At 69.0% G+C, this 56,651-nt stretch carries 53 protein-coding genes and 2 tRNA genes (1 of these 55 only partly in view); 34 read left to right on the top strand and 21 right to left on the bottom strand.

Annotation, left to right across the window (positions count from 1 at the left end; all coding sequences use genetic code 11):
* The 8 genes in view from A5730_RS18480 to A5730_RS18445 are tightly spaced (at most 28 nt apart) and all read right to left on the bottom strand, a layout consistent with a single transcriptional unit that may run on beyond the window.
* Positions 1-963: the 5' portion of a DUF5914 domain-containing protein gene (locus A5730_RS18480; RefSeq protein WP_067903427.1), read on the bottom strand. 48 nt of this gene lie to the left of the window's left edge; the window shows 963 of its 1,011 coding nt (coding positions 1-963); the start codon lies at positions 961-963; its stop codon lies off the left edge, out of view.
* Complete coding sequence (locus A5730_RS18475) at positions 960-2,489, bottom strand: NAD(P)/FAD-dependent oxidoreductase (protein ID WP_067903424.1); 1,530 nt, start codon at positions 2,487-2,489, stop codon at positions 960-962. The genes A5730_RS18480 and A5730_RS18475 overlap by 4 nt, the downstream gene beginning before the upstream one ends.
* Positions 2,486-3,211, bottom strand: a complete 726-nt coding sequence (locus A5730_RS18470) for a class I SAM-dependent methyltransferase (protein ID WP_067903421.1) — start codon at positions 3,209-3,211, stop codon at positions 2,486-2,488. Before A5730_RS18470 ends, A5730_RS18475 begins: the two co-directional genes overlap by 4 nt.
* A complete protein-coding gene (locus A5730_RS18465) occupies positions 3,198-3,509 on the bottom strand; it encodes a lycopene cyclase domain-containing protein (protein WP_067903418.1) in 312 nt (103 codons plus the stop codon). The genes A5730_RS18470 and A5730_RS18465 overlap by 14 nt, the downstream gene beginning before the upstream one ends.
* Positions 3,506-3,829, bottom strand: a complete 324-nt coding sequence (locus tag A5730_RS18460) for a lycopene cyclase domain-containing protein (protein ID WP_067903415.1) — start codon at positions 3,827-3,829, stop codon at positions 3,506-3,508. The genes A5730_RS18465 and A5730_RS18460 overlap by 4 nt, the downstream gene beginning before the upstream one ends.
* A complete protein-coding gene (locus A5730_RS18455; protein WP_067903412.1) occupies positions 3,826-4,782 on the bottom strand; it encodes a phytoene/squalene synthase family protein in 957 nt (318 codons plus the stop codon). Before A5730_RS18455 ends, A5730_RS18460 begins: the two co-directional genes overlap by 4 nt.
* Entirely contained in the window at positions 4,779-6,305 is a 1,527-nt protein-coding gene (gene crtI / locus A5730_RS18450) for a phytoene desaturase family protein (RefSeq protein WP_067903475.1), read from the bottom strand. The genes A5730_RS18455 and crtI overlap by 4 nt, the downstream gene beginning before the upstream one ends.
* A 28-nt stretch (positions 6,306-6,333) precedes the next feature.
* On the bottom strand, positions 6,334-7,455 hold the full coding sequence (locus A5730_RS18445; RefSeq protein WP_067903472.1) for a polyprenyl synthetase family protein: 1,122 nt from the start codon (positions 7,453-7,455) through the stop codon (positions 6,334-6,336).
* A 250-nt stretch (positions 7,456-7,705) separates the two neighbouring features.
* Between A5730_RS18445 and A5730_RS18440 the strand changes: the two genes are divergently transcribed.
* The 7 genes from A5730_RS18440 (at position 7,706) to A5730_RS18410 (ending at position 14,204) form a co-directional block, all read left to right on the top strand.
* Positions 7,706-8,215 carry a MarR family winged helix-turn-helix transcriptional regulator gene (locus A5730_RS18440; protein ID WP_055404327.1) on the top strand — a complete coding sequence of 170 codons (510 nt, stop codon included), beginning with the start codon at positions 7,706-7,708 and terminating at the stop codon, positions 8,213-8,215.
* Positions 8,216-8,322: 107 nt separating this feature from the next.
* Complete coding sequence (locus A5730_RS18435) at positions 8,323-9,042, top strand: hypothetical protein (protein WP_067903408.1); 720 nt, start codon at positions 8,323-8,325, stop codon at positions 9,040-9,042.
* Positions 9,043-9,637: 595 nt separating this feature from the next.
* Entirely contained in the window at positions 9,638-10,675 is a 1,038-nt protein-coding gene (locus A5730_RS18430; RefSeq protein WP_067903405.1) for a sulfate ABC transporter substrate-binding protein, read from the top strand.
* Positions 10,672-11,562 (top strand): sulfate ABC transporter permease subunit CysT, encoded by an 891-nt coding sequence (gene cysT / locus A5730_RS18425; RefSeq protein ID WP_067903401.1) that lies wholly within the window; start codon positions 10,672-10,674, stop codon positions 11,560-11,562. Before A5730_RS18430 ends, cysT begins: the two co-directional genes overlap by 4 nt.
* Entirely contained in the window at positions 11,559-12,377 is an 819-nt protein-coding gene (gene cysW / locus A5730_RS18420; RefSeq protein ID WP_067903398.1) for a sulfate ABC transporter permease subunit CysW, read from the top strand. Before cysT ends, cysW begins: the two co-directional genes overlap by 4 nt.
* Positions 12,378-12,392: 15 nt before the next feature.
* Positions 12,393-13,472, top strand: a complete 1,080-nt coding sequence (locus A5730_RS18415; protein WP_067903395.1) for a sulfate/molybdate ABC transporter ATP-binding protein — start codon at positions 12,393-12,395, stop codon at positions 13,470-13,472.
* 54 nt (positions 13,473-13,526) lie between these two features.
* On the top strand, positions 13,527-14,204 hold the full coding sequence (locus tag A5730_RS18410) for a phosphodiesterase (RefSeq protein ID WP_067903393.1): 678 nt from the start codon (positions 13,527-13,529) through the stop codon (positions 14,202-14,204).
* Between the two features lie 95 nt (positions 14,205-14,299).
* Here the strand turns inward: A5730_RS18410 and A5730_RS18405 are convergent, their stop codons facing one another.
* From A5730_RS18405 to A5730_RS18385, 5 genes are all read right to left on the bottom strand, one after another.
* Complete coding sequence (locus tag A5730_RS18405; RefSeq protein ID WP_067903390.1) at positions 14,300-15,280, bottom strand: hypothetical protein; 981 nt, start codon at positions 15,278-15,280, stop codon at positions 14,300-14,302.
* Positions 15,281-15,347: 67 nt separating this feature from the next.
* A complete protein-coding gene (locus A5730_RS18400; protein ID WP_067903387.1) occupies positions 15,348-16,703 on the bottom strand; it encodes a TIGR01777 family oxidoreductase in 1,356 nt (451 codons plus the stop codon).
* A 9-nt stretch (positions 16,704-16,712) separates the two neighbouring features.
* Entirely contained in the window at positions 16,713-17,957 is a 1,245-nt protein-coding gene (locus A5730_RS18395; protein ID WP_067903469.1) for a glycosyltransferase family 4 protein, read from the bottom strand.
* Positions 17,958-17,970: 13 nt separating this feature from the next.
* Positions 17,971-19,521, bottom strand: a complete 1,551-nt coding sequence (locus A5730_RS18390) for a glycoside hydrolase family 57 protein (RefSeq protein WP_156745862.1) — start codon at positions 19,519-19,521, stop codon at positions 17,971-17,973.
* A gap of 26 nt (positions 19,522-19,547) precedes the next feature.
* Complete coding sequence (locus A5730_RS18385) at positions 19,548-20,357, bottom strand: bifunctional 2-polyprenyl-6-hydroxyphenol methylase/3-demethylubiquinol 3-O-methyltransferase UbiG (RefSeq protein ID WP_067903381.1); 810 nt, start codon at positions 20,355-20,357, stop codon at positions 19,548-19,550.
* 229 nt (positions 20,358-20,586) lie between these two features.
* On the opposite strand from A5730_RS18385, the gene A5730_RS18380 reads away from it, so the two are divergent.
* A complete protein-coding gene (locus tag A5730_RS18380; RefSeq protein WP_067903377.1) occupies positions 20,587-21,378 on the top strand; it encodes an electron transfer flavoprotein subunit beta/FixA family protein in 792 nt (263 codons plus the stop codon).
* Between the two features lie 39 nt (positions 21,379-21,417).
* Positions 21,418-22,374: an electron transfer flavoprotein subunit alpha/FixB family protein gene (locus A5730_RS18375; RefSeq protein WP_067903374.1), complete on the top strand. Its 957-nt coding sequence runs from the start codon at positions 21,418-21,420 to the stop codon at positions 22,372-22,374.
* A gap of 61 nt (positions 22,375-22,435) precedes the next feature.
* On the opposite strand, the gene A5730_RS18370 is transcribed toward A5730_RS18375, so the two are convergent.
* On the bottom strand, positions 22,436-22,831 hold the full coding sequence (locus A5730_RS18370; RefSeq protein ID WP_067903371.1) for an SRPBCC family protein: 396 nt from the start codon (positions 22,829-22,831) through the stop codon (positions 22,436-22,438).
* Between the two features lie 145 nt (positions 22,832-22,976).
* On the opposite strand from A5730_RS18370, the gene A5730_RS18365 reads away from it, so the two are divergent.
* From A5730_RS18365 to mnmA, 4 genes are read left to right on the top strand one after another with little or no spacing between them, the layout of a single operon-like run.
* A complete protein-coding gene (locus A5730_RS18365) occupies positions 22,977-23,837 on the top strand; it encodes a GNAT family N-acetyltransferase (RefSeq protein ID WP_067903367.1) in 861 nt (286 codons plus the stop codon).
* On the top strand, positions 23,834-24,727 hold the full coding sequence (locus A5730_RS18360; RefSeq protein ID WP_067903364.1) for a 1-acyl-sn-glycerol-3-phosphate acyltransferase: 894 nt from the start codon (positions 23,834-23,836) through the stop codon (positions 24,725-24,727). Before A5730_RS18365 ends, A5730_RS18360 begins: the two co-directional genes overlap by 4 nt.
* 39 nt (positions 24,728-24,766) lie before the next feature.
* Positions 24,767-25,945, top strand: a complete 1,179-nt coding sequence (locus A5730_RS18355; protein ID WP_067903361.1) for a cysteine desulfurase family protein — start codon at positions 24,767-24,769, stop codon at positions 25,943-25,945.
* Positions 25,946-27,022, top strand: a complete 1,077-nt coding sequence (mnmA, locus tag A5730_RS18350) for a tRNA 2-thiouridine(34) synthase MnmA (protein ID WP_067903358.1) — start codon at positions 25,946-25,948, stop codon at positions 27,020-27,022.
* Here mnmA and A5730_RS18345 read toward each other — a convergent pair.
* Positions 27,019-27,654 carry a sensor domain-containing protein gene (locus A5730_RS18345; protein ID WP_067903355.1) on the bottom strand — a complete coding sequence of 212 codons (636 nt, stop codon included), beginning with the start codon at positions 27,652-27,654 and terminating at the stop codon, positions 27,019-27,021. The two genes, mnmA and A5730_RS18345, sit on opposite strands and share 4 nt — an antisense overlap.
* A gap of 107 nt (positions 27,655-27,761) precedes the next feature.
* Between A5730_RS18345 and A5730_RS18340 the strand changes: the two genes are divergently transcribed.
* From A5730_RS18340 to A5730_RS18315, 6 genes are all read left to right on the top strand, one after another.
* Positions 27,762-28,775, top strand: coding sequence for a methionine synthase (locus tag A5730_RS18340; protein ID WP_067903352.1), 1,014 nt, complete (start codon positions 27,762-27,764; stop codon positions 28,773-28,775).
* A 53-nt stretch (positions 28,776-28,828) separates the two neighbouring features.
* A complete protein-coding gene (locus A5730_RS18335) occupies positions 28,829-29,722 on the top strand; it encodes a hypothetical protein (RefSeq protein WP_067903349.1) in 894 nt (297 codons plus the stop codon).
* A gap of 53 nt (positions 29,723-29,775) precedes the next feature.
* Positions 29,776-31,857 carry an NAD-dependent DNA ligase LigA gene (gene ligA, locus A5730_RS18330; RefSeq protein ID WP_067903346.1) on the top strand — a complete coding sequence of 694 codons (2,082 nt, stop codon included), beginning with the start codon at positions 29,776-29,778 and terminating at the stop codon, positions 31,855-31,857.
* 67 nt (positions 31,858-31,924) lie between these two features.
* Positions 31,925-32,521, top strand: a complete 597-nt coding sequence (locus tag A5730_RS18325; RefSeq protein ID WP_067903343.1) for a TetR/AcrR family transcriptional regulator — start codon at positions 31,925-31,927, stop codon at positions 32,519-32,521.
* A 172-nt stretch (positions 32,522-32,693) separates the two neighbouring features.
* Positions 32,694-33,125, top strand: coding sequence for an MmpS family transport accessory protein (locus tag A5730_RS18320; protein ID WP_197281306.1), 432 nt, complete (start codon positions 32,694-32,696; stop codon positions 33,123-33,125).
* Positions 33,122-36,046 carry an RND family transporter gene (locus A5730_RS18315; protein ID WP_067903339.1) on the top strand — a complete coding sequence of 975 codons (2,925 nt, stop codon included), beginning with the start codon at positions 33,122-33,124 and terminating at the stop codon, positions 36,044-36,046. The genes A5730_RS18320 and A5730_RS18315 overlap by 4 nt, the downstream gene beginning before the upstream one ends.
* Here the strand turns inward: A5730_RS18315 and A5730_RS18310 are convergent.
* Positions 36,043-36,699 carry an amino acid-binding protein gene (locus tag A5730_RS18310; RefSeq protein ID WP_156349673.1) on the bottom strand — a complete coding sequence of 219 codons (657 nt, stop codon included), beginning with the start codon at positions 36,697-36,699 and terminating at the stop codon, positions 36,043-36,045. The two genes, A5730_RS18315 and A5730_RS18310, sit on opposite strands and share 4 nt — an antisense overlap.
* A gap of 96 nt (positions 36,700-36,795) precedes the next feature.
* Here A5730_RS18310 and gatC point away from each other — a divergent pair, with 96 nt between their 5' ends.
* The 5 genes from gatC to gatB all read left to right on the top strand — a co-directional run bounded on the left by gatC (position 36,796) and on the right by gatB (position 42,478).
* Positions 36,796-37,095: an Asp-tRNA(Asn)/Glu-tRNA(Gln) amidotransferase subunit GatC gene (gatC, locus tag A5730_RS18305; protein ID WP_067903336.1), complete on the top strand. Its 300-nt coding sequence runs from the start codon at positions 36,796-36,798 to the stop codon at positions 37,093-37,095.
* A complete protein-coding gene (gene gatA, locus A5730_RS18300; protein ID WP_067903333.1) occupies positions 37,092-38,573 on the top strand; it encodes an Asp-tRNA(Asn)/Glu-tRNA(Gln) amidotransferase subunit GatA in 1,482 nt (493 codons plus the stop codon). The genes gatC and gatA overlap by 4 nt, the downstream gene beginning before the upstream one ends.
* A 42-nt stretch (positions 38,574-38,615) precedes the next feature.
* Entirely contained in the window at positions 38,616-39,647 is a 1,032-nt protein-coding gene (locus A5730_RS18295; protein ID WP_067822785.1) for an ATP-dependent 6-phosphofructokinase, read from the top strand.
* Between the two features lie 96 nt (positions 39,648-39,743).
* Positions 39,744-40,904 (top strand): MinD/ParA family protein, encoded by a 1,161-nt coding sequence (locus tag A5730_RS18290; RefSeq protein ID WP_197506292.1) that lies wholly within the window; start codon positions 39,744-39,746, stop codon positions 40,902-40,904.
* 62 nt (positions 40,905-40,966) lie between these two features.
* On the top strand, positions 40,967-42,478 hold the full coding sequence (gene gatB, locus A5730_RS18285; protein WP_067903330.1) for an Asp-tRNA(Asn)/Glu-tRNA(Gln) amidotransferase subunit GatB: 1,512 nt from the start codon (positions 40,967-40,969) through the stop codon (positions 42,476-42,478).
* Between the two features lie 16 nt (positions 42,479-42,494).
* Here the strand turns inward: gatB and A5730_RS18280 are convergent, their stop codons facing one another.
* A complete protein-coding gene (locus A5730_RS18280; RefSeq protein ID WP_082946892.1) occupies positions 42,495-43,616 on the bottom strand; it encodes a sorbosone dehydrogenase family protein in 1,122 nt (373 codons plus the stop codon).
* Positions 43,617-43,856: 240 nt separating this feature from the next.
* Here A5730_RS18280 and A5730_RS18275 point away from each other — a divergent pair, with 240 nt between their 5' ends.
* Complete coding sequence (locus tag A5730_RS18275) at positions 43,857-44,717, top strand: DoxX family protein (protein WP_067903324.1); 861 nt, start codon at positions 43,857-43,859, stop codon at positions 44,715-44,717.
* Positions 44,718-44,720: 3 nt separating this feature from the next.
* Here A5730_RS18275 and A5730_RS18270 read toward each other — a convergent pair whose 3' ends face one another.
* Positions 44,721-45,077 carry a PH domain-containing protein gene (locus tag A5730_RS18270; RefSeq protein WP_067903321.1) on the bottom strand — a complete coding sequence of 119 codons (357 nt, stop codon included), beginning with the start codon at positions 45,075-45,077 and terminating at the stop codon, positions 44,721-44,723.
* Positions 45,078-45,389: 312 nt separating this feature from the next.
* Between A5730_RS18270 and A5730_RS18265 the strand changes: the two genes are divergently transcribed.
* The 3 genes from A5730_RS18265 to ilvC are packed head-to-tail and all read left to right on the top strand — an operon-like array spanning position 45,390 to position 48,793.
* Entirely contained in the window at positions 45,390-47,258 is a 1,869-nt protein-coding gene (locus tag A5730_RS18265; protein WP_067903318.1) for an acetolactate synthase large subunit, read from the top strand.
* Positions 47,258-47,758 carry an acetolactate synthase small subunit gene (ilvN, locus tag A5730_RS18260; RefSeq protein ID WP_067903315.1) on the top strand — a complete coding sequence of 167 codons (501 nt, stop codon included), beginning with the start codon at positions 47,258-47,260 and terminating at the stop codon, positions 47,756-47,758. The genes A5730_RS18265 and ilvN overlap by 1 nt, the downstream gene beginning before the upstream one ends.
* Before the next feature lie 33 nt (positions 47,759-47,791).
* Complete coding sequence (gene ilvC, locus A5730_RS18255) at positions 47,792-48,793, top strand: ketol-acid reductoisomerase (RefSeq protein ID WP_156745861.1); 1,002 nt, start codon at positions 47,792-47,794, stop codon at positions 48,791-48,793.
* A 69-nt stretch (positions 48,794-48,862) separates the two neighbouring features.
* On the opposite strand, the gene wrbA is transcribed toward ilvC, so the two are convergent.
* Positions 48,863-49,465: an NAD(P)H:quinone oxidoreductase gene (wrbA, locus tag A5730_RS18250; RefSeq protein ID WP_067903463.1), complete on the bottom strand. Its 603-nt coding sequence runs from the start codon at positions 49,463-49,465 to the stop codon at positions 48,863-48,865.
* 90 nt (positions 49,466-49,555) lie between these two features.
* Here wrbA and serA point away from each other — a divergent pair, with 90 nt between their 5' ends.
* The gene (serA, locus tag A5730_RS18245) at positions 49,556-51,142 is read left to right on the top strand and encodes a phosphoglycerate dehydrogenase (protein ID WP_067903309.1); all 1,587 of its coding nucleotides are present in this window, start codon (positions 49,556-49,558) and stop codon (positions 51,140-51,142) included.
* A complete protein-coding gene (locus A5730_RS18240) occupies positions 51,139-52,149 on the top strand; it encodes a 3-isopropylmalate dehydrogenase (protein WP_067903306.1) in 1,011 nt (336 codons plus the stop codon). Before serA ends, A5730_RS18240 begins: the two co-directional genes overlap by 4 nt.
* Here the strand turns inward: A5730_RS18240 and A5730_RS18235 are convergent.
* The gene (locus A5730_RS18235; RefSeq protein ID WP_067903303.1) at positions 52,049-53,353 is read right to left on the bottom strand and encodes an MFS transporter; all 1,305 of its coding nucleotides are present in this window, start codon (positions 53,351-53,353) and stop codon (positions 52,049-52,051) included. The two genes, A5730_RS18240 and A5730_RS18235, sit on opposite strands and share 101 nt — an antisense overlap.
* A gap of 109 nt (positions 53,354-53,462) precedes the next feature.
* Here A5730_RS18235 and A5730_RS18230 point away from each other — a divergent pair, with 109 nt between their 5' ends.
* The 4 genes from A5730_RS18230 (at position 53,463) to A5730_RS18215 (ending at position 56,093) form a co-directional block, all read left to right on the top strand.
* The gene (locus A5730_RS18230) at positions 53,463-54,260 is read left to right on the top strand and encodes a fumarylacetoacetate hydrolase family protein (protein WP_067903300.1); all 798 of its coding nucleotides are present in this window, start codon (positions 53,463-53,465) and stop codon (positions 54,258-54,260) included.
* Positions 54,257-55,726 (top strand): glutamate--tRNA ligase, encoded by a 1,470-nt coding sequence (gene gltX, locus A5730_RS18225; RefSeq protein WP_082946891.1) that lies wholly within the window; start codon positions 54,257-54,259, stop codon positions 55,724-55,726. Before A5730_RS18230 ends, gltX begins: the two co-directional genes overlap by 4 nt.
* Before the next feature lie 138 nt (positions 55,727-55,864).
* A tRNA-Gln gene (locus tag A5730_RS18220) sits at positions 55,865-55,936 on the top strand.
* Positions 55,937-56,020: 84 nt separating this feature from the next.
* A tRNA-Glu gene (locus A5730_RS18215) sits at positions 56,021-56,093 on the top strand.
* Between the two features lie 5 nt (positions 56,094-56,098).
* Here A5730_RS18215 and A5730_RS18210 read toward each other — a convergent pair.
* Positions 56,099-56,611 (bottom strand): pyridoxamine 5'-phosphate oxidase family protein, encoded by a 513-nt coding sequence (locus A5730_RS18210; RefSeq protein WP_067903297.1) that lies wholly within the window; start codon positions 56,609-56,611, stop codon positions 56,099-56,101.
* Positions 56,612-56,651: the final 40 nt, after the last annotated feature.

Here is a 56,651-nt window from a genome sequence, read left to right as displayed (position 1 = left end):
ATCATCGCGCCACAGTCTGCTTGCGGCGAGGCGCATCAGCGGCGTGATCAGCGGGGCGACGCGTGACGCGCGCCGGAAACCGGGTCGGTCCGAATGGGCGATGGTCGCCTCCAGGACGGCGGTCCGGGGATGTCCGTCGGGACCCGAACCCATTGGCGTGGCATGCGTTTCGACGGTGCTTCCGGTTCCCTCGCCATCCACGATGCGCATCACGATGGTGCGTGCCTCCGGGCAGCTGAACTCCGCGATGACGGGAACGCCAAGGCGGCCCATCCGGAACGTCACCGCCACCAGGAAGCGATCGGCATGTTCGGTTGGCGTGGTGAGCACTTCGAGGCGCGTGAACGAGTACGGGTGAAACCAGGCGCCATGCCAGGGGTCGAGGCGATTGGCGATGATGTCGTCGGGCTCGCACACCCCCGCCATGCGGGCAACGGCGGACAGCGTCTCGCCGGCCGGCCGGGCCGGGATCACGGGCTCGGGCAACGGGGCCTCCCCGCCGGCTTTGTCCAGCCGCACCCAGACCAGGGTCCCGTCGTCGTGGCCTGGCAATGGGCTCCAACCGAATTCGCGGCCGCGGCCATCCAAAGCCAGCCCATGCCATCGGCAGATCAGGGTGCCGTCGTGCACCGTCCCGGTGGCCAGATCGGCCCCCAGGTGCGGGCAACTGCGGGGGCCCACACAGAGCCGGTGGTCCCCGTCGCGCCAGGCGACTATCTCGACCCCGGCCACCCGCGCCCCGAACGGCCGCCCCGGCCGCACATCGGCACTGCCGGCGAACGCGAACCAGTTTCCGGTGGGCCGTTGCCGGGCCCGTTCCAGCGCGCCCTCGATGATCGCGGGTTGCGCCTGACGGTAGGTTGGGCGTTGCTCGGCCCACGGCGCGCGCGGGATCACCTGCAGGGGCCAGTCTTTGGGCCACGCGGCGGGCCGCAGCTGCTGTAGCTGTTCGCGAATATTCATCGGCGGGCGGCTCCTTCCCGGGTGGCGAGCCATCGCAGCAGGGGTGATCGGCCACGGGTGGGTACGGTGACCAACGGGTGCCCGGCCAGCCCCCATCGTCCCAGCAAATGGTTCGCGGCGCACCAACCCGTGGTGGCGGCGCGCTCCATGAGCGCCACCGGCAGGTCGATGCGGACGGCGTCGCCGGCCAACAACAGCCCGGGCTGCGGAGTAACCACGGCGGGGCGGTCCGCATAGGACCCGGGGGCGAACAGCGGGCAGTCGCTGCGGTGCAGCAGCCGTTCGCAAACGATCTGCGCCGCAGCGGTTTCCGGGTACACCTTGTGCAGCTGGCGTAGCGCCGCCGCGCGCGACGGCGCGGCATCGAGGGCGTAGGAGTGCAACTCAACCACCGATCCACGGTGCGCGCGCGCCCACTCGGCGGCTTCGCGCTCGTAACGCTCGAGCACGCTGATGTTGTCCAGTGGCTCGTGACCGGCCGTGCCCAGGAACGCCGGTCGCCGGTCCGCGACCGGGCGATCGAGCCACAACCGATGCACGGCGAACGGCGGCGCCGTGCGCAGCCGCGCGACCTGCGCGCGCCAGTCATCGGTGCCCAGCCCGGTCGATGCGCCGACGACGCGCTGCAGGCCGGCCACGTCGGTGGCCAGCACCACGGCGTCGGCCTCCACGTCGTCACCCGAATCGGTCCGCACCCGGAAGGATCCCGACGTCTCGATGTCGATGCGCGAGGCGCCGGTCCCGAGCCGGAAGCGCACGTCCCGAGCCTCGAGGTAGCGCCGCAGCGGCTGCCACAGGGCGCTGTCGTAGTTCGACGTGGGCACGTCGAAGATCAGGCCCTCGGAGGAGCCTAGGAAGTAAATGTGGAACATCGTCGCCAACTCGGCCGCCGAAAGCTTCGACGGGTCGGCGAAGAAGCTGCGTGAGAACACCTCGAACGCCAGATGCCTTGCGGCCTCGGGGAATCGGATGCTCTTCAAGAACGTTGCCGCGTCGAAGTGGTCGAGGCGCCCGTAGATGTCCGGAACCGACACCGCGGCCAGCGGCGCGGCAGCCCGGGCGTCGATCGCAAGGAAGTCGCGAAGCCGGAAGGTGGGGCTGCGCGCGGCGAAGGCCACCGCGTTCCACGGCGGGGTGCGCGGCAGCCCCCGGAAGGTGTCGCGCCGGCCGGCGCCGTCGATCAGTGGGTAGTCGTCGACGGCGGTGAGCATCCGCAGCTGCGGATCGATGCGCCCGAGCAGGGCACGCAGGTTGTAGTACTGGCGGAAGAACGCGTGGAAGCCGCGGTTCATCGCCAGCGCGGCGCCGTCCTGGTGCTCGGTCCAGCCGCCCACCCGGCCGCCGAGGTAGGCCTCCCGCTCGATCACCTCGACGGCGACACCGCGTTCGGCCAGGCCGGTGGCGGCGGTCAGCCCCGCGATGCCGCCGCCCACGACGACGACCCGGGGTCGTGATGCCAGCGCGCCGGCGTCGGGCAATCCGGTTGGCGCCGGCCGTGTCTCGCGCCGGCGGTCGGTGACGTTCATAGCGGGGCGTCCGCCAGGAACGTGTGCACGATGTTGGCCTCCCAGCCGGGCATCGTTTCGCTGTGCACCGCGGTGAAGCCCGCATCGGCGAGGCGCTCCCGGAATCGCGCCGCGCCGTCGAACTGCAGCACGCTGCGCCACAGGTAGCGGTACAGCGTCGCGTCCCCGGTGCGCCACCACCCGGCGGGAATGATGATTCCCCAGCACACGGCGTGCCAGATGCGGGTGGCGACCGCGGAATCGCGCACCGAGTACTCGTGCACCGCCAGGGTGGCGCCGGGCCGCAGCAGCGCCCGAAGCTTCCGCAATTGGCCGTCCCGGTCGGCGAGGTTGCGGATCAGGTACGCGGCCAGGATGCCATCGAACGGCCCGCGGATGCCGTGCTCCGCCAGCTGCTCGACCGGGGTGTGCACGAACCGCACCGTCGGCGGCCAGTCCTTCGCGGCCGCGGCGTCGAGCATGCCCCGCGACGCGTCGACGGCCACGATCTCGGCCTCCGGGGCGACGGCCAGCAGCGCCGCCGTCGACGCGCCGGTTCCGCACCCGGCGTCGAGCAGCCGTAAGCCCCTGCCGCGGTCCGGGATTCGCAGGCGGCGCGCGGACAGCAGCAGGTGTTCGTGGTAGCCGGGGCTGGAGCCCACCAGCCGGTCGTATGCCGTCGCCCCCGCGTCGAACGCGGCCGACAATTCGCCGGGGGTGGGCCGGGCTTCACCGACGCGCACGTTGGCGTTCCCAGAGCAGTAGCACCGCGGTGGCAAGCGCGAAGCCGAACAAGAAGTCCTCGACCGGGATATCGAACGGGAAGCGCAGGCCGATGATGTGGCGAGGGTTGTAGCGGACGATCGGGGAGCTGAGTTTGGTCAGCCAGCCATCGACCGGAACCTGGAATCCGAGAATGATCAACATCGACAGCCAGTAGGCCGGTCGACGGAAGAGGCCGGTGCGCAGGACCGCCAATTCCCATGCGCAGACTGCCAATACGGCCGCGACGGCCGGCAGCGTGTAGCCCAGGCCGGTCATCGGCGGTGGACCCTGTCCAGGATGGTGCTCACGGCGTTGTAGGTCAGCAGCGCGCAAATCGGGATGACGACGAAGAACAGCACCTCTTCGATCGGCACCCGGAACGGGATGTTCACGCCGGTGATGTAGGCGGCGTCGTACGTCCAGACGTGCGCGGCGATGGCGATCTCGTCCCAGAGCAGAAACACCGCGGTCACCGGCGCGACCGCCTTCGCGAGCCGCCGCCATTGCCGGTAGACGCCGGGACGGAACATCTCCAGGGGCGCGGTGATCGCCAGGCATGCCGCCAGAACCAGCAGATATTGCCAGCGATCGGTCATGCGGCCCCCGGGGCATCCGAAACACCGGGCGAACTGTTGCGCGCCCGCCACGACCGTATCAGCCCCACACCGGCAGCCTGGAGTCGTCGGGCCCGGCCGACCGTGGCCCGGTGGGTGAACACCGCGAAGTCGCTTTCTTCGATGCGGTCCAGGATTTCCGAGTACAACGCCGCCGCGGTGGCCACGCACGGTCGTGAGCGCGGGCTGAGCATGGCGATCCCGTCGGCGGCGAAACGGTATGTGTCCCGGGTGATCTCGTGCTGAGCCGCCAGCGCCTCGCGGACCCGCGGGTCGGTTCGGCGGTGCTGATGGCACCAGGTGAGCAGCTCGCGATCGACCCCGTGGGCGGCGAGTTCGTCGGCCGGCAGGTAGACCCGCTGGCGCAGCAGGTCTTCGTCGACATCGCGCAGGAAGTTGGTGAGCTGGAATGCCCTGCCCAGCGCCGCGGCATAAGGCGCGGCCTCCTCGACCGACGTGACGGTGCCGAGGACCGGAAGTACTTGCAGCCCAATGGCTTCGGCGGACCCGCGCATGTAGAGGTTGAGCGCACCGCGGTCGGGATAGTCGGTGATGGTGAGGTCCATCCGCATCGACGCCAGGAAGTCGTCGAACAACTCGGTCGCGATCCGGTACCGGCGCGCGGTGTGGGTGACCGCGGCGAGCACGGGATCGTCGAGATGGTCTCCGCCGGCGAAGAACTGGTCGGCCAGCTGCTGCAGGCGCATGCCGCGAACGTCGGTACTCAGCTGCGGGTTCAGGTCGTCGAGGATGTCGTCGGCGTAGCGCGCGAACCCGTAGAGGGCGTGCACCGCCGGTCGTTGGTCGGGCGCCAGCAGGCGGGTGGCCAGAAAGAAGGTGCGGCCGTGTGCGGCATTGAGTTCCCGGCAGCGCCGATACCCCTTGCGCAGCCGCGGATCGTCGATTCCGGCCGCGTCCAACTCGCTGCGGATCATGTCAGCCCGGCTTTCAGGTCGTGGTGCGTCGTCGTGGCCCGGCCGGCATTGGGGCCGGTGATGCGGTCGGCGGCCAGCCGGCCCGAGATCAGCGTGGTGGGCACGCCGACGCCGGGCACCGTCGACGACCCGGCGAGCACGGCGTTCTCGACGCCGCGGACCATGTTGGCCGGCCGGAATGGACCCGTCTGCCCGAAGGTGTGCGCCAGCGCGAACGGGCTGCCCGCGGCCATGCCCTGACGCGCCCAGTCGGCCGGCGTGACGACGTCCAAAATCGTTGCGTCGTCGGCCAACCCGGGCAGCAGGCGGGCGGAGACATGCTCGATGAGGGTGTCGACGTACCGGGTGCCGACCGCGTCCCAGTCGACGGCGCCGCGATCCAGATTCGGCGCCGGGGCCAGCACGTAGAGCAGGTCGCGCCCGTCCGGGGCGAGCGTCGGGTCGCTCGCGGTGGGACGGGTGACCAACAGCGACGGATCCCGCATCGGTCGTCCATCGCGAATGATGTCGGTGAAGGTCTGATCCCAGGATTCACCGAACAGGATCGTATGGTGCGCCGCCTCGGACGCGACGCGGCGGCAGCCCAGGTGGGCAACCACCGCCGACGGTGCCGCCCGCAGCCGCAGGGGTCGGCGCGGCGTGCGTCCCAATAGTTCATAGGTCTTCGGCAACTCGGTGGTCAGCACCACCGCGTCGCAGGCGATGGGATCCGTGCGATCCGTCCGCACGGCCGTGACCCGCCCGGCGGTGCGGTCCAGCCCGGTAACCGTGGCGCCGTAGCGGAATTCGACCCCGGCGTCGGCGGCCGCCGCGGCCAACGCGTCGGGCAGCGCACGGACGCCGCCGCGCGGAAAGAACACCCCCGCGACGGTGTCCATGTAGGCGATGACCGCGTAGACGGCCAGGGCGTTTCGCGGTGCCACGCCCGCGTACAGCGACTGGAAGGTGAACACCCGCTGCAGCCGGGCGTCGCTGAGGTGGCGCTTGACCACGCGATCCCACTTGCGGAAACCGCCGATCGCGATCAGCCGTGCCAATTGCGGTGTGAGCAACGACAACGGGGAGTCGAAATTGGCGGCGATGAACCCGTCGAACTCGATCCGGTACAGCCGTTTGAGCCATTCGCGCAGCCGCCGGTAGCCCGCTGCCTGACCGGAGCCGGCGAACTCTTCGATGGCGGTCGTCATCCGCTCCGGATCGGTGTGCACGTCGAGCGCGCTGCCGTCGGCGAACACCGCCCGGTAGGCCGGATCGAGCGGCAGCAGCTCCAGCCGGCCGGACAAGCTTTGACCCACCGCCGCCAAAGCCTCGTCGATGATGTCCGGCATCGTCAGGACCGTGGGCCCGGTGTCGATGCGATAGCCGTCGACGTCGAGCCGCCCGGCCCGCCCGCCGGGCCAGGGCTCGCGCTCGACCACGGTGACCGTGCGGCCCCGGCCGGCCAGGTGCAATGCGGCGGACAGTCCCGCCAGGCCGGCGCCGACCACCACCACGTGCTCGCTGCGTCCTTCGATGGTCCGCATCTTTACCATGCTCCCAAACTCATCGCGCTCATTCGGCACGATCCGTGCAGGCGGTCGCCATGTGGTCCAGCGCGGCCCGGACCGGCTCGTCGATCGAGGTGTCGCCGAGGTGTTCGCGGGCGGCCGCGACCCGGTCGCTGATCATCTCCTCGATCAGCTTCAGGGCCCCGGTCGCGACGATCAACGCTTTCCATCGCTCGAGCGCGTCGTCGCCAAGGAAGTGGCCGTTCATCAGTTCGGACAATTCGGCCCGGGTCGGCGGATCGGCCAGCTGGTGAGCGGTCACCACGACACTGGTTGCCTTGCGCTCCAACAGATCTCCGGCACAGGGCTTCCCGGTGGTCGAGGGCGAGCCGAAGACGCCGAGCACGTCGTCGCGCAGCTGGAACGCCTCCCCGACGGCGGCGCCGTACCGGCCGAGCTGGGTCAGCGTCCGGTCGTCGCAATCGGACATCGTCGCGCCGATTTCCAGCGGCCGCCGCACGGTGTAGTTGCCCGACTTTCGGCGCGCCACATCCAGCACGGCCTCCAGCGTGGGCATGTGCCGAACGTCGCTCGTCAGGTCGGCGAACTGGCCCACCGCCAACTCGGTGCGCATCGTGTCGTACCGGGGCCACGCCCGGCGCAAACCCCGGGCGTCGACGCCGCTCTCGCGCAGCATCTGCTCGGACCAGATGAGGCAGAGGTCGCCCAGCAGGATGGCGGCCGATTCGCCGAACCGCCGTGACGAGCCGGATAGCCCGCGCTCGCGATGCCATTGGGCGAATTGCCGGTGCGCCGCGGGACGGCCCCGGCGTTCGGCCGAACCGTCCATGACGTCGTCTTGCAGCAGCGCGAAGACGTGCAGCAACTCGAAACTGGCGGCGGCGCGCAACGCCGCGGCACCGGGCGCGGCGCCGCAGAGCCACCCCAGGTACACGAAGGTCGACCGCAGGCACTTGCCGCCCGAGGTGAAGTCGAGCAAGATTTCGCCGGCGGCGTCGACGCGGGTGTCGCCCAACTCGAATCGCCGCGGCTCGAGGAAGTCTGCGAGGTGGGCGAGAACTCCCCGCCGCACGTCCGAACGCCACTCTTCGAAGGGGGCGGTGCCGGCCCATTGCGCCGGGCGGGCCGGCGACTCGGTGGCGGTTGTCAACGACAAAGCACCCATCTTGGCCACGCGCTCCCTCCCGGACGGCTGGCATTCCCAGGCTAGGACGGCCCAAACACCGGCGGTCATACCCGCTGCTCGGACCGACAAAACGGCCTAGCGGTCCGCGCCCGGGTCGCCCATCACCTTCAGTTACTTAAACATTAACTTACTGAAGTTCATCGCGCAGCGCCAGTCCTAGGGCGTCTGCCGGGGAGGCGTTTCAGGTAATTAACCATTAACCAACTGAAATTTCCCCGCGTTCGGGGATATGCTGCACACCGTTATGGACGCTGATGAGCAGCGCCGCCGACGCGACGCGCTGGAGTCGCTGATCACCGCCGATCTGCGGGAGATATCAACCGAATCAGACCAGATCGGACGGCAGTTCGCGGCATCACACCGGTTGCGGCCCAATGACTTTCGCGCGCTGATGTACGTCACGGTGGCGGAGCTCGCGGGACGTCCGATGACCTCCGGTGATCTCAGCCAGCGGATGGGCCTGTCCGGTTCGGCCATCACCTACCTGGTGGATCGGCTGATCGACTCCGGCCATATTCGTCGGGATTCCCACCCCGATGACCGCCGAAAGGTGGTCTTGCGACACGGCGAATCCGGTCTGGCCACCGCCCGGTCGTTCTTCAGTCCCCTCGGCGAACACACCCATGTTGCCCTCGAGGAGCTGCCCGACACCGACCTGGCGGCGGCGCATCGCGTGCTCGGCGCGCTGATCGACGCGATGCGCCGGTTTCAAGGCGATCTGGGCAGCGCCGAGCCATGACCGTTTCGCCTGGCCCCGGGCGGTTTGGCGGTGCCTCCCGCGGGTAATCACGGGCCCATAGCGTGTCCGCGAATCCCTCGGACGGATGTGAGGGGTGGTGGGGCCCAATGGGAACGGTCGACTGCCGGTACGGTCGCCTGGCGACCACATTCGCGGTCGCGTTGCTGGCCGTCGGCGCATCGGCGCAGGCCGTGGCGGACCCGGCCATCACGGCCTTCCCGGGCATGGAGATTCGGCAAGGCGCCACGGTTTGCATGATCGGCCTCGTCGAGCCGCGCCTGAGGGTGGCCGTGACGAGCGGCCAATGCGGCAACGGTGAGGCGGCCGTCACCGATCACGACGGACACCCGCTGGGGACGGTGGTGCTAGCCCGGCGCCAGACCGCCGACGACGCAGCGGCGGACGGGGCGATGTCGCCGGTCGAATACGAGGTGATCGCGCTTGCCTCCGGTGTGAGCGCCACCGACGTGCTTCCGACTGGCCGCCAACTGAAATCCACGCCGGGCCTGCGCGCACAACCCGGCCTCCCGGTGTGCCAGTTCCGGCGGTCGGTTGGCCAACGCTGCGGGTCGATCAGCTCGGTCAGCAACGGCCGCTTCATCGTCGCCGACGTCGCCGTGGACAGTCGCGACTTCGGTGGCCCGGTGTATGCCCTCACCGACGACGGCGCGGCCGTGATCGTGGGGTTGTTCGAGGGCATCTGGGGAGCGGTGCCCGAAATGGAGTCGTGGCAGGCGGTCATGCAGCAGGTCGCCATCGACGGGCGCGCGCAGAACCAGCCGCCACAGCCGTCGGACGGAGCGCGCATGATCGGCCGGCACGTCTGAAGTTCATTTCCATCACCGTGACTTTTACGTCCACGCGCCAAGGGACGACGCCGCAACCATCGGGGCCCGGCCGTCGCCACGTCCGCGCCGAGCGGCGTCGTCCGCGTCCGCCAGCCGGTCGAGTCTCCGCGCGCCCGGTCGGCCCGCCCGGCGAGTCCGGCGGTCACCGGGACGTCTTCACGCTGTGGCTTTATCGTGTTGCCTGCGAATTAGGGTTCGCGCCGAGCGGCGCGTGGACGCTGCGGTCGGCTGGCGTTGCTGGAAGGCACGCCCGGCGGGGCCCACGTTTTGAACCGTCCGGCCGCCGGGTGGGTGTTACGCGTCGGTAAACGCGCCGTCGGCCACCCGAAACGTCCCTTGGCTTAATGGCGGTCGCGTCCGCCACGTGGCGCCCCTGTCGACCCGCGAAGCCACCCGCGCATTGTTACGCTTCGGGCCATGCGCGTCGCACGGGATGTTTGCTCGGTGGTCGTGCGCTGTTGTCGTTGCTGACCATCCCGCGCGCGGACCGGATCACTTCACCCCGGGTGACGGTCGAGACGCCCATCCGCAGCTACGGGACGCATGGATCACGCTCCGCCCCGGAAGGCCATCAATGTTCAGCAGCACCAGCAGCGCCCGGCGCGGGCGGCGACTCGCCGCCCTCGCCGGTTTGATCGGGCTCGTCACCGCATGTGGCGGGGGCGCCAGCGATGCCGTAGGCGGCGGCGGACCGACGAGCGCGAACACCAAGATCACCCTGGTCGCCTACTCGGTCCCCGAACCCGGTTGGAGCAAGATCATTTCCGCGTTCAACGGCTCGGTCGAGGGCAGGGGCGTGCAGGTGGTCGCGTCGTACGCCGCCTCGGCCGACCAGTCTCGCGGCGTGGTGGAAGGCAAACCGGCCGACGTCGTGAACTTCTCGGTCGAGCCCGACATCACCCGATTGGTCAAGGCGGGCAAGGTTTCCGCGGATTGGGACAAAGATGCCAGGAAAGGCATTCCATTCGGGTCTGTGGTGACTTTGGTTGTGCGCAAGGGGAATCCGAAGAACATTTGGGATTGGGACGACTTGCTGCGGCCCGGCATCGAGGTGGTCACGCCCAGCCCGCTGAGCTCGGGTTCGGCCAAATGGAACCTGGTTGCCCCGTACGCGGCCAAGAGCGGCGGTGGGACGGATACCGGAGCCGGCATCGAATTCATCAGCAAGCTGGTTCACGAACACGTCAAGCTGCGGCCCAGTTCGGGGCGGCTGGCCACCGATGTCTTCGTGGAAGGCAGTGGCGACGTGCTGATCAGCTACGAGAATGAGGCGATCGCCGTTGAGCGGCAAGGCAAGCCGGTCGAACACATCACCCCGTCGCAGACGTTCAAGATCGAGAACCCGCTGGCCGTCATCGCGACGAGTCAACACCTCGACGCCGCGATCGCCTTCGCGAACTTCCAGTACACGGCGGCGGCGCAACGGATATGGGCCGAGGCGGGTTTTCGGCCGGTCGAGCCCGCCGTGGCGGACAAGTTCCGCGGCTTGTATCCCGTGCCGATGAAGTTGTGGACGATCACCGACCTCGGCGGGTGGGCCAACGTCGATCGGCAGCTGTTCGACAAGAGCACCGGCAGCATCACCAAGGTTTACCTGAAGGCCACGGGATGACGGCCGCCGTCATCCCGGACCCTGAGGCGATCCGGCCCGAACTCGCCCCGCCCGGCATCCGGCTGCCGCATCGGCCGCCGGCACGCCCTCCCGGCCCGTCGGGCGGAATGCCGCTCGGAGTCGGGATAGCGGGCCTGTGGCTGTCGCTGATCGTGCTGCTGCCGTTGGCCGCGATCGCCTGGCAGGCCGTGGGTGGGGGCTGGGAGGCCTTCTGGCTGGCCATCACCTCGCACGCCGCGCTGGAGTCGTTCAGGGTGACCCTGATGGTCTCCGTGGTCGTCACGATCATCAACCTGGTGTGCGGCCTGGCGACCGCCTGGGTGCTGGTGCGCGACGACTTCATCGGCAAGGGCGTGCTCGACGCCATCATCGATCTGCCGTTCGCGTTGCCCACCATCGTCACCAGCCTGGTGATGCTTGCCCTCTACGGCAAGAACAGCCCGATCGGTCTCCATCTGCAGCACACTCCGCCGGGCGTCACGGTGGCGTTGATCTTCGTGACACTGCCCATGGTCGTGCGCGCCATTCAGCCGGTGTTGCTGGAGATCGACCGCGAAGTCGAGGAGGCGGCCGCCTCATTGGGTGCCACCGGCCCGAAGGTGTTCACGTCGATCATCTTGCCGTCGCTGCTTCCGGCGCTGCTATCCGGTGCGGGACTGGCGTTTTCGCGCTGCATCGGCGAATTCGGCTCGGTGGTGACGATCGGTGGGCAGGTGCCCGGCAAGACGGAGGTGTCCTCGCAGTGGATCCGCGCCCTGATCGAGAACGACGACCGGACCGGCGCCGCCGCGATATCGATCGTGTTGCTGTCGATTTCGTTCGCCGTGCTGTTCCTGTTGCGCATCGTCGGTGGTCGCAGGGCGCGCCGTGAGGAGAAAGCCCCGTGACGCCGGTGAGCTGGGGCCGTTACCTGACGCGGTTCGCGGTGCTGATCTACCTCGGCGTGATGCTGATCGCTCCGGTGGCGATCATTCTGTGGCGGACGTTTCGACCCGGCGTCAGCCAGTTCTACGACTGGATAACCACGCCCGCCGCGATCTCGGCGTTGCAGCTGTCGCTGCTCGTGGTGGCCATTGTCGTCCCGCTGAATGTCATCTTCGGGGTGCTGGTCGCACTCCTGTTGGCCCGCGGCCGATTTCGCGGCCGCGGCGTGCTGCAGACGGTCGTCGATCTCCCGTTCGCCGTGTCGCCGATCATCGTGGGCGTCGCCCTGATCGTGTTGTGGGGGTCGGCCGGGTTGTTGGGCTTCGTCGAGAAGGATCTCGGCCTCACGATCATTTTCAGCACCCCCGGCATCGTGCTGGCCAGTATCTTCGTCACGCTGCCGTTCGTGGTGCGCGAGGTTCAGCCGGTACTCCAAGAGGTGGGTATCGAGCAGGAGCAGGCGGCCGCCACCCTCGGTTCCCAGTGGAGGCAGACGTTTTGGCGGATCACGTTGCCGTCGATTCGATGGGGGCTGATCTACGGCATCGTGCTCACCACCGCCCGGACCCTCGGGGAATTCGGCGGGGTGATCATGGTGTCGTCCAATCTCCCGGGGGAGTCGCAGACCCTCACGCTGCTGGTCAACGACCGCTACAACCGGGGAGCGGAGTACGGCGCCTACGCCCTGTCGACGTTGATGATGGGCGTGGCGATCACATTCCTGATTGTCAAGGTAGTTCTGCAGATTCGCCGAGCGCGCGCGAAAATCGAGGTTTGACAAGGAGACTCGGACATGACCCAGAGCAACAATCCCGACTCGCATGCGATCACGGTGCGCGATGCCTACAAGCGCTATGGCGACTTCGTCGCCCTGGACCACGTGGACTTCGTCGTACCCACCGGCTCGCTGACGGCGCTGCTGGGTCCCAGCGGCTCGGGTAAGTCGACGCTGCTGCGCACGATCGCGGGCCTCGACCAGCCGGACGGCGGGACGATCACGATCGGGGATCGCGACGTGACGAACGTGCCGCCGCAGCGGCGCGGCATCGGCTTCGTATTCCAGCACTACGCCGCGTTCAAGCACATGACCGTCCGCGACAACGTCGCGTACGGTCTGAAGATCCGCAAACGGCCGAAAGCCGACATCAAGGCGAAGGTCGACCACCTGCTGGAGGTGGTGGGGCTCACGGGATTTCAGGGCCGCTACCCGAATCAGCTGTCCGGCGGCCAGCGTCAGCGCATGGCGCTGGCCCGGGCCCTGGCGGTCGACCCGCAGGTGCTGTTGCTCGACGAGCCGTTCGGCGCGCTGGACGCCAAGGTGCGCGAGGATCTTCGCGCCTGGCTGCGGCGCCTGCATGACGAGGTGCACGTCACCACCGTCCTGGTCACCCATGATCAGACGGAGGCGCTGGACGTGGCGGACCGGATCGCCGTGCTCAACAAGGGGCGCATCGAGCAGGTCGGGTCGCCCAGCGACGTTTATGACTCCCCGGCCAACCCATTCGTGATGTCGTTTCTCGGTGCGGTGTCGGAGCTCAACGGCGCCCTCGTCCGCCCGCACGACATCCGGGTGGGTCGCAATCCCCAGATGGCGATCGCCGGCGGTGACGGCAGCGCGGCATCCGTCGGCGTGGTGGCCGCGACCGTCGACCGGGTGGTCACATTGGGCTTCGAGGTGCGGGTCGAGTTGACCAGTTCCGCCAGCGGCGGGCCGTTCACCGCCCAGATCACCCGCGGTGACGCCGAAGCGCTGGCGCTGCGCGAGGGCGACACCGTCTACGTCCGAGCCACCCGCGTCCCACCGATCGGCCGTGCGGTCACCCGCGCGACGGGCGGGGCCGACCACGACGAGACGACGCTGACATCCGCATGAGCGGGTGAGGAACGCCGCGGGTTTCCGCCGCGCGGAAACGGGAACCCGCCGCCGGTGAGTGTTTCCGATCTGGTCGCGTTGCCCTTCCAATGGGGCTCCGCCCTCCGAGGCAAGCGGTTGTTTCATCCGGTCGGCGTGTTGGCCGATGGCTTCATCGAACGCCTGGCGCCCGCCGGCGAGGGGCTGCCGATCGCCTCGTCGGGAATCGTCGCGCGGTTGTCGAAGGCCAGCGGCACCCCGGGGGCCTTGCCCGACTTCATCGGCCTGGCCTTCCGGGTGACCCCGCCCCAGGGGGCGGGGCCCTGGGACATCCTGGTCGTCTCCTCGGGCTCCGGGGTGTTGTCCAGGGCGCTGGCGCTGCGGCCGGCCATCTCGTGGAGCGGCCAGACGCTGACCACCCTGATGCCGCTGCACTACCAGGGCGACAACTGGTGGCTGCGGGCGCGGATCGTGAGCCACATCGACGGACTCGGCCTCTCGCTGGAGAGCGTGCGCAAGCGGCTCGAACACGGCGAAATCGATGTGTCGCTCGACCAGGCCTGCGGCAGTGGCGATTTCGCGCCGCTGGGTCGGCTCGCGCTCACCGGCGTCGTCGACCCCGAACGAGCGCATGACGTGTCGTTCGATCCCGTCGTCAACACCGCGCCGGGCCTGAGCCTGCATCCGCGGTGGCTCGCCGACCTACGCGCCCGGGCCTATCGGCGCAGCCGGCACGGCAGAGCCGCGGACTAGGAGATCGCCATGCCCAAGCGAATCGTCATCACCGGGACCAGTGGCAACGCCGCTCACCGTGGGGCCGCTCACCGTTCGGTCGCTGCCGTGATTGGTCACGGCAGCGTGGTGATGGTGCCGGCCGTCTCGAGTTCGGTGTAATAGCCTCCGCCCGGATAGAAGTCGGGAGTGGTCGTTCCCGCGATCATGTCCGCGATCCACCCCCGCGTCAGCCCCCAGACCGCCGCGATGTTGTCCGGCTTCGGGCGGCCGCACACGAGGTTTTCGTAGCCCGGCGACGACGGGCCGAGCGCGTCGCCATGGGCGCCGGTTGTGATCTTGACGCCGTGAAAGGGCCGGTCCGCCAGGTACCGTTCGATGGCCTTCGTGCCGCGCTGGAAGAAGTTGCACAGCAGGTGCGGTGACGCCGTGGCGTAAACGGGCAGGGTGGTGCCCGCCAGGCCCGCCAGCGCGTCGTCGGTGTTGGAACCGATGAACGACTTGACGCCGTCTTCGCTGACGACGCCGCGCACTTGGGTGAACGCCGCCGGGTAGGTGGTGTGCAGGCGCTCGGCGACGTATTCGACGGCCTCGGCCCCCGCCGAATGCCCCACGAACACCATTTTCTCGGGCAGCGGTGGCACCGGGTGGCCGGCCGCCGCCGCGGCCGTCGCGAGGGACATCGCCAACGCCCCGTGCGGATCGTCTTTGTGGGCAAAGACATCGGCGATGTTGCCCAGAAAGCCGGTGTTGTCGATCAGGTGTTCCACCGTGCAGCCGAGGGGATTAACCGTGGAAAGTGTGGTGGCCAGCACGAGGTAACCGCTGTCGGCGACCTCGGTGGCGAAGGCCGACCACAGGCTCCTGCCCTCGACGAAACCGTGCTGCAGCCACACCAATCCCAGCGGGGGCGTGCTCGGGAAAGACCATGTCGTGGGTACCGGTCGGGTAGCGCCGCGGCATTCCACGTCGGTCGTGCTGTCCGCCTCGGTCGATTCGGCCCGGGCCTGACGCGGCGCGAGCACCAGCACGGCCACCGCGATGATGCCTATGATGGCCGCGCCGGTCCGACGCCGGACCAGCGCACCGGAAATCATTAAGAAATTGAACCATCTCCGGACTGCTAGGGGGCTTGATCAGGCAGAAATGGGGAGGGTCTTTTCCTCAGCTCTCGCGCCCGAGCAGGTGCCGCAGCGCCTGATCGAGATCGGGCTGGCGAAATCGGTGGCCGGCCTCGGTGAGCTTCGCCGGCAGCACCCGCTGGCTTGCGCACGCCAATTCGCGCGCGCCCTGCTCGCCGAGCAGGAGCCGGGGCCCCAGCGACGGGACGGGCAGCACCGCGGGCCGGTGCAGCACACCGGCCAGCGCGCGGGTGTACTCGCTGTTGCGAACCGGTTGCGGCGCAACGGCGTTCACCGGGCCCGACAGCGAGCCCTCCCAGAGGGCGCGGTGGTAGATGTCAACCAGGTCGTCGATCCCGATCCAGGACAGCCATTGCCGGCCGTCGCCGAGCCGACCACCCAGGCCGGCGCCGAACAGTGGGCGCATCAGCTTCAAGGTGCCCCCGAGCGGCGACTGCACGATGCCGGTGCGCACCCGCACCACCCGCACCCCGGCCTGCTCCGCGGGCGCGGTCGCCGCCTCCCAGTCGTCGACCACATCGGCGAGGAAACCCTCACCGCGGTCGCTGTCCTCGGTGAGGATGTCATCGCCCCGGTCGGATCCGTAGTATCCGATCGCCGAAGCCGAGACGAGCACCGCCGGGCGGGCCGGGGCGCGGCCCAGCGCTTCGGCCAGCCGCCGAGTCGGGCCGATCCTGCTGTCGCGGATGGCCTTTCGGTGCTTCTCGGTGAACCGGCCGGCGATCGAGGCGCCCGCCAAATGGATGACCGCGTCCACGCCGGCGAAGGCTCCCGGATCGGGATCCTCGGGGTCCCACTCCCGCTCGTCGTCGCCGCGCGCGGGGCGGCGCACCAACCGGATGACGCGGTGACCGCCGGTGCTCAGAAACGCCGTCAGTGCGGAACCCACCAGTCCCGAGGCCCCGGTGACGGCGACGGTCAGGGGCGCCAGCCCGTTCGCGGCGGCCAGCCGGTGCGCGGCCATATCATCGGCGAGTTGACGGTGCCGGTAGACGAACATCGGCCGCAGTAGCGACGCCGGCGCGGGGGTGTCGACCCGGTCGATCACCCTGGTGCGGCCATCGCCGAGGTCCTCGAAATCGTGAACATGCCTCCACCGCATCGCGATTCGGGCCGGAAGCGAAGTCAGGCCGCCGCTGCCGATTTCGTCGACGAAGCGCCGCGGTGGGTCGTAGCCGTCGGCCTGGTGGACGGCCACCCAGCGCAGCCCGCCGGGCAGGGCCAGCGTCGCCCGCCCGTCCTTGAGCGAGGCGGCCTCGCTGACCAGCCGCATGGGCTGCCACGGCGGCGAGAGCCGGGCGAACGCGCCGGGCCTGGCGTGCCACGCGAAGACGTCGGCGATCGGCGCGTCGACCACGCTCGAAAATTCCAGCCCCATCTATGCAGGCTAGCGGTTGGGTAGGGCGTGCTCGACGATGGGCATGCGCGGCTGGGGCTGGCGCTCGCCGCGCTTGGCCGCCAGGTACACCTGCGCGGTCTCGCCGGCCACGGTCTTCCAGTCGAACGCGGACGTGAGCCGTTCGCGGGCGGCGCGGGCGCGGCGCTGCGCGGCCGCCGGATCATCGAGCACGGCGCCCACGGCCGCGGCGATCCCGGCGATGTCCCGGGGCGCGCAGGACACCCCGGTCTGCCCGTTGATCACCGCCTCGCCCAGGCCGCCGATGTTCGACGTGACCAGCGGTGTGCCCGCCGCGGCGGCCTCCAGCGCGACGATCCCGAACGGCTCGTAGTGGCTGGGCAGCACCGCGGCGTCGGCCCGGTGCAGCACCGCCAGCAGCTCGGCATGGTCGAGGTGCCCGACGAACCGAGTGGCCTTGAGCACCCGATGCTTTCGCGCCTGCTCGACGAGCCAGTCCTGCTGGGTGCCCTCCCCGGCGATGGTCAGCGTGGTGCCGGGATGGCGGCGCCGGATCCGCGGCAGGGCCGCGATGACGTCGTGCACGCCCTTCTCGTACTCCAGCCGCCCGAGGTAGAGCAGCTCGGCCGGCCCGGTCCGCGGCCGCCGCTCGGCGAACGGCCAGCGCGCCGCGTCGATGCCGTTGCGGATGACCGTGATTCCGGCCAGGCCGGGGCCGAACAGTTCGGTGATCTCGTCGGCCATCGACGCCGAACACGTGATCAGCGAATCGGATTCGCGCACCAGCCAGGACTCCGCGGCATGCACCTGACGGCTGATGGCACCGGACACCCAGCCGGAATGCCGTCCGGCTTCGGTGGCGTGGATGGTGGAAACCATTGGCACGTCGTAGAACTGGGCGAGCGCGATCGCGGGATGGGCCACCAGCCAGTCGTGCGCGTGCACGACGTCGGGGCGCCACGGCCGGTTGCTGCCGCGCTTCTTCAGTGACAGCCCGGCGCGGATCATCGCGTGGCCCATCGCCAGCGTCCACGCCATCATGTCGGTGGCGAAGGAGAACTCGTGCGGGTCCTGCGCGGCCGCGATCACCCGGACACCGTCGACCACCTCGTCCGACGACGGGTGCGTGCTGGGGTCGGTGCCCGAGGGGTGGCGGGAAAGCACCACGACCTCGTGACCGGCCGCGGCCAGCGCGGTCGACAGGTGATGCACGTGCCGGCCGAGCCCGCCGATCACCACCGGCGGGTACTCCCACGACACCATCAGGATCTTCACGCGGCCGGGCACCTCATCGGGGCAGCCTGCGCGCGTCGAGCGCGCCGAACAGCCCGTCGGCGCGGTTCCATCCCTCGGCCAGCCGCTGCGCGGTGTCCCGCCGGCCCGAGGCCAGGGCCCCGGCGATCTCGCGGGTGGCGTGCGCGTGCAGGTGCGCGCGGTAGCGCGCGTAGTCGGCGGCCGAGTCCTTGCTCACCATGAACGGCCAGTCGCTGGAGACGGTGAGCAGGGTCTCGCGCAGGATCTGGTCGGCGACGTGGTCGCGGGGCAGCGGCCCGTCCAGCGACGAGCGCTGCGCCAGCGCCTTGTCGACGGTGCTCAGCGCCGTGTCGACCACTTCGTTGTTGAGCTGGACCAGGTCGGCCACCTTGTCGCCGGCCCACACCTGCCAGTCCTTGCCCGAGCCCCACGAACTGGGCGGCAAAGCCACTGCGCCCCCGACGAATCCGCCGGCGATGGCGTCGCTCAACGTTCCCACCCGCACGCCGGCCGCGGGCAGCGCGCGCAGCACCCGCTGCAGCCACGTCGGGCCCTCGTACCACCAGTGGCCGAACAGTTCGGTGTCGAAGGCGGCGACGACATGGGCCGGCCGGCCGATCCGCTCGGATTCGCTCGCCAGCCGGTTTCGGACCACGTCGACGAAGTCTGCGACATGGACGTCGACGGCGTGGTCGGCGCGCGCGGGGTCGTAGGGCGCCTTGCCCTCGGACGGCACGTTGCGGCCGGTGACCCGCGCCGGCTTCAGCCCGGTGAGGTGGTCATAGGTGTGGAAGTCGCGGTAGGCGGCGTGACCCGGATAGCCGGACTTGGGCGACCACACCCGGTAGCTGACCTGCAGGTCGCGCCCGAACGCCACCACGTCGCTGTCGCCGACGGTCCGGCCCAGCGCCGTGTCGCCGTGCAGCGACGGCCCGTCGACCATGAAATGGGTGACGCCCGCGGCCGCGTAGTCGTCCTCCATGCCTGGCGCGTAAGCACATTCGGGCGCCCAGATCCCACTGGGGCGATGAGCCAGGCGCTGCTGCGGGTCGGCCAGCCCCTCCCGCAGGGCGAACTCGCGCAGCCGCGGTGCGAGCAGCGGCTGGAACGGATGGGCCAGGGGCCCGCCGAGCAACTCGACCGTGCCGGCGTCGATCAGGCCGCGCAGCAGCGGGCTACCGCCGTGCCGCCATCGGGTGGCGAAGTCCTCCAGCGCGGCGTCGGCCTCGGCGCATTCCCGAATTCCTAAGGCGCGCAACGCTTCCGGCGTGCAGGCCTGATAGCCGGCCGACTTCGATCGGGGAGCCGACCGCATGCTGGCGGCCTCGGCCGCCCGCAGCCCCCAGTTGGCCAGCCAGTGCTGCATGCCGTCCAGGCAGTACGGGTCGTCCAGCTGGGCGTTCACCACCGGGGTGACGCCCAGCGTGATCAGGCCGCGGCGGTCCTCGTCGGCCAAAGTGGTCAGCACCCGCATCAGCGGCAGATAGGCCGCGGCCCAGGACTGGTAGAGCCACTCCTCGCCGACCGGCCAGCGGCCGTGATGGGCCAGCCACGGCAGGTGGGTGTGCAGGACCAGGGTGAACATGCCGGGCACCCGGTCGTGCGGATTGCTCACGGCGCCACCGCAATCGCGATCAGATCCAGGCTGTCGTCGATGTTGCGGCGGTCGTCGGCGACGATCTCGAAGTCGTCGCACGTCACCGCGGCGACGTCGGCGGCCAGCTCGGGCGGCCACGGCGCGTCGGCGACGGCCCGCTCGATCTGCGCGTCGATGATCGAGCCGCCGTGGCGGGCGTCCATCTCCCGCAGCCGCAGTCCGTGGAACAACCCGCTGATCGACACGTCGCGGAAACCCGCCTCGACGAGCAACTCGGTCAGCTCGCGGGCGTTGAGTTCGCGGGTGTGGAACGGGTTGATCGGGGTGTCGCGGCCGGGGGAGAAGGTGATCCGGTTGGGGGTGGACACCATCAGCAGGCCGCCGCGGCGCAGCACCCGCGCGCACTCGGCGACGAATTGTGCTTGATCCCACAGATGCTCGATGACTTGGAAGTTGACCACAATATCGACCGACGCGTCGGGCAGCGGCAGCTCGGCCAGGTTCGCCCGCATGACCTCCACGCGCGGGTAGCGGGCCCGCACGTGGGCCACCGCGGCCTCGTCGTAATCGACGGCGACGACGCGGCGTGCGACGCCGGCGATTAGGTCCGCGCCATAGCCCTCCCCGCACCCGGCCTCGAGCACCTCGCGGCCAGCGCAACGCCCGGCCAGCCGCTGGTAAACGACCTGGTGGCGGCGAAACCAGTAGTTCTCGACGTCGAGATCGGGGATGGTGCGTTCGCCGGTCAACGTCAAGACGGGATCAGCCGCGGGCAGGGGATCGCCGTGGCTTGGCCGGGGAACGTCGGGGACGGTTGCGCTCATCGCATAGGCAGGCTAACGCGAAGTGTCGGATTCGCGAACCGGGAACGGGCGGCCCCCGGTTGCGGGGGGTGGACACGCCGGAAGAACCCGCAGTACCACCCGCTATGGTGTGAATGCAGGCTGCACAAAGTTACCGAGTAGTAACACGACCGTGCGCTGCGAAACGCGTACTGAAAGTCTCGTGGCCGACTGCTGCGGGACTCCTTCAATAGGAGGACGAACCACACTCATGACGAACATCGTGGTCCTGATCAAGCAGGTCCCAGACACCTGGTCGGAGCGCAAGCTGAACGACGGCGATTACACGCTGGACCGCGAGGCCGCCGACGCGGTGCTGGACGAGATCAACGAGCGCGCCGTCGAAGAGGCCCTGCAGATCCGCGAGCGTGAGGGCGGCGAGGGTTCGGTGACGGTGCTGACCGCGGGCCCCGAACGCGCCACGGAGGCGATCCGCAAGGCGCTGTCGATGGGGGCCGACAAGGCCGTGCACCTCAAGGACGACGGCATGAAGGGCTCCTGCGTGGTGCAGACGGCGTGGGCGCTGGCCCGCGCGCTGGGCACCATCGAGGGCACCGAGCTGGTCATCGCCGGCAACGAGTCCACCGACGGCTCGGGCGGCGCGGTGCCGGCGATCATCGCCGAGTACCTGGGCCTGCCCCAGCTGACGCACCTGCGCAAGCTGTCCATCGAGGGCGGCAAGGTCACCGGCGAGCGCGAGACCGACGACGGCGTGTTCACGCTCGAGGCGGCGCTGCCCGCGGTGGTCAGTGTGACCGAGAAGATCAACGAGCCGCGTTTCCCGTCCTTCAAGGGCATCATGGCGGCCAAGAAGAAAGAGGTCACGGTGCTGACCCTTTCGGAGATCGGCGTCGAAAGCGACGAGGTCGGGCAGGAGAACGCCGGGTCGACGGTGCTGTCGTCGACGCCGAAGCCGCCGAAGACCGCGGGTGAGAAGGTCACCGACGAAGGCGAGGGCGGTAGCCAGATCTCCCAGTACCTGGTCGGCCAGAAGATCATTTAGACGAGCACAGAACCCACAGACGAGAAGAGCGAAGAAACCATGGCAGAAGTTTTGGTGCTCGTTGAGCACGCCGAAGGCGCACTGAAGAAGGTCACCTCCGAACTGATCACCGCCGCCCGCGCGCTGGGCGAGCCGGCCGCCGTCGTGGTCGGCAAGCCGGGAACGGCCGCGCCGCTGGTCGACGGGCTGAAGGAGGCGGGCGCCGCCAAGATCTACGTCGCCGAGTCCGACGACGCCGAGAACTACCTGATCACCCCGGTGGTCGACGTACTCGCCTCGCTGGCCGAGTCGAACGCCCCCGCCGCGGTCCTGCTGTCGGCCAACGCCGACGGCAAGGAGATCGCGGGCCGGCTCGCGGCCCGGATCGGGTCCGGCCTGCTGGTCGACGTGGTCGGCGTCCAGGAGGGCAACAAGGCGGTGCACTCCATCTTCGGTGGCGCGTTCACCGTGGAGTCGCAGGCCAACGGCGACACCCCGGTCATCACGGTGCGCGGCGGCGCCATCGACGCCGAGCCGCAGGCCGGCGCGGGCGAACAGGTCACCGTGGAGGTGCCCGCACCCGCCGAGAACGCCACCAAGATCACCTCTCGCGAGCCGGCGGTCGCCGGTGACCGCCCGGAGCTCACCGAGGCCACCATCGTGGTCTCCGGTGGCCGCGGCGTGGGCAGCGCGGAGAACTTCAGCGTGGTTGAGGAGCTGGCCGACTCGCTGGGCGGCGCCGTCGGTGCGTCGCGCGCCGCGGTCGACTCCGGCTACTACCCGGGCCAGTTCCAGGTCGGGCAGACCGGCAAGACGGTGTCGCCACAGCTCTACATCGCGCTCGGCATCTCCGGGGCCATCCAGCACCGCGCGGGCATGCAGACGTCCAAGACCATCGTCGCGGTCAACAAGGACGAAGAGGCGCCCATCTTCGAGATCGCCGACTACGGCGTGGTGGGGGACCTGTTCAAGGTCGCCCCGCAGCTGACCGAGGCCATCAAGGCACGCAAGGGCTGAGACCCTCAGCCCGAGAGCCCCCGACCCGGTGTCGGGGGCTCTTGCGTATCCGGGGGCCGCGTCAACGGGTCCCGGTCAGCATTGCGTCGATGCGGCGCAACGCAATTGAGCACACGGTGACGTAGGGCGCCGACCACCACGGAACGGCCATCCCCACGCGCGCCCCGTCGCCCATCGGCTCGACCCAGTGCCGCGTCGCCGGGACGCCGGCCACCTTCCACGCCCAGCTTCGCCCCGGCTCGAATTCGGTGATGACGAACGGGACCTCGAGCAACAGCGGCGTCCGCACGGTGCCCGTTGCGTGCAGACCCAACTCGGTGTGCGGTTCGTCGAGCCTGGCGCCGCGAATCGACGGACCCCATTTGGGCCACGCGTCCAGATCGACCAGCAATTCCCACACCGCCGACGGCGGCGCCGCGATCGCGCGGTCGGCGGTGAACATCATGGCGGACCGCATACCCGCAAAGGCGCGCCGCGACCCGGAAACGACCGCGACGCAGGTCACAGCCGCCGCCTGGCAACCACATTTCGTCACCTGACGTGCACGGACACGTCACAGCGACGATGCCGACTCGCTCATCGATTACGCAACGTTGATTGACATGAGCATTGCTTCTGTCCTGATTCCGAGCGACAAGCCCGACGGCGCGACGACGGCGTCGTCCGGCGGGCCGCGTTACTCGCTGTTGCTGTCCACCGACGCAAGCATGATCGAGGCGGCGCAGCGGCTCCGGTACGACGTGTTCAGCAGCACGCCGGGCTTCGCACTGCCCACCAACGACGACGAGCGACGGGACGTCGACCGGTTCGACGAGCACTGCGACCACCTGCTGGTGCGCGACGACGCCTCCGGCGAGCTGGTGGGTTGCTACCGCATGCTGGCCCCGGCGGGCGCCATCGCGGCCGGGGGCCTTTACACCGCGACGGAATTCGACATCCGCGCGCTCGACCCGCTGCGGCCGTCGCTGGTCGAGATGGGACGCGCCGTGGTGCGCGACGGCCACCGCAACGGCGGCGTCGTGCTGCTGATGTGGGCCGGGATCCTGGCCTACCTGGACCGATACGGCTACGACTACGTGACCGGCTGCGTGTCGGTGCCCATCGGCGGGGATTCCGACGACCCCGAAAACCGGGTGCCGGGCCGCCAGCTGCGCGGGGTTCGCGATTTCATCCTGAGCCGCCACGCCGCACCCGCGCACTACCGGGTGCGCCCACACCGGCCGGTGATCGTCGACGGCACGGCGCTCGACGACATTCCGGCGCCGGCGCGGCCGTCGGTTCCGGCGCTGATGCGCGGTTACCTGCGGCTGGGCGCCCAGGTGTGCGGTGAGCCGGCGCACGACCCCGATTTCGGCGTGGGCGATTTCTGCGTCCTGCTGGACAAGCGGCGCGCCGATACCCGATATCTCAAGCGGTTGCGGTCGGTGTCGGCCGCCTCGGAGATGGCCGGCGGCGACCGATGAACGCCCCCGCCGGCACCGCGCACTCCTGGCTACCGCGCGCATCGTGCGACGCCGGTTGCGTGGGCCTGGGCGACGTGGCCCCGTCGCCGCCGCTGTTGGTGGCGCTGCGGGTGACGCTTCGGGTCCTGCTGGCGCTGCTGCTGGCGCCGGGAGTGGTGCTGCTGGCGGCACCGCTGCCGGGCCGCACGCGGGTGCAGCGCATCTATTGCCGGATGGTGTTGCGCTGCCTGGGGGTCCGAATCACGGTGTCCGGCAGCCCGATTCGCAACCTGAGCGGGGTCCTGGTCGTCAGCCCGCACATGTCCTGGCTCGACGTCTTCGCCATCGGGTCGGTGCTGCCGGGGTCGTTCGTCGCCCGCGCCGACATGTTCACCGGGCCTGCCACCGGAATCGTGGCGCGCATGTGCAAGATCATCCCGATCGAGCGGTCCAGTTTGCGCCGGCTGCCGGCGGTGGTCGACGCCGTCGCCCGCCGGCTGGGCGGCGGCCAGACGGTGGTGTGCTTCCCGGAGGGCACTACGTGGTGTGGCCGGCGCGGCGACGATGCCGCGGTGGGCGAGGCCGGACAGGCTCACCGGGGCGGTGGCGCGTTCTACCCGGCCATGTTCCAGGCCGCGATCGACGCCGGCCGCCCGGTGCAGCCGCTTCGGCTGACCTATCACCACGTCGACGGCAGCGTCTCGACCGTGCCCGCGTTCGTCGGCGACGAGACGCTGCCACGGTCCATCCGGCGGCTGCTCACGGTGCGCCGCACGCTGGCGCGCGTGCACGTCGAATCTCTGCAGCTGCCGGGGACCGACCGGCGGGCCCTGGCGACCCGCTGCCAGTCGGTGGCGTGCGTCGGGCCGACCCGGGACGCCGATCACCGGCCCGTGCTGGTGGCCTCGTAGCCGGAGGCCTCGCGACCAGCCGGTATCGTGGGTCGGGTCATGGTCTACCTGGATCACGCCGCTACCACGCCGATGCACCCCGCCGCCGTCGAGGCGATGACGGCGGTGCTCGGCACCGTCGGCAACGCCTCCTCGCTGCACACCAGCGGCCGGACGGCGCGGCGGCGCATCGAGGAATCCCGCGAGCTGATCGCCGACCGGCTGGGCGCACGGCCGTCGGAGGTCATCTTCACCGCCGGTGGCACCGAGAGCGACAACCTGGCCGTCAAGGGCATCTATTGGGCCCGCCGGGACGCCGAACCGCGGCACCGGCGCATCATCACCAGCGAGGTGGAACACCACGCCGCTTTGGACTCGGTGAACTGGCTGGCCGAACACGAGGGCGCCGAGGTGACCTGGCTGCCGACCGCCGCCGACGGCTCGGTGTCGGCGGCCGCGCTGCGCGAGGCGCTGCACAACCACGACGATGTCGCGTTGGTGTCGGTGATGTGGGCCAACAACGAGGTGGGCACCGTGATGCCCGCCGCCGAGCTCGCCGCGGTCGCCGCCGAATTCGGGGTTCCGATGCACAGCGACGCCGTACAGGCGGTGGGGCAGTTGCCCGTGGACTTCGCCGCCAGCGGGCTCTCGGCGATGAGCGTGGCCGCGCACAAGTTCGGCGGCCCACCCGGCGTGGGCGCGCTGCTGCTGCGCCGCGACGTGACGTGTGTGCCGCTGGCGCACGGGGGCGGCCAGGAGCGTGACATCCGATCCGGCACGGCCGATGTCGCCGGTGCCGTCGGCATGGCGGCCGCGGCGCGAATCGCGGTGGACGGGATCGAGGCGAACAGCGCGCGGCTGCGGTCGTTGCGCGACCGGCTGATCGACGGCGTGCTGGCCGGCATCGAGGACGTCAGCCTCAACGGTGGGCGCGACCCCCAGCGGTTGCCCGGCAACGCGCACTTCACGTTCCGCGGCTGCGAGGGCGACGCGCTGTTGATGTTGTTGGACGCCAACGGAATCGAGTGTTCGACCGGATCGGCGTGCACCGCCGGCGTCGCGCAGCCGTCGCACGTGTTGATCGCCATGGGCGCAGACCCTGCCAGCGCCCGCGGGTCGCTGCGACTGTCGTTGGGGCACACCAGTGTTGACGCCGACGTCGAGGCGGTGTTGCAGGTGTTGCCGGCGGCGGTCGACCGCGCCCGTCGGGCCGCACTCGCCGCGGCGGGAGCGTCCTAGGTGAAGGTTCTCGCCGCGATGAGCGGCGGCGTCGACTCCTCGGTCGCCGCCGCACGCATGGTCGACGCCGGGCACGACGTGGTCGGCGTGCACCTGGCGTTGTCAACCGCCCCGGGCACTTTGCGTACCGGCTCGCGCGGGTGCTGCTCGAAGGAAGACGCGTCAGACGCGAGTCGCGTCGCCGACGTGCTCGGAATCCCCTTCTATGTCTGGGATTTCGCGGAAAAGTTTCAGGCCGACGTGATTGACGACTTCGTGTCGTCGTACGCGCGCGGCGAAACACCCAACCCCTGCATCCGCTGCAATCAGCGCATCAAGTTCTCGGCGTTGTCGGCGAAAGCCCTTGCGCTGGGCTTCGACACGGTGGCCACCGGCCACTACGCCAGGCTGTCCGGCGGGCGGCTGCGCCGCGCGGTCGATCCGGACAAGGACCAGTCGTACGTGCTGGCCGTGCTGACCGCGGGGCAGCTGGCGCACGCCACGTTTCCGATCGGCGACACCCCCAAGTCGCAGATCCGCGCCGAAGCCGCGCGCCGCGGCCTGCCGGTCGCCGAAAAGCCGGACAGTCACGACATCTGCTTCATCCCGTCCGGCAATACCCGCGCCTTCCTGGGCGAGCGCATCGCGGTCCGCCGCGGGGCCGTGGTCGGCGCCGACGGTGTGGTGCTCGCCGAGCACGACGGGGTGCACGGTTTCACCATCGGCCAGCGCAAGGGTCTCGGCATCGCCGGGCCGGGTCCCGACGGTCGTCCCCGCTATGTGACGGCCATCGACGCCGACACCGCGACCGTGCGGGTGGGGGAGGCCGCCGACCTCGACGTGCGCGAGTTGCGGGGACGCGAGCCGGTCTTCACTTCGGGACGGCCGCCCTCGGGCCCCGTCGAATGCGAGGTGCAGGTGCGGGCGCACGGTGAAACCGCCGGGGCGGTAGCCGAATTGGTGGGCGACGAGCTGGTGGTGCGGTTGCGTGTCCCGCTGCGCGGCGTCGCGTGCGGCCAGACGCTCGTGCTGTATCGCCCGGACCCGGACGGCGACGAGGTGCTGGGCAGCGCCACCATCACCCGCACGGCGCGTTAGGACGGCATGTTCGCCACGATGTTCGTCATCACGATGTCGGACACCGATTGCGCGAAGCCGCAGAAGGTGACCTCCAGGATGGCCACCGACCGCAGCCGGTAGTCGCGGCCGCATCCGCCCGGCCGCAGGTGTAGCGAACCGCCGTCGGCCTTCCAGTCGCCGACGTATTGCTGTCCGTCGGAGCCGTTCGCGCAATCCCCGACCGTGGTCACCAGCGCGCCGAACGCGCGCTGTGCGATGTCGACGTCCCGGTAGGCGGCGGCACCTTCAGAGATCAGCGCGCCGTCGGGCGGGTCCTGGAAGGTCGTCTTGTGGAACTCCTCGACGTCGGGCCCGAACGTCGCCGTCTCGGCATAGATGAACCGGCATTCGCGCGGCGTGGTGCCGGCGAGCGCCTCGATGTCCACCGGGCGGGTGCCGTCCATCGAGGGGATGATCGTCAGGTGATCGCCCGCGCCGGTGATCGCGCGCATCCGCGACTGGTCCAACAGGATGGTGTCGACGTTGATCCCCTGCACGTCCCGGCGCGGGAAACCGAATCCGGCCACCGCCGCGCCGTCGGTCACCCGGGTGCATGCCGCAGCCAGCACCACGGCCCCGCATATCAGCAGCGGCCGTGCCGATCTCGCCATCCGCGACATGTTCCGCACCCTTCTTGCGTCGAACCTACCCGTGCCGTCCTACGGCACGCACCCCCTGGCGGACCCCGGCCGGGGTGGTGTCGAATACGGTTGGGCCGGTGAGTGTTTTCGCGACGGCTAGTGGAGTCGGATCCTGGCCCGGCAGCGCGCCACGGGAGGCCGCCGAAGTCGTCGTCGGCGAGTTGGCCGGCGGGCTGGCTCACATCGTCGAGCTGCCCGCCCGAGGCGTCGGCGCGGACACGCTCGGCCGGGCCGGTGCGCTGCTCGTCGACGTGGCGATCGATACCGTGCCGCGCGGCTACCGCGTCGCCGCTCGGCCCGGCGCGGTCACCCGCCGCGCCGTCAGCCTGCTCGACGAGGACATGGACGCGCTGGAAGAGGCCTGGGAGGTGGCCGGCCTGCGCGGCGGCGACCGCGTGGTCAAGGTGCAGGCTCCGGGACCGATCACGCTGGCGGCCGAACTCGAGCTGGCCAACGGCCATCGGGCGATCACCGACCCCGGCGCCGTGCGCGATCTGGCGGCGTCGTTGGCCGAAGGCGTCGCCGCCCACCGCGCGGCACTGGCCCGCCGGCTCGAGACGCCGGTGGTGGTGCAATTCGACGAGCCCTCGCTGCCGATCGCACTGGGCGGACGGCTGGCCGGTGTGACGGCGCTGAGCCCGGTGGCGCCGCTGGACGAGGCGGTGGCCCTCGCCCTGCTCGACGACTGCGTCGGAACGGTGGGAGGCGAGGTGCTGTTACATTGCTGCGCGCCGGAGTTGCCGTGGAACATGTTGCGGGACAGCAGCTTCGGTGCCGTTTCGGTGGACGCGGCCACCCTGGCCGCGGCGGATCTCGATGGCATCGCCGCCTTCGTCGAATCGGGTCGCGCGGTGATGCTGGGCGTGGTCGCCGCCAGCGCTCCGCCGCGGCGGCCGTCGGCCGAAGAGGTGGCCGCCGCGCTGGTGGCGGTGACGGATCGCCTTGGCTTCGCGCGCTCGGCGCTGCGCGACCGCATCGGCGTCACCCCCGCGTGTGGTCTGGCCGGCGCGACGCCCGAGTGGGCCCGCCTGGCGATCGGGCTGGCCCGCCGGGCGGCGGAGGCGTTCGCGCAGGACCCCGACGCCATTTAGCCATCGCTTGAAAACCGATCGCCAGCAAACACGCGGCGACTACCATCTCGACAATGGTCATGAGCGAACTTGCGGACTCCTGCACCCTTTGGACGGGCTTTGACGTATCGATCGTCGCCCGCAGTTACGCGCAATTCACCGGCATCCTCGCCGGGTTTGCCTTCGTCGTCATAAATCTCGTAATCGATCGCGCCTACCGGCGCCGCGGCGAGGGTCGTCCGCTGGAGCCGCGTGAGGTCGAGCACGAGACGCAAGTGGGAATCGCCTTGGTCTGTGCGTTTCTGGGCCTGTTTCTGACCACCCTGCGATACGCCTTGCTGGCCGGCGAAAGCGGATGCTCGCTGACCGAGGGACGGGCCGCGTCGGCGGAGGTGCTCACCGCTGTCTCGTTCGCCGCCTCCATCTACATGCTGCTCAACGCGATCGTGCAGTTCTTCTCGGGCTCGGCGGGCGTGCTCGCCAAGCACTGCGTATTCGTTCTGGTGGTGCTCGTTCCGCCCATTTCGGTGTTCCTCGTCGAAGACACGCTCACACACCTGGCGCTGGCGCTGGGTGATCCGGACAAACACCAACCGCTGCAGCCGCTGTGGGATTGGGCCGTGCGGCTCGCGATTCCGATACCGCTGGCGGTCGGATTCGTCGGCGCGGTCGCGTGGTTCCTCGGGATCAACAGGCGGCGTTCGGAAGAACCCGTCGGCCGCTTCGCGCGACAATTCCGAACGACCGTCCCGTACATCACGGTGGTCGTGGTCGCCGCCGTGATGGTGCGGTCGGTCGTGAAATTGCGCTACGCGAACACCGCCACGCATATCAGTCCGGGCGAGGCCTGGATATGGGTCGGCGTGCTCAGTGTTGCTTTGCTGATTCAGGCTGCCGCTTTGTCAATTCAAAAAGGCGTGGAAGTTCCATTCGGCGGTTTCCCGGACAAGACCGAACCGGCGACCTGAGTTTCGGGCCGCCTTGCGGGCGTGGTGTCGGCGGCCTCGGATAGCCTGCGAGGGTGAGCTCGCCACAAGCTGATCCGGTGTCACCCGAGGTTCGGCGCAAGTGGCAGGAACTGGCCGGTGCGGTCCGCGAACACCAGTTCCGCTACTACGTCAAGGACGCTCCGATCGTCTCCGACGCCGAATTCGACAAGATGTTCAACGACCTTGTCGCGCTTGAGGATCGTCATCCCGAGCTGCGCGTCCCGGATTCCCCGACGCAACTGGTCGGTGGGGCCGGCTTCGCCACCGACTTCACCGAGGCCGAGCACCTCGAGCGGATGCTGAGCCTCGATGACGTCTTCGACCGCGACGAGCTGATCGCCTGGAGCAACCGCGTCGAGAACGAGATCGGCCGCGACCCGCACTACCTGTGCGAACTCAAGATCGACGGCGTCGCGTTGTCGCTGGTGTATCGCGACGGCCGGCTGGAACGCGCCGCCACGCGCGGCGACGGACGGGTGGGCGAGGACGTGACCCTCAACGCGCGCACCATCGACGACGTGCCCGAACGGCTCAGCGCCAGTGACGACTTCCCGATTCCCGCGGTGCTCGAGGTGCGTGGCGAGGTGTTCTTCCTGCTCGCCGATTTCGAGGCCCTCAACGCCAGCCTGGTCGAGGACGGCAAGGCGCCGTTTGCCAATCCGCGCAACAGCGCGGCCGGGTCGCTGCGCCAGAAGAACCCGGCGGTCACCGCCCGGCGCCGGCTGCGGATGATCTGCCACGGCGTCGGCCGCACCGACGGGTTCTCGCCGAAAACCCTGCACGAGGCCTACACGGCGCTGAAGGCCTGGGGACTGCCGGTAGCCGAGCAGACGACGCGGGTGCACGGCCTGGCCGCGGTCGAAGAGCGGATCGCCTACTGGGGCGAGCAGCGCTACGACCTGGCGCACGAAATCGACGGCGTGGTGATCAAAGTCGACGACTTCACGCTGCAGCGCCGGCTGGGGACGACATCCCGGGCGCCGCGGTGGGCGGTCGCGTACAAGTACCCGCCGCAGGAAGCCCAGACCAAGCTGCTCGACATCCGCGTGAACGTCGGGCGCACCGGCCGCGTCACGCCGTTCGCGTTCATGACGCCCGTCAAGGTCGCCGGGTCGACGGTGGGCCTGGCCACCCTGCACAACGCCGCCGAGGTCAAGCGCAAGGGGGTGCTGATCGGCGACACCGTGATGATCCGCAAGGCCGGTGACGTGATCCCCGAGGTGCTCGGCCCCGTCGTCGACCTGAGGGACGGGTCCGAACGCGAATTCGTCATGCCCACAACGTGTCCCGAATGCGGCACGACGCTGGCCCCCGCCAAGGAGGGCGACGCCGACATCCGGTGTCCCAACGCTCGGTCCTGCCCGGCGCAGCTGCGGGAGCGCGTCTTTCACGTCGCCGGTCGGGGCGCGTTCGACATCGAGGGGCTCGGCTACGAGGCGGCCATCGCGCTGCTCAAGGCCGGGGTGATCGCCGACGAGGGGGACCTATTCACCCTCACCGAGGACGACCTGTTGCGCACCGAGCTGTTCCGCACCAAGGCCGGCGCCCTGTCCGCCAACGGCAGGCGGCTGCTCGACAACCTGGACAAGGCCAAGGCGGTGGCGTTGTGGCGCGTGCTGGTGGCGCTGTCCATCCGCCACGTCGGGCCGACTGCCGCGCGCGCCCTGGCCACCGAGTTCGGCAGCCTGGACGCGATCATGTCGGCGTCCACCGAGCAGCTGGCCGCGGTCGAGGGTGTCGGCCCGACAATTGCCGCCGCGCTCACCGAGTGGTTCACCGTCGACTGGCATCGCGCGATCGTCGACAAGTGGCGGGCCGCGGGGGTGCGGATGGCCGACGAGCGCGACGCCAGCGTGGCCCGCACCCTGGAAGGGCTGACCGTCGTCGTCACCGGCTCACTGACCGGTTTCTCGCGTGACGAAGCCAAGGAGGCGATCATCGCGCGCGGCGGGAAGGCCGCCGGTTCGGTGTCGAAGAAGACCGACTACGTCGTCGCCGGCGACTCGCCGGGCTCCAAGTACGACAAGGCGGTCGAGCTCGGCGTGCCGGTCCTCGACGAGGACGGTTTCCGCAAGCTGTTGGCCGAGGGGCCGCCGAAAACCCCGGCGGACTAACCCGGGCCCGCACGGCCATCCGGCGATAATTAGCCCGCATCGCCCCGGCAGTCCTATCGTGGGCGCTATGACGCAGACGGCCGAGGCGTACGCGCAGACGTCACCGTGGTCGCCCCGCGAGGGCGAGATTCTGGCGGTGACGCTGCGCCTGCTGCAGGAACACGGCTATGACCAGCTGACGATCGACGCCGTCGCCGCCGCCGCCCACGCGAGCAAGGCCACCGTGTATCGGCGCTGGTCCTCGAAGGCCGAATTGGTGTTGGCCGCCTTCACCGAAGGGGTCCGCCTGGTCGCCGTCGCGCCCAACACCGGCACGCTGCGCGGCGACCTGCTGAGCCTGGGGGAGACGTGTGGTCAGCATGGCCGCGAGCACGCCAGCACCATCCGCGCGGTGATGGTCGAGGTGTCGCGGCACCCGGCGCTCAACGAGGCCATGCAGGAGCAATTCCTCAAGCAGCGCAAGGCGTTGATTCAACACGTGCTGCGTCAAGCCGTCGATCGCGGTGAGATCACCGAGGACGTGATCAGCGACGAGCTGTGGGATCTGTTGCCCGGCTATCTGATCTTCCGGTCCATCATTCCCGGCCGGCCGCCCACCCGCCGCACCGTCCAAGCGCTTGTGGACGGGTTTCTCATCCCGGGTTTGACCAGAACCAAGGGGTAACCGCGCGTTAACCGCCGAGGCGGAATGTGTACGCGCGCGTCTCTTGTGCAGTACGGTCCAGTACCGTACTGTCATAGCTGTTGATCACGCCCGGCCCGCCGGCAGCCGCCGTCGCGCCGGGGGTGATCTGGTCGCCCGATGATCGAAAGGTGAACGGGTGAAGGGGATTTCGGTGACCTCACTGGTCAGGCGAGGGTGGATGGTGCTGGTCGCGGTGTTGGTCGTCGCGCTCGCCGGGTTCGCCATCTACCGCCTGCACGGAATCTTCGGCTCGCACGACACCACGTCGGCCAACAGCGGCCTGTCGAACGAGATCGTTCCGTTCAACCCCAAACGGGTGGTGCTGGAGGTCTTCGGCGCGCCCGGCGCGACCGCGACCATCAACTACCTTGATGTCAACGCCCAGCCCCAGCAAGTCAAGGACGCGACGCTGCCGTGGTCGTTCACCATCACCACGACGGAGCCGGCCGTCCTCGGCAACGTCGTCGCGCAGGGCAACGGCGACACCCTCGGCTGCCGCATCACCGTCAACGGCGAGGTGAAAGACCAACGCACCGTTGACAAAGTCGACGCCTACACCTACTGCCTGGACAAGTCCGGATGAGCGACCAGCAAGAGTCGCGGAGCTTCGTCCCGCGCAGCATCCGCCGGCTGGCCTTGCCGATCCTGCTCTTCTGGGTGGCGCTGGCCGCCATCACGAACATCGCGGTGCCGCAGCTGGAAGAGGTTGGCAAGACCCACAACGTCGCGCTGAACTCACCCGACGCACCGTCGCTCAAGGCGATCAAGCGCATCGGCGAGAAGTTCCACGAATTCGACACCGACAGTTCGGCGATGATCGTGCTGGAAGGTGACCAGCCGCTCGGCGCGGACGCGCACCGCTTCTACGACGAACTGGTCCGCAGGCTCGAGCAGGACAAGAAGCACGTCGAACACGTGCAGGACTTCTGGGGCGACACCCTGACCGCGGCCGGGTCGCAGAGCGGCGACGGCAAGGCCGCCTACGTCCAGCTGTTTCTCGCGGGCAACCAGGGCTCGGCGTTGGCCAACGAGGGTGTCGGCGCGGTGCGCGACATCGTCGAGCACCTGAAGCCGCCGCCCGGTGTCAGGGCGTATGTGACCGGTGCGGCGCCGCTGATTTCCGATCAGTTCGACGTCGGCAGCAAGGGAACCGCGAAAGTCACCGCGATCACCGTCGGCGTGATCGCCCTGATGCTGTTCTTCGTTTACCGATCGTTCCTCACCACGCTGCTGGTGCTCGCCACGGTCTTGATCGAGATGTCCGCGGCCCGAGGCCTTGTCGCGTTTCTCGGAAACGCCGGCGTCATCGGGTTGTCGACCTACGCGACGAACCTGTTGACGCTCTTGGTGATCGCCGCGGGAACCGACTACGCGATCTTCTTCGTGGGCCGCTACCAGGAGGCGCGTGGCACCGGTGAGGATCGCGAAAAGGCCTTCTACACCATGTATCACGGGACGACGCACATCGTGCTGGGTTCCGGGCTCACCGTCGCCGGCGCGGTCGCCTGTCTGAGCTTCACCCGGCTGCCCTACTTCCAAAGCCTGGGCATCCCCGCCGCGCTTGGCATCGTCGTCGCGCTTTTCGCCGCGCTCACCCTGGGGCCGGCCATCCTCACCCTGGGCGCCAAGGTCGGCATCTTCGACCCCAAGCGGGCGATCAGAACGCGCGGCTGGCGGCGGATCGGCACCGCCATCGTCCGCTGGCCCGGGGCCGTGCTCGCCGCGGCCTGCGCGCTGGCGCTGGTGGGGCTGATCGCCTTGCCCGGGTACAAGACCAGTTACGACACCCGTCCCTACATGCCCGCCAGCGCGCCGGCCAACATCGGGTACACCGCGGCCGAGAAGCATTTCTCGCGGGCCCGGCTCGAGCCCGAATTGCTCATGGTGGAAACCGATCACGACATGCGCAATCCGGAAAGCATGCTCATCCTGGACAAGGTGGCCAAGGCGGTGTTCCACGTTCCCGGCGTGGCGCAGGTGCAGACCATCACCCGGCCCTTGGGCACCCCACTGGTTCACAGCTCGCTCGCGTTCGTGGTCAGCAATTCCAGCGCGGCGCAGCAGGAAAACCTGACGTACCAACAAGATCGGGCCAACGACGCCCTCAAGCAGGCCAACGAGTTGAACAAGACCATCAACATCTTGAGGCAGCAATACGTATTGCAGCAGCAACTCGCCAACACCACCCACGACGAGACGCAGAGCTTCCATGACACGCTCGGCACGATCCAGGATCTGCGCGACAAGATCGCGAATTTCGACGACTTCTTCCGGCCGGTCCGCAGCTACTTCTATTGGGAGCGGCACTGTTTCGACATCCCGGTCTGCTTCGCGTTTCGCTCGCTCTTCGACGCGCTCGACGGCATCGACCAGCTCACCGAGAAGTTCGAAAACCTCACGGCCTCCCTCGACCAGCTCGACGCGCTGCAGCCCAAACTGGTGGCGCTGATACCGCCGCAGATCGACAGCCAGCAGACCAATCGTGATCTGACGCTGGCCAATTACGCCACGCTGTCCGGCATTTACGCGCAGACCGCCGCCGCGATCGACAACGCGACGGCGTTGGGGCGGGCCTTCGACGCGGCCAAGAACGACGACACGTTCTATCTACCACCCGACGTCTTCAACAACCCCGACTTCAAGCGCGGGCTCAAGCTGTTCCTCTCGCCGGACGGCAAGGCCGCTCGCATGATCGTCACCCATGAAGGCGATCCGGCTACGCCCGAGGGCATTTCGCACATCGATCCCATGGCCAAGGCGGCGCACGAGGCGCTCAAGGGCACGCCGATGGCCGACGCGGGAATCTATCTCGGTGGGACCGCCGCGACGTACAAGGACATTCAGGACGGCGCCAAGTACGACCTGATGATCGTGGCGTTCGCCGCGCTGAGCCTGATCCTGCTGATCATGATGATCATCACGCGCAGCCTGATCGCCGCGCTGGTCATCGTCGGCACGGTGGCCCTGTCGTTGGGTGCGTCGTTCGGGCTATCAGTCCTGGTGTGGCAGTACCTCTTTGGCATCCAGCTGTACTGGGTCGTGCTCGCGCTGGCGGTGATCCTGCTGCTGGCGGTCGGGTCCGACTACAACCTGCTGCTGATCTCCCGATTCAAGGAAGAAATACACGCCGGCTTGAACACCGGCATCATCCGGGCGATGGCGGGCTCCGGATCGGTGGTCACCTCCGCCGGCATCGTCTTCGCCGTCACCATGTGTGCGTTCGTGTTCAGCGGATTCCAGGTGCTCGGCCAGATCGGCACCACGATCGGCCTCGGTTTGCTGTTCGACACGCTGATCGTGCGCTCGTTCATGACCCCTTCTGTCGCAAGGATTCTCGGTCGCTGGTTCTGGTGGCCGCAGCGGGTGCGCCCGCGCCCGGCCAGCGCCATGCTCCGGCCGTATGGGCCGCGCCCCGCGGTGCGTCAGCTGCTGCTGTGGGAAGACGACGACCCGGTGGTGGCAGGTCAAGCGCGCCACGACCCGGTGGCGGCGCGAGCGCGCTAGCGCAGCATCGTGGCCACGATGCCGGCCAGGTAGCCCAGGCGGGCCACCTCCGACGGCCGGAACTCCGGGCCCGGGCGCCCCAGCACCACCGCCGTGTGCGGGTCCCCCAGCGGGGCGGCGACCATCGTGGTGTCCATGTCGCGCCACGCCTGCGGTACCCACTCGGCGGCGCCGTCCAACGTCGCGGCCCGTTCGATCGGGAGCCACGGGGCCGAAACCGCCCGCGTCTCCGGCGCGCCCCGGCTGGACGCCAGGCGCTCCAGCTCGTCGCCCGCACCGCGCACCACGGTGCACCAACTGACGCGCAGCACCCGGGGTGCCTCGTTGGCCAGCACCTGCAACCGCGACGCGCTGTCACCGGCCGCGGCGACGTGGTCGAGCAGCTCCAGCTCGCGGTGGGCTTCGAGCAGCCCGGTATGCGGACGCACGCTGTCCACCCGCACACCCGCAAGCGACTCCGCGGCGGTGATCAGCGTGTCCGGCATTGCCCCCGGCGGCAGCTCGATCACCAGGTCGTCGATCGCGTACCCCGAGCTGCGCTCCACCACGTCGAGCGACAAGATGTCGGCGCCCACCGAACCGAGCGCCACGGCCAGCGAGCCCAGGCTGCCTGGGCGGTCGACCAGCTCGATGCGCAATAGATAGGACGGCACGGCCAACACTGTTGCACAGCGAGGTGTCCACTGCATTTCTGCGGATAACCGGCGGCCGTGAACCCGGCCGCACCCTCGCGGCTAGGCTTTCGGATCGTGTCTGGAATCTCCCGCGACGAGGTGGCGCACCTGGCGCGGCTGTCCCGGCTGGCGCTGACCGATGCCGAGCTGGACAGCTTCGCGGGCCAGCTCGACGCCATCCTCACCCACGTCAGCCATGTGCAGGCGGTCGACGTCACCGGCGTCGAAGCGACCGGCAACCCCCTCAAGGACGTGAACGTCACCCGCCCGGACGAGCCGACCCCCTGCCTGACCCAATCCGAAGCGCTCGCCGAGGCGCCCGAGACCGCCGACGGCCGCTTCGCGGTGCCGCAGATCCTGGGGGACAGCGAGTGAACGAGATCATCCGATCCGACGCGGCGACCCTGGGCGCGCGAATCGCCGCGAAGGAGCTGTCGTCGGTCGAGGTCACCCAGGCGTGCCTGGACCAGATCGCCGCGACCGACGACCGGTACCACGCCTTCCTGCATGTGGCCGCCGACGAGGCGTTGGGGGCGGCGGCCGTCGTCGACGAGGCGGTGGCCGCGGGCGAGCGCCTGCCGTCGCCGCTGGCCGGGGTGCCGCTGGCGCTCAAGGACGTGTTCACCACCGTGGACATGCCCACCACCTGCGGGTCCAAGATCCTCGAGGGCTGGCGTTCGCCCTACGACGCCACCGTCACCACGCGGTTGCGCGCCGCGGGGATCCCAATCCTGGGCAAGACCAACATGGACGAGTTCGCCATGGGCTCGTCGACGGAGAACTCCGCCTACGGCCCGACCCGCAACCCATGGAACCTCGACCGGGTGCCCGGCGGCTCCGGCGGCGGTAGCGCGGCCGCGCTGGCCGCGTTCCAGGCGCCGCTGGCCATCGGGTCCGACACCGGCGGCTCCATCCGGCAGCCCGCGGCGCTGACCGCGACGGTCGGGGTCAAGCCCACCTACGGCACCGTGTCGCGGTACGGGCTGGTGGCGTGTGCGTCGTCGCTGGACCAGGGCGGCCCGTGCGCGCGCACCGTGCTGGACACCGCGCTGCTGCACCAGGTGATCGCCGGTCACGACACCCGCGACTCCACCTCCGTCGAGGCGTCGGTGCCCGATGTCGTCGGCGCCGCCAGGGCCGGGGCGGCCGGGGACCTCAAGGGCGTGCGCGTCGGCGTGGTGAAGCAACTGCGCGGCGACGGCTACCAGCCGGGGGTGCTGGCCTCGTTCGAGGCCGCCGTCGCGACGCTGACCGAACTGGGCGCCGAGGTGAGCGAGGTGGACTGCCCGCACTTCGAATACGCGCTGGCGGCCTACTACCTGATCCTGCCCTCGGAGGTGTCGAGCAACCTGGCCCGCTTCGACGCCATGCGCTACGGGCTGCGCGTCGGCGACGACGGCACGCACAGCGCCGAGGAAGTGATGGCGCTGACCCGCGCCGCCGGATTCGGGCCGGAAGTCAAGCGGCGCATCATGATCGGCACCTACGCGCTGTCGGCCGGTTACTACGACGCCTATTACAACCAGGCGCAAAAGGTGCGCACACTGATCGGGCGCGACCTCGACCGGGCGTACGAGTCCGTCGACGTGGTCGTGTCGCCCGCGACGCCGACCACCGCCTTCCCGTTGGGGGAGAAGGTGGACGATCCGCTGGCGATGTACCTGTTCGACCTGTGCACGCTGCCACTGAATCTTGCCGGCCACTGCGGGATGTCGGTGCCGTCGGGGCTGTCGCCCGACGACGACCTGCCGGTCGGCCTGCAGATCATGGCGCCCGCGCTGGCCGACGACCGCCTCTACCGCGTCGGCGCCGCCTACGAGGCCGCCCGCGGGCCGCTGCCGTCGGCCATCTGACTTTCGCTGCCGTGCCGGTGGCGCGCAGGGCAAGATAAGGGCATGCGGATCGGAATTCTCACCGGAGGCGGCGATTGCCCGGGGCTGAACGCCGTCATTCGGGCCGTGGTGCGCACCTGCGACGCCCGGTACGGCTCGTCGGTGGTCGGCTTTCAGGACGGGTGGCGCGGGTTGCTGGAAAACCGGCGCATCCAACTGCAGAACGACGACCGCAACGACCGGCTGCTGGCCAAGGGCGGCACGATGCTTGGCACCGCCCGGGTGCACCCGGACAAACTGCGCGCCGGGCTGGACCAGATCAAGCAGACGTTGGACGACAACGGCATCGACGTGCTCATCCCCATCGGCGGTGAAGGCACCCTGACCGCCGCGCACTGGCTGTCGGAGGAAAACGTGCCCGTCGTCGGCGTGCCGAAGACCATCGACAACGACATCGACTGCACCGACGTCACTTTCGGCCACGACACCGCACTGACGGTGGCCACCGACGCCATCGACCGGTTGCACAGCACCGCCGAATCGCATCAGCGGGTGATGCTGGTCGAGGTGATGGGCCGGCACGCCGGCTGGATCGCGCTTAACGCCGGCCTGGCGTCCGGCGCGCACATGACGCTGATTCCCGAGCAGCCCTTCGACGTCGAGGAGGTGTGCCGGCTGGTCAAACGCCGCTTCCAGCGCGGAGATTCGCACTTCATCTGCGTGGTCGCCGAGGGCGCCAAACCCGTGCCGGGTTCAATCTCGTTGCGCGAGGGCGGACTTGACGAGTTTGGCCACGAAAAGTTCACCGGTGTCGCCGCGCAGCTGGGCGCCGAGGTGGAGAAGCGGATCAACAAGGACGTCCGGGTGACCGTGCTGGGCCACGTCCAGCGCGGGGGCACGCCGACGGCCTACGACCGGGTGCTGGCCACGCGGTTCGGCGTCAACGCCGCCGACGCGGCACACGCGGGGGAGTACGGGCAGATGGTGTCGCTGCGGGGGCAGGACATCGGCCGGGTGGCGCTGGCCGACGCGGTGCGCCAACTCAAGCTGGTACCCGAGAGTCGCTACGACGACGCCGCCGCCTTCTTCGGCTGAGGGCGACGGCTCGAGTTTGCGGCCGAGTGGCCAGCTTCGACGCGGCGGCCCAAATTCGTGGTTTCCGAAACGCTTGCCGACGGTTATACGGGGGGTATGAGCAACCGCGGCTCGATTCGCGGACCCGTTCAGCAGCCCGCATCGTCGGCGGGACCACCGGGCCCGCCGGTTCGCCCGCAGCGTCCTCCCAGGTGGCGCGATCTCGACGCCCGGGCGCCCACCATGCCCCAGCCCTATCGAACAGCCCCATCGGTGCCCCGGCCACCCATCCGGCCCGCCCGACCCGCGCCAGTCGCGCCGCGGCCGCCCGGCGGGACCGCACTCGACGGCCTGGACCAGGGGCAACCCGCCGACTCCTCGGGCTTCAGCTGGCGCGACGTGGTCCACCGCGTGACCGGCGTCGACCTGGGTCCCGGCAAAGCCGCTCAGTACACGGCGGAGCTCCGCAACCGCATCCGCGCGGACGTGGGCGGCGCGTTCCCCATCGCCGTCCTCAACCTCAAGGGCGGTGTCGGGAAGACCTCGGTCGTGGAGTTGCTCGGGTCGACGTTTGCCGACGTGCGGCGCGACCGGATCATCGCCGTCGACATCGATGCCGGGGACCTGGCGGAGCGGCATGGCCGGCTGAATCCGCTGGGGATGGCCGACCTGCTCAGGGACAAGACGGTCACCGACTATCCGGACATCCGGGCGCACACCTACATGAACAACTTCGGCCTGGAGGTGCTCGGCCTGCCGGATTACGCGCACACCGATTGGCGGCTCGAGCGCCGCGACGTGGTCAAAGCGTTCTCGCTGCTGCGCAACCACTATTCGGTGATGCTGCTGGACTGCGCCAAGGCGCTCAACTCGGGCGTGATGGACGCCGTCTTACCCGAGGCGCGGGCGCTGGTCGTGGTGACCAGCACCTCGATCGATGCGATACGAAAGACGGCGACCACGCTGGATTGGTTGGGCAACAACGGATATCAGGCTTTGGTGCGGTGCACCATCCTGGCGGTCAACCACGTCGAGCCGGCCAAGGTGGAGGTGTTGGCCGCCAACGAAATCGAGCGATTGTCCGCGCGCATCGCCGCGACGGTGGTGCTGCCGTTCGATCGGCACATCCACGAAGGCAAACAGATCGAGCTGGATCGACTGAGCAAGGAAAGCCGGCGCTGTTACCTCGAGATGGCGGCCGTGCTAGCCGACATGTTTCCCGGTAGGGGATCCGAGCCCGACCGATTGCCAAGGCCGCGCTCGCCGCACTGGCCCTGAGTTCGCCCGGTCACCCGCAAGCGGGCGGTTCCCCCGCCGACGCGCCCACTACGATCGACGGCATGAGTGTTGCCGCCAGCGCCGATCTCATGGATTACGACGAGGTCATCGACCGTTTCGACCCCGTCCTCGGCCTCGAGGTGCACGTCGAGCTGTCGACGGTCACCAAGATGTTCTGCGGCTGCTCCACCGCGTTCGGCGCCGAACCCAACACCCAGGTCTGCCCGGTGTGTCTCGGACTGCCGGGGTCGCTGCCGGTGCTCAACCGCACCGCGGTGGAATCGGCCATCCGGATCGGGCTGGCGCTGAACTGCGAGATCGTGCCGTGGTGCCGCTTCGCCCGGAAGAACTACTTCTACCCGGACATGCCGAAGAACTACCAGATCTCCCAGTACGACGAGCCGATCGCCATCAACGGCTACCTGGACGCGCCGCTCGAAGACGGCAGCACGTGGCGGGTCGAGATCGAGCGCGCGCACATGGAGGAAGACACCGGCAAGCTGACCCACCTGGGCAGCGAGACCGGCCGCATCCACGGCGCGACGACATCGCTGCTCGACTACAACCGCGCCGGCGTGCCGCTGATCGAAATCGTGACAAAGCCCATCGTCGGCGCCGGGGCCCGGGCGCCGCAGATCGCCCGCGCATACGTCACCGCCTTGCGAGACCTGTTGCGCGCCTTAGGCGTATCCGACGTCCGGATGGACCAGGGCTCGATGCGTTGCGATTCCAACGTGTCGCTGATGCCGACGGGAACCACCGAATTCGGCACTCGCACCGAGACCAAGAACGTCAACTCGCTGAAAAGCGTTGAGGTCGCCGTCCGTTACGAGATGCAGCGGCAGGCGGCCGTCCTCGCGTCCGGCGGCCGGATCATCCAGGAGACCAGACACTTTCACGAGGCGGGATACACCAGCCCGGGCCGCGCCAAGGAGACCGCTCAGGACTACCGCTATTTCCCCGAGCCCGACCTGGAACCCGTCGCGCCCAGTCGCGAGTTGGTCGACCAGCTGCGCCAGACCATCCCGGAGCTACCGTGGCTGAGCCGCAAGCGAATCCAGCAGGACTGGGGCGTCTCCGACGAGGTGATGCGCGATCTGGTCAACGCCGGTGCCGTGGAACTGGTCACCGAGACCGTCAAGCACGGCGCCGCCAGCGAGCAGGCGCGCGCCTGGTGGGGGAACTTCTTGGTGCAGAAGGCCAACGAGGCCAATATCGGCTTGGACGAACTGGCCATCACGCCGGCTCAGGTCGCCGCGGTGATCGCCCTGGTGGACGAGGGCAAGCTGTCCAACAAGCTGGCCCGCCAGGTCGTGGAGGGGGTGCTGGCCGGCGAGGGCGACCCCGAGCAGGTGATGAGCGCCCGCGGCCTCGAGCTGGTGCGCGACGATTCGGTGACACAGGCGGCGGTCGATGAGGCGCTGGCCGCCAATCCCGATGTGGCGGAAAAGATCCGCGGCGGCAAAATTGCCGCGGCGGGCGCGATCGTCGGCGCGGTGATGAAGGCCACCCGCGGGCAGGCCGACGCGGCGCGGGTGCGCGAACTGGTGCTGGCCGCCTGCGGGCAGGGTTGACGAAGGCCGGGTTTCGCTAGGTCTTGTCGTCGTTGTTGCGCGGGAAGCCGCCGCCCTGCGGGAACAGCGGGAACACCACGTCGTCGAGCTTCTCGGCGTCCCCGGCGGTCTTGTTGACCGTTGCGCCCCAGACGTTTCCGTCCGGTGACATTCGCAACGCCCACGCGTGGGCGTGCGTGTCCTTGCGCACCACGTCGGGTTCGCCGGTGACCGCGCCCGTCGCCGGAGCCAGCCGCACGGCCACCGTCAGCTTGGTGTTGATGAGGTTGACCAGCACGGTCCCGTCCATCGCGGCGCAGCCGGCCACCCCGGGCTTGTCCGGCCAGGTCCACACCGTGGAGACCTCCGAGGCTTTGGTGATGCGCTGCAACCGATCCGCCGTCGGCGTGCGGTCGGCGACGTAGAGCGAGCCGTCCACCGGGTCGATGCACAGCCCGCCGCCGGAGCCCACACCCGACAGCGCCGTCGTCGGCGGCGCCTGACCGATGGTTGTCGGCTGCTCGATCCGAAGGACCTTGCCGGCCAGCGATTTGGGGTCGGCGGCCGCCGCCGGGTTGCCCGCGTCGCCGGTCATCACCACCAACGTGGTGGGGCTGGTGAAGATCAGCGCCCCGCTGTTGCCGGTCGCGCCCTTGGGTATCCCGGTGAGGATGTCCTTGGGGATGTCGCCGTCGGCGATCCGGATCACCCGATTGTCGCTCGGCGTGCTGATGTAGGCGTACATCAGCCGGTCTTGGGTGTAGGTCGGCGACAGCACGATGTCCATCAGGCCGCCGTCCCCGGACGGGTCGACCGGGATGACCATCTTCACCTTCGGCTCGGCGCTGACCGAGATCTCCTTGACGGCGCCGGTGGTGCGCTCGGCGACGAGCGCGGTTTTGCTGTCCGGCCCCATGATCAGGCCGCTGGTGCTCTCCAGGCAGCCCTGCATGACGCCGGGCGCCGGGCAGGCCTTCGGGAACGGCGTGGGCGGCAGCGGCGGTGGCGGGGGAGGCGTCGAGCTGGGTTGGGGCTTGAGCTCGGGGTTGGTGGTGAACGGCTGCGATTGCGCGTCGTTGAACCGCGCGCACCCGCTCGCGACCAGCATCGTCGCGCAGAGCGCGGCGATCCCGCACCGAACCGAGCGCCGTAGTCGCATGACCGACAGGCTACGGATAGTGCGCCCGCCGCCGCCACACGCATGCGCCGGGCCGCCCGGGGCGGCATGATCGGCACCCTTTTCTCGGCGGTCGGAAACCGCCGGATTCGGCCGTTTTCGACCGCCCGCAGCGTCCCGCACGGCCAATCCGGGCTTGTTTGGCGGGCAAACCACCGATTGCCTGGCGAAAGCGCCGCTCAAATCCCCAATTCGGCGCCAACTGCCCTTACCCTGACACCCGTGACCAGTCAACCGAATGACGGACATTGGCAGCGGCCCGGCGAATCCCCGGAGCCAACCCCGGGACGCCCCGCCACGGCGCGCGTGGTCGACCCCGAAGACGACTTGACGCCCGTCGGTTACCCCGGCGACTTCAACCCCTCCACCGGAACCACCACCGTCATCCCCTACATGGGCGACCACGCCGGCGCGGCCGGGTCCCGGGCGACGGGTTACCACGTCCTCGATCAGCAGGAGCCCTTGCCCTACGTGCAGCCGCAGGAGTCCCGGCACGCGGCCGCCGAGCCTGCCGAGATCGACGGGGACGAACACCACGGCCGGCTGCACGAAGTCGGCCGGCGCGGAACCCAGCACCTGGGTTTGCTGATCTTGCGGGTCGGCCTCGGGGTCGTGCTGGCGGCGCACGGGCTGCAGAAGCTGTTCGGCTGGTGGGGCGGCTCCGGCGTCGGCGGGTTCAAGAACTCGCTGTCCGACGTCGGCTACCAGCACGCCGACATCCTGGCCTACGTCAGCGCCGGCGGTGAGCTCGTCGCGGGCGTGCTGCTGATCCTCGGGCTGTTCACCCCGGTGGCCGCGGCGGGTGCGCTGGCGTTCCTGATCAACGGCATGCTGGCCACCATCACGGCCCGCCCGCATCCGCACACCTTCACGTACTTCCTGCCGGACGGGCACGAATACCAGATCACCCTGATCGTCCTGGCCGTCGCGGTCATCCTGTGCGGACCCGGCCGCTACGGTCTGGACGCGCGCCGGGGCTGGGCCCACCGGCCCTTCATCGGGTCGTTCGTCGCCCTGCTGGTCGGCATCGCCGCCGGCATCGCCGTGTGGGTGCTGCTCAACGGGGTCAACCCGATCGCCTGACCGTCACTGATAGGGGTTGGGCACGCGTCCCGAGCTGGCCTGCGTCAGCTCCGGAAGCGTCGCGAACGTCACCGCGGGCAGGCGCAGCTCCGCGCCGCTCTTGAGGTGCGCGCGGGCCCACGAGCCGCGGTGGAAGCGCAGCCCGTCGATCTCGTCCCACGGCACCGTCTGGCTGCCCAGCAGCGTTCGAACGGTCACGCCGTTATCGTCGGCGACGGTGCGCAGCCGCACGATCATGGCCGACAGCAGCAGGGGAATCAGCAGCAGCGGCGCCGAGGGCGGCCACAGCATCACCGGTATCAGCAACCCCAGCGTGGTGAATCCGACCGCCAGGTGCGCGATCGGGGACACCTTGATCACGACGGGTGTGTTCGAAGACGAACCGGTAGCCACCCGACCATCATTTCACCCGCAGCGATGCACCGGACCTCCGCGCGAGCCGACGGTAGCGGATTTGACTGCTGAGCTGTGCGAAGGCTACCGTCGGACGTTATGGATACCGCCGGACAGCCCGGGATGCTCGTAGTAATTAGTCGGCGCGTTGGTGCCTGACTAGCCTCTTCGGCATTTGAAGCTATCCAGACCAACGCGCAACCCTCGTGCAGCAGAAGAGCTGTCGGGGGTTTTTTGTTGCCCCAACGAGACTCCCAGAGTGAATAAGGACAAAAGACAGTGAGCGCACCCACCAGGCAGCACGCCACCTCGCCACAGCGTGCCGCCGACGTCGCCTCCGACGCGGCGGAAACTCCCGCCGCCGCCCCCGCCAAAAAGCCGAAACGCGTTGGGCCCGAACAGCTTACCGGCGCCCAGTCGGTGATCCGATCGCTGGAGGAGCTCGACGTCGAGGTCATCTTCGGCATCCCCGGTGGCGCGGTCTTGCCGGTCTATGACCCGCTGTTCGACTCGAAAAAGCTTCGCCACGTGCTGGTTCGGCACGAGCAGGGCGCCGGCCACGCCGCGAGCGGTTACGCCCACGCCACCGGCAAGGTCGGCGTGATGATGGCGACGTCCGGGCCCGGCGCCACCAACCTGGTCACCCCGCTGGCCGACGCGCAGATGGACTCGGTGCCCGTCGTCGCCATCACCGGCCAGGTCGGTCGCACGCTGATCGGCACCGACGCCTTCCAGGAAGCCGACATCTCCGGCATCACGATGCCGATCACCAAGCACAACTTCCTGGTCCGCTCCGGCGACGAGATCCCGCAGGTGATGGCCGAGGCCTTCCACATCGCGTCCTCGGGCCGCCCGGGGGCGGTGCTCGTCGACATCCCCAAGGACGTCCTTCAGGGCCAGTGCACGTTCAGCTGGCCGCCGCGCATGGAGCTGCCCGGCTACAAGCCGAACACCAAGCCGCACAACCGGCAGATCCGCGAGGCCGCCAAGCTGATCGCCGCGTCCAACAAGCCGGTGCTGTACGTGGGCGGTGGCGTCATCCGCGGCGAGGCGACCGAGCAGCTGCTCGAGTTGGCCGAGCTGACCGGCATTCCCGTCGTGACCACCCTGATGGCGCGCGGCGCGTTCCCCGACAGCCATCGCCAGCACATGGGCATGCCCGGCATGCACGGCACGGTCGCCGCGGTGGCGGCGCTGCAGCGCAGCGACCTGCTGATCGCCCTGGGTACCCGCTTCGACGACCGGGTCACCGGGAAGCTCGACACCTTCGCGCCCGAGGCGAAAGTCATCCACGCCGACATCGACCCGGCCGAGATCGGCAAGAACCGCCACGCCGACGTGCCGATCGTCGGCGACGTCAAAGCGGTCATCACCGACCTGATCGCGATGCTGCGCCACTACGACATCCCCGGCAACATCGATATGACGGAATGGTGGGCCTACCTGGACAGCGTCCAGTCCACCTACCCGCTGAGCTACGGCCCGCAGAGCGACGGCAGCCTCGGGCCGGAATACGTCATCGAGAAGCTGGGCCAGATCGCCGGCCCGGACGCCGTGTACGTCGCCGGCGTTGGGCAGCATCAGATGTGGGCGGCGCAGTTCATCTCCTATGAGAAGCCGCGCACCTGGATCAACTCCGGCGGGCTGGGCACCATGGGGTTCGCCATCCCGGCGGCCATGGGCGCCAAGATGGCTCGCCCCGAGGCCGAGGTGTGGGCCATCGACGGCGACGGCTGCTTCCAGATGACCAATCAGGAGCTGGCCACCTGTGCGATCGAGGGCGTGCCGATCAAGGTGGCGCTGATCAACAACGGGAACCTCGGCATGGTGCGCCAATGGCAGACGCTGTTCTACGAGGAGCGGTATTCGCAAACCGATCTGGCCACGCACTCGCACCGCATCCCGGACTTCGTGAAGCTGGCGGAGGCGCTGGGATGCGTCGGATTGCGTTGCGAGCGTGAGGAAGACGTCGAAGACGTGATCAACCAAGCCCGCGCGATCAACGACCGTCCGGTGGTGATCGACTTCATCGTCGGCGCCGACGCGCAAGTCTGGCCGATGGTGGCCGCCGGCACCAGCAACGACGAGATTCAGGCCGCGCGCGGCATTCGTCCCCTGTTCGGCGACGAGAGCGAAGGGCACGCCTGATGAACACGCACACGCTGTCGGTGTTGGTCGAGGACAAACCCGGTGTGCTCGCGCGGGTGGCGGCGCTGTTCTCGCGGCGCGGATTCAACATCGAATCGCTGGCGGTCGGTGCCACCGAGCAGAAAGACATGTCCCGCATGACCATTGTGGTCAGCGCCGAGGAGACCCCGCTTGAACAGATCACCAAGCAGCTCAACAAACTGATCAACGTCATCAAGATCGTCGAGTTGGACGAGGACACGTCGGTGTCCCGGGAGTTGGCGCTGATCAAGGTGCGCGCCGACGCCGGCAGCCGCAGCCAGGTGATCGAAGCGGTAAACCTGTTCCGCGCCAAGGTGATCGACGTATCGCCGGAGGCGCTGACGATCGAGGCGACCGGTGATCGCGGCAAGATCGAGGCGCTGCTGCGGGTGTTGGAGCCGTTCGGTATCCGCGAAATCGTCCAGTCCGGAGTGGTGTCGTTGTCCCGCGGTCCGCGCGGCATCGCCACGGCCAAGTAATACACAAGGAGAAATTCAGAAGTGGCACTAGAAATGTTCTATGACGACGACGCCGACCTCTCGATCATCCAGGGCCGCAAGGTCGGGGTGATCGGTTACGGCAGCCAGGGGCACGCGCACTCGCTGAGCCTGCGCGACTCCGGTGTGCAGGTGCGCGTCGGGCTCAAGGAGGGTTCGAAGTCGCGGGCCAAGGTCGAAGAGCAGGGGCTGGAAGTCGACACCCCCGCCGAGGTGGCCAAGTGGGCCGACGTCATCATGCTGTTGGCGCCCGACACGGCGCAGGCCGACATCTTCAAGAACGACATCGAGCCCAACCTCTCCGAGGGCGACGCGCTGTTCTTCGGGCACGGGCTCAACATCCACTTCGACCTGATCAAGCCGCCCGGCAACGTCACCATCGCGATGGTCGCGCCGAAGGGGCCCGGGCACCTGGTGCGCCGCCAGTTCGTGGACGGCAAGGGCGTGCCCTGCCTGATCGCGGTCGACCAGGACCCGACCGGCGAGGGCGAGGCGCTGGCGCTGTCCTACGCCAAGGCCATCGGCGGCACCCGCGCCGGCGTCATCAAGACCACCTTCAAGGACGAGACCGAGACCGACCTGTTCGGTGAGCAGGCCGTGTTGTGCGGTGGCACTGAGGAATTGGTGAAGACCGGTTTCGACGTGATGGTGGAGGCCGGTTACCCGCCGGAGATGGCCTACTTCGAGGTGCTGCACGAGCTCAAGCTGATCGTGGACCTCATGTACGAGGGTGGCATCGCCCGGATGAACTATTCGGTGTCCGACACCGCCGAGTTCGGCGGTTACCTGTCGGGTCCGCGGGTCATCGACGCCGGCACCAAGGAGCGGATGCGCGAGATTCTGCGCGACATCCAGGACGGCACGTTCACCAAGAAGCTGGTGGCCAACGTCGAGGGCGGCAACAAGCAGCTGGAGCAGCTGCGCAAGGAGAACGCCGAGCACCCGATCGAGGTGACCGGCAAGAAGCTGCGCGACCTGATGAGCTGGGTCGACCGGCCGATCACCGAGACGGCGTAGCCTCACGCGGGCCGCCGGTCCGCGAAACTTAAACCACGGCGACCGTTTACGGCGTGTCGTGTGCGTGGTTTAAGTGTCGCGAAGGCGGCCCGCGACCTCGAGCACGCGGCGGGTCATGTGGTCCAGGGCGTTCTCGGTGGCCTCGTCGAATTCGTGGATGTTGTCGTGCGTTGAGACCAGGCTGACCCCATACGGATTGCCGTCGACGAACTTGCACGGGTCGGTGTAGCCGGGCGGGACGATGATGCCGCCGAAATGCATCAGCGTGATGTAGAGCGACAGCAAGGTCGTCTCCTGACCGCCGTGCAGGGTGTTGGACGACGTGAAGGCCGCGTACACCTTGTCGGCGAGCTTGCCTTCGGCCCACAACCCGCCGAGCGAGTCGAGGAAGTTGCGCAATTGCGCGGCGGGAGAACCGAAGCGGGTCGGTGAGCCGAAGATCACCGCGTCCGCCCACACGATGTCCTCACCCGTCGCCGCCGGAAGGTCCTTGGTCGCTTCGTAATTGGCGGTCCAGGCCGGGTTCTGGGCGAACGATTGCGGGTCGCGGGTTTCGGCGACGTGTCGAAGGCGGACTTCGGCACCCGCGGATTCGGCCGCGGTGGCGACGCGTTGCGCCATCGCGGTGCCATGCCCGGTGGCCGAGTAGTAGATGATCGCGAGTTTGGTCACATGGGCATGGTAGGACTGTGCGCGCCATCGCGGGTCGGCGCAGTTCACGGCAGTGGTGAGCGCCTCGATGCCAGCCGATAGGCTGGCCGGGTGAATCTGCCTGTTGTATTGATCGCCGACAAACTCGCCCAATCGACCGTCGCCGCCCTGGGAGACCAGGTCGAGGTGCGCTGGGTGGACGGGCCGGACCGGGAGAAGCTGCTGGCCGCGGTGCCGGAGGCCGACGCGCTGCTGGTGCGCTCGGCCACCACGGTCGACGCCGAGGTGCTGGCGGCCGCCGCCAAGCTCAAGATCGTGGCCCGGGCCGGGGTGGGGCTGGACAACGTCGACGTGGACGCCGCGACCGAGCGCGGCGTGCTGGTGGTCAACGCCCCGACCTCGAACATTCACAGCGCCGCCGAGCACGCGTTGGCGCTGCTCCTGGCAGCCGCCCGGCAGATCCCGGCCGCCGACGCCTCGCTGCGCGAGCACGCGTGGAAGCGGTCGTCGTTCAACGGCACCGAGATCTTCGGCAAGACGGTCGGCGTGGTGGGCCTGGGCCGGATCGGGCAGTTGGTCGCCCAGCGCTTGACCGCCTTCGGCACCCACCTGGTGGCCTACGACCCCTACGTGTCGCCGGCCCGGGCCGCGCAGCTGGGCATCGAACTGCTGCCGCTCGACGACCTCCTGGCCCGCGCCGACTTCATCTCGGTACACCTGCCGAAGACGCCCGAGACGGCGGGCCTGATCGGCAAGGAAGCGCTGGCGAAGACCAAGCCGGGCGTCATCATCGTCAACGCCGCCCGCGGCGGCCTGATTGACGAGGCCGCGCTGGCCGAAGCCGTAAGCAGCGGACACGTGCGGGCGGCCGGCATCGACGTGTTCGCCAAGGAGCCGTGCACCGATAGCCCGCTGTTCGAGCTGCCCCAGGTGGTGGTGACCCCGCACCTGGGTGCGTCGACCTCCGAGGCCCAGGACCGGGCGGGCACCGACGTCGCCGAGAGCGTGAAGCTCGCGCTGGCCGGGGAATTCGTTCCCGATGCCGTGAACGTCGGCGGCGGTGCGGTCAACGAGGAGGTGGCGCCCTGGCTGGACCTGGTGCGCAAGCTCGGGGTGCTGGCCGCCTCGCTGTCCGACGGGCCGCCGGTATCGGTGTCGGTTCAGGTGCGCGGCGAGCTGGCGTCCGAAGACGTTGAGGTGCTGAAGCTTTCGGCTCTGCGTGGGCTGTTCTCGGCGGTGGTGGAGGGTCCGGTCACCTTCGTCAACGCGCCGGCGCTGGCCGAAGAGCGCGGCGTCACCGCCGAGCTCGCCACCGCCTCCGAAAGTCCGAACCACCGCAGCGTCGTCGACGTCCGCGCCGTCGCTCACGACGGCACCGCCGTCAACGTCGCCGGCACGCTGTCCGGGCCGCAGTTGGTGGAAAAGATCGTGCAGATCAACGGCCGCAACTTTGATCTGCGCGCCCAGGGCACCAACCTGGTGATCAACTACGCCGATGAGCCCGGGGCGCTGGGCAAGATCGGCACCCTGCTCGGTTCGGCGGGCGTGAACATCCAAGCCGCGCAGCTGTCCGAGGACGCCGAAGGCCCGGGCGCGACGATCCTGCTGCGGCTGGATCGGGACGTGCCGAGCGAGGTGCGGTCGGCGATCGGCGCGGCGGTGGGCGCGAACAAGCTTGAGGTGGTTGATCTGTCGTGAGGCTCGCGGTGATCGGCGGCGACGGCATCGGGCCGGAAGTCACGGCCGAGGCCGTCAAGGTCCTCGACGCGGTGCTGCCCGGTGTCGAAAAGACGGAATACGACCTGGGCGCCCGGCGGTATCACGCCAGCGGTGAACTGCTGCCGGAATCGGTGCTCGCCGAGCTGCGCCAGCACGACGCCATCCTGCTCGGTGCGATCGGCGATCCGTCGGTGCCCAGCGGCGTGCTGGAGCGGGGCCTGTTGCTGCGGTTGCGTTTTGAGCTGGATCATCACGTCAACCTGCGACCGGGGCGGCTGTATCCCGGGGTGAGCAGCCCGCTCGCCGGAAACCCCGGCATCGACTTCGTCGTCGTGCGCGAGGGCACCGAAGGCCCATACACCGGCACGGGTGGTGCGATCCGAACCGGCACGCCCCACGAGGTGGCCACCGAGGTCAGCCTCAACACGGCGTTCGGCGTGCGCCGCGTGGTGGCCGACGCATTCGAACGCGCGCAGCGCCGCCGCAAACACCTGACGCTGGTGCACAAGACCAACGTGCTGACCTTCGCCGGCAAGCTGTGGGCGCGGATCGTCGCCGAGGTCGGGCAGGACTACCCCGGCGTCGAGGTCGCCTACCAACACGTCGACGCCGCCACCATTTTCATGGTCACCGACCCCGGGCGCTTCGATGTGATCGTCACCGACAACCTGTTCGGCGACATCATCACGGACCTGGCGGCGGCGGTGTGCGGGGGAATTGGCTTGGCCGCCAGCGGAAATATCGACGCCACCCGGACCAATCCATCGATGTTCGAGCCGGTGCACGGCAGCGCGCCGGACATCGCGGGTCAGGGCATCGCCGACCCGACCGCCGCGATCATGTCGGTGGCGTTGCTGCTCGCCCACCTCGGTGAGGACGAAGCCGCTAGCCGGGTGGACCGGGCGGTCGAGACCTATCTGGCGACGCGTGGGAACGAACGGCTCGCCACCACCGGAGTCGGCGAACGGATTGCCGCCGCGCTGTAGTTTCCAGTCCCGGCGGGAGCAACCGCGCCGGCACCAGCGGCACCGCGGCGACCGGGAACAGTCCGCACAGTATCCACGCGTTCGGATATTTCGCGGCGGTGATCAGCGCGCCGAACAGCGGTGGCGCGACGCCCGCCATCACCCGTTGCGTGGTGTTCTGGATGCCCAGCGCGCGGCCACTCCAGAAGGGTCCGGCGAATTCGGTGATGGCCGTGGCCTCTAACCCGTTGTCGAGCACGGCGATCACCGAGATCACCACCATCAGGGGCGCCTGATAGCCCGAGTTCAGAAAGTCGGCCCAGGCCAACAGGAACAGGGTGACGGCGGCGGCGATCGCGATGATGCGGACCGGTCGCATCCGCGACCCGATCCGGTCCGACCAGCGGCCCACCAGGACGCGGCCGATCGCGCCCAGCAGCTGCGAGAGGGTGACCAGGCTGCCGGCGGCCGCGACCGACCAGTGCAGATTCTTGATCAGCCAGACCAGCATGAACGTCACGGTTACCGTCTGCGGCACCATCATCAGACCCGCCACCGCGTGAATTCGCCACAGTGTCAACGATCCTCGGTACGGGCTGGCGAGTTCCGAGACGGTGGCGTCGGCCCGCGGCTTTCGGGGCGGATCGATGATGCCGACCGCGCTGGCCACCGCGCCCAACGCGCACGCCAACGCGGTGAACCTGAGCCCCGAGCTGGGGCCGTGCTCGGCCAACTCCGGAATCACCAGTGCCCCCAAGGCGATTCCGAGGGGTTGCGCGGTTTGGCGGAAGCCCATGGCCAGGCCGCGTTGCTCCGGCGGGAACCACGCCGACACCAGCCGCCCGCCGGCGGTGTTGCAACTGGCCGCGGCCATGCCGCCGAGGAACAGGTAGACGGCCATCAGCACCATCGAATGCGCCGACGCTGCGGCGAAGGCCGCCACCGCGGTGAGCGCCGAGCCCGCGGCCATCACCAGACGCTCGCCCACCCGGTCCAGTACGTAGCCCCACAACACCAGGGTGACCACCATGCCCCAGCTGGGCATCGAGGAAAGCAGACCGGCTTCGTCGAGCGGGATTCCGCGCGCTGATTGCAGCGAGGGAATGAGGAACGCGACGCCGTTGATGAAGAGGAAGGAACTCGCGGTGGCGATCAGCGATACCACCATGATGGACCAGCGCCCGGCCGCGCCCAGCTCGCGCGTGGGGGCCGCGTCCGTTTGCATTCCCCATGCTTGCACAAACAGGTGAAAATGCTGGTGAGGCTTGCGCGGCGGCCTCAGATGCGATGCCCGGCTATGCCGCCTGCTACGCCTCATTAGTAGGCTCAACGAAATGCGCCTTGGTCGAATCGCCAGCCCCGACGGTGTCGCCTTCGTCAGCATCGAGGGCGAACTCGCCGATCCCGCTGCAATGGTCGCCCGCGAAATCGCCGAGCATCCCTTTGGCACGCCGAACTTCACCGGCCGGTCGTGGCCGCTTGCCGATGTGCGGCTGCTGGCCCCGATATTGGCGAGCAAGGTGGTCTGCATCGGCAAGAACTACACCGATCACATCGCGGAGATGACCGAGCTGACCGGCCCGGCGGCGCCGGACCCCATCATCTTCCTCAAGCCCAACACGGCCATCATCGGCCCGAACGTGCCGATTCGGTTGCCGGCCAACGCATCACCGGTGCATTTCGAGGGGGAGTTGGCGGCCGTCATCGGCCGGCCCTGCAAGGACGTCTCGGCCGCCGAAGCCGCCGACAGCATCCTCGGCTACACCATCGGCAACGACGTGTCGGCCCGCGACCAACAGAAGGCCGACGGCCAATGGACCCGGGCGAAAGGGCACGACACGTTCTGCCCGGTCGGGCCGTGGATCGTCACCGATGTCGACCCTGCGGACCTCGAAATCCGAACCGAGGTCAACGGCGAGGTCAAGCAACACAGCCGGACCTCGCTGATGATCCACGACATCGGTGCGATCGTTGAATGGATCTCGGCCGTGATGACGCTGCTGCCCGGCGACCTGATCCTCACCGGAACCCCCGCCGGCGTCGGTCCGATCGAGGACGGCGACACCGTCGCCATCACCATCGAGGGGATCGGCACGCTGTCCAATCCCGTGGTCCGTAAGGGAAAGTCGTGACCGACGAAACGAAAGTCCGCGTCAGGTTCTGCCCGTCGCCCACGGGCACCCCGCACGTCGGGATGGTTCGCACCGCGCTGTTCAACTGGGCCTATGCCCGGCACACCGGCGGCACCTTCGTCTTTCGCATCGAGGACACCGACGCCGAACGTGACAGCGAGGAAAGCTATCTGGCGCTGCTCGACGCGCTGCGTTGGCTCGGCCTGGACTGGGACGAGGGCCCGGAGGTCGGCGGGCCCTACGGCCCGTACCGCCAGTCGCTGCGCAAAGAGATCTACCGCGACGTGGTGGCCAAGCTGCTCGAGGCGGGCGAGGCCTACTACGCGTTCTCGACCCCGGAAGAGGTCGAGGCGCGCCACATCGCGGCGGGCCGCAACCCGAAACTGGGTTACGACAACTTCGACCGGCAGCTGACCGATGCGCAACGCGCCGCGTTCCTCGCCGAGGGCCGCAAGCCGGTGGTGCGGCTGCGGATGCCCGACGAAGACCTCGGCTGGAACGACCTCGTGCGCGGGCCTACCAACTTCGCCGCGGGCTCCGTGCCGGACTTCGCGTTGACCCGCGCCAACGGAGATCCGTTGTACACCTTGGTCAATCCGTGCGACGACGCGTTGATGAAAATCACCCACGTGCTGCGGGGCGAGGACCTGCTGCCGTCGACCCCGCGGCAGCTCGCGCTGTACCAGTCGCTGATCCGGATCGGCGTCGCCGAGCGCATCCCGGAGTTCGCCCACCTGCCAACGGTATTGGGGGAGGGAACCAAGAAACTCTCCAAGCGCGACCCGCAGTCGAACCTGTTCGCCCACCGCGACCGCGGCTTCATCCCCGAGGGGCTGCTCAATTACCTCGCGCTGCTCGGCTGGGCCATCGCCGACGACCACGACCTGTTCACTCTCGACGAGATGGTGGCCGCCTTCGACGTCGTGAACGTCAATTCCAATCCCGCGCGGTTCGACCAGAAGAAGGCCGACGCGCTCAACGGCGAGCACATCCGGATGCTCGAGCCGGCGGACTTCGCCGGCCGGTTGCGTGCCTACTTCGAGGCGCACGGCCACCGCCTCGGATTGGACGAAGCTGCGTTCGCCACGGCCGCGGACCTGGTGCAGACGCGCATCGTCGTGCTCGCCGACGCGTGGGAGCTGCTGAAGTTCCTCAACGACGACGAATACGCCATCGAGCCCAAGGCCGCCGCCAAGGAACTCGGGGCGGACGCGGCCGCGGTGCTGGACGCGGCGCTGACCGCGCTGGACGGCGTGGCGGACTGGACGACCGCCGACATCGAGTCCGCCCTCAAGTCCGCGCTCATCGACGGCCTGGGCCTCAAACCGCGCAAGGCCTTTGGCCCGATCAGGGTCGCCGCCACGGGAACGACGGTCAGCCCGCCGTTGTTCGAATCGCTGGAGCTGCTCGGCCGCGAGCGCAGCTTGCTGCGGCTACGCGCCGCGCGCGAAACGGTCGGCGGGTAGGCGAAGACCTCGCGTGCGGATTGTGTGCCGAGTCTTTGGTAGTCTGCTCTGCGGTTTACAAAGGCCGACAACGGCGGGCAGCGGCGGTCTCCCGAGCAGGGTGAAAAGGCTCGCTGACCAGCGGTTTTAGGCAGCCAATGGGGTATGGTGTAATTGGCAACACAGCTGATTCTGGTTCAGCCATTCTAGGTTCGAGTCCTGGTACCCCAGCAAAATCTCGCCACCTCAAGCGATTAGGTGGGCTACCGGGTGTGAGCTATGCTGGCACTCCGGATCGTCTCTGGATCGTTTCTTGGCCCCGTCGTCTAGCGGCCTAGGACGCCGCCCTCTCACGGCGGTAGCGTGGGTTCGAATCCCATCGGGGCTACAAAATTATTGACCGGTTCCTAACACAGCCGGTGCCGTGGAGCCGCCCACCGGCATGGCCGGCAGCCCGAGTTTGCGGTGGTCCCACGAGCGGGCGCGCTGGGCCACGATGCGCACGCAGACGCGCTTGTTCATCATCTGCTCCACGAAGGGCTTCATGTCGTCGGTGTAGGGGCCCGTGTAGCGCTCCCAGACGCTGACCCCGACCCGGTGCGCTACGTCCGGATCGTCGACGATCTCCGCGACGCCCTCGAACGACACCCCGCGCAGCGTGTCGTAGGTGTGCCCGTCCTCGATCAGGAAGCTCACCCGCGGATCCCGGTTGAGGTTGACCGCCTTCTGCGACTTGGCCTTGGTCTCCAGCCAGATTTCGCCGTCGACGACGGCGTACCACATCGCGGTCAGATGCGGCTGACCGTCGGGGCCGATGGTGGCCAGCGTCCCGGTGCGGCTCTTGTCGACGAAGTCCGCGATTTCGTCCGGGGACATGACGATGCTCGCGCGCTGATTCGTTCCCATGGCGGTCAGTCTGTCAGGACAAGTTCGTCGCGTGTGCACC

Source organism: Mycobacterium sp. ACS4054, assembly GCF_001667275.1.
Lineage (GTDB): Bacteria > Actinomycetota > Actinomycetes > Mycobacteriales > Mycobacteriaceae > Mycobacterium.
The sequence above is the reverse complement of the archived record's forward strand: the minus strand, read 5'-3'. Positions and strand labels throughout refer to the sequence as shown.

Excerpts from the sequence above, each read along its gene's own strand:
- A5730_RS18475 (WP_067903424.1), bottom strand. The coding sequence starts at position 2,489 with ATGAACGTCACCGACCGCCGGCGCGAGACACGGCCGGCGCCAACCGGA.
- A5730_RS18465 (WP_067903418.1), bottom strand. The coding sequence starts at position 3,509 with ATGACCGGCCTGGGCTACACGCTGCCGGCCGTCGCGGCCGTATTGGCA.
- A5730_RS18460 (WP_067903415.1), bottom strand. The coding sequence starts at position 3,829 with ATGACCGATCGCTGGCAATATCTGCTGGTTCTGGCGGCATGCCTGGCG.
- A5730_RS18455 (WP_067903412.1), bottom strand. The coding sequence starts at position 4,782 with ATGATCCGCAGCGAGTTGGACGCGGCCGGAATCGACGATCCGCGGCTG.
- crtI (WP_067903475.1), bottom strand. The coding sequence starts at position 6,305 with ATGCGGACCATCGAAGGACGCAGCGAGCACGTGGTGGTGGTCGGCGCC.
- A5730_RS18445 (WP_067903472.1), bottom strand. The coding sequence starts at position 7,455 with ATGGGTGCTTTGTCGTTGACAACCGCCACCGAGTCGCCGGCCCGCCCG.
- A5730_RS18440 (WP_055404327.1), top strand. The coding sequence starts at position 7,706 with ATGCTGCACACCGTTATGGACGCTGATGAGCAGCGCCGCCGACGCGAC.
- A5730_RS18435 (WP_067903408.1), top strand. The coding sequence starts at position 8,323 with ATGGGAACGGTCGACTGCCGGTACGGTCGCCTGGCGACCACATTCGCG.
- A5730_RS18430 (WP_067903405.1), top strand. The coding sequence starts at position 9,638 with ATGTTCAGCAGCACCAGCAGCGCCCGGCGCGGGCGGCGACTCGCCGCC.
- cysT (WP_067903401.1), top strand. The coding sequence starts at position 10,672 with ATGACGGCCGCCGTCATCCCGGACCCTGAGGCGATCCGGCCCGAACTC.
- A5730_RS18415 (WP_067903395.1), top strand. The coding sequence starts at position 12,393 with ATGACCCAGAGCAACAATCCCGACTCGCATGCGATCACGGTGCGCGAT.
- A5730_RS18405 (WP_067903390.1), bottom strand. The coding sequence starts at position 15,280 with ATGATTTCCGGTGCGCTGGTCCGGCGTCGGACCGGCGCGGCCATCATA.
- A5730_RS18400 (WP_067903387.1), bottom strand. The coding sequence starts at position 16,703 with ATGGGGCTGGAATTTTCGAGCGTGGTCGACGCGCCGATCGCCGACGTC.
- A5730_RS18390 (WP_156745862.1), bottom strand. The coding sequence starts at position 19,521 with ATGTTCACCCTGGTCCTGCACACCCACCTGCCGTGGCTGGCCCATCAC.
- A5730_RS18385 (WP_067903381.1), bottom strand. The coding sequence starts at position 20,357 with ATGAGCGCAACCGTCCCCGACGTTCCCCGGCCAAGCCACGGCGATCCC.
- A5730_RS18380 (WP_067903377.1), top strand. The coding sequence starts at position 20,587 with ATGACGAACATCGTGGTCCTGATCAAGCAGGTCCCAGACACCTGGTCG.
- A5730_RS18375 (WP_067903374.1), top strand. The coding sequence starts at position 21,418 with ATGGCAGAAGTTTTGGTGCTCGTTGAGCACGCCGAAGGCGCACTGAAG.
- A5730_RS18370 (WP_067903371.1), bottom strand. The coding sequence starts at position 22,831 with ATGCGGTCCGCCATGATGTTCACCGCCGACCGCGCGATCGCGGCGCCG.
- A5730_RS18365 (WP_067903367.1), top strand. The coding sequence starts at position 22,977 with ATGAGCATTGCTTCTGTCCTGATTCCGAGCGACAAGCCCGACGGCGCG.
- A5730_RS18360 (WP_067903364.1), top strand. The coding sequence starts at position 23,834 with ATGAACGCCCCCGCCGGCACCGCGCACTCCTGGCTACCGCGCGCATCG.
- A5730_RS18355 (WP_067903361.1), top strand. The coding sequence starts at position 24,767 with ATGGTCTACCTGGATCACGCCGCTACCACGCCGATGCACCCCGCCGCC.
- A5730_RS18345 (WP_067903355.1), bottom strand. The coding sequence starts at position 27,654 with ATGGCGAGATCGGCACGGCCGCTGCTGATATGCGGGGCCGTGGTGCTG.
- A5730_RS18335 (WP_067903349.1), top strand. The coding sequence starts at position 28,829 with ATGGTCATGAGCGAACTTGCGGACTCCTGCACCCTTTGGACGGGCTTT.
- A5730_RS18325 (WP_067903343.1), top strand. The coding sequence starts at position 31,925 with ATGACGCAGACGGCCGAGGCGTACGCGCAGACGTCACCGTGGTCGCCC.
- A5730_RS18315 (WP_067903339.1), top strand. The coding sequence starts at position 33,122 with ATGAGCGACCAGCAAGAGTCGCGGAGCTTCGTCCCGCGCAGCATCCGC.
- A5730_RS18295 (WP_067822785.1), top strand. The coding sequence starts at position 38,616 with ATGCGGATCGGAATTCTCACCGGAGGCGGCGATTGCCCGGGGCTGAAC.
- A5730_RS18290 (WP_197506292.1), top strand. The coding sequence starts at position 39,744 with ATGAGCAACCGCGGCTCGATTCGCGGACCCGTTCAGCAGCCCGCATCG.
- gatB (WP_067903330.1), top strand. The coding sequence starts at position 40,967 with ATGAGTGTTGCCGCCAGCGCCGATCTCATGGATTACGACGAGGTCATC.
- A5730_RS18280 (WP_082946892.1), bottom strand. The coding sequence starts at position 43,616 with ATGCGACTACGGCGCTCGGTTCGGTGCGGGATCGCCGCGCTCTGCGCG.
- ilvN (WP_067903315.1), top strand. The coding sequence starts at position 47,258 with ATGAACACGCACACGCTGTCGGTGTTGGTCGAGGACAAACCCGGTGTG.
- ilvC (WP_156745861.1), top strand. The coding sequence starts at position 47,792 with ATGTTCTATGACGACGACGCCGACCTCTCGATCATCCAGGGCCGCAAG.
- A5730_RS18235 (WP_067903303.1), bottom strand. The coding sequence starts at position 53,353 with ATGCAAACGGACGCGGCCCCCACGCGCGAGCTGGGCGCGGCCGGGCGC.
- A5730_RS18230 (WP_067903300.1), top strand. The coding sequence starts at position 53,463 with ATGCGCCTTGGTCGAATCGCCAGCCCCGACGGTGTCGCCTTCGTCAGC.
- A5730_RS18210 (WP_067903297.1), bottom strand. The coding sequence starts at position 56,611 with ATGGGAACGAATCAGCGCGCGAGCATCGTCATGTCCCCGGACGAAATC.